Origin of the sequence: Leuconostoc sp. UCMA20149 (genome assembly GCF_030400235.1) — a bacterium.
In the GTDB taxonomy this organism is placed as follows: domain Bacteria; phylum Bacillota; class Bacilli; order Lactobacillales; family Lactobacillaceae; genus Leuconostoc; species Leuconostoc pseudomesenteroides.
Genome location: NZ_VJYC01000002.1, coordinates 57672 through 115342, shown reverse-complemented (window position 1 = coordinate 115342; position 57671 = coordinate 57672). Strand labels below are relative to the sequence as shown.

At 39.7% G+C, this 57671-nt stretch carries 53 protein-coding genes and 1 tRNA gene (2 of these 54 cut by a window edge); 50 read left to right on the top strand and 4 right to left on the bottom strand.

The window, feature by feature from the left end:
* From FF105_RS02580 to FF105_RS02530, 11 genes are all read left to right on the top strand, one after another.
* Positions 1-951, top strand: partial view of an FAD-binding oxidoreductase gene (locus FF105_RS02580; RefSeq protein WP_290046328.1) — the 3' portion only. 66 nt of this gene lie to the left of the window's left edge; the window shows 951 of its 1017 coding nt (coding positions 67-1017); the start codon falls outside the window, past its left edge; it ends in the stop codon at positions 949-951.
* Positions 936-1307 carry a hypothetical protein gene (locus FF105_RS02575; RefSeq protein WP_290046327.1) on the top strand — a complete coding sequence of 124 codons (372 nt, stop codon included), beginning with the start codon at positions 936-938 and terminating at the stop codon, positions 1305-1307. Before FF105_RS02580 ends, FF105_RS02575 begins: the two co-directional genes overlap by 16 nt.
* Positions 1308-1512: 205 nt before the next feature.
* A complete protein-coding gene (locus FF105_RS02570) occupies positions 1513-3129 on the top strand; it encodes a CTP synthase (RefSeq protein WP_010285841.1) in 1617 nt (538 codons plus the stop codon).
* Positions 3130-3227: 98 nt separating this feature from the next.
* Positions 3228-5027, top strand: a complete 1800-nt coding sequence (gene uvrC, locus FF105_RS02565; protein ID WP_139967191.1) for an excinuclease ABC subunit UvrC — start codon at positions 3228-3230, stop codon at positions 5025-5027.
* Positions 5028-5135: 108 nt separating this feature from the next.
* The gene (obgE, locus tag FF105_RS02560; RefSeq protein ID WP_010285848.1) at positions 5136-6455 is read left to right on the top strand and encodes a GTPase ObgE; all 1320 of its coding nucleotides are present in this window, start codon (positions 5136-5138) and stop codon (positions 6453-6455) included.
* Between the two features lie 184 nt (positions 6456-6639).
* Positions 6640-8325 carry an acetolactate synthase AlsS gene (gene alsS / locus FF105_RS02555; RefSeq protein WP_010285850.1) on the top strand — a complete coding sequence of 562 codons (1686 nt, stop codon included), beginning with the start codon at positions 6640-6642 and terminating at the stop codon, positions 8323-8325.
* A 401-nt stretch (positions 8326-8726) separates the two neighbouring features.
* Complete coding sequence (locus tag FF105_RS02550; RefSeq protein WP_010285853.1) at positions 8727-9290, top strand: hypothetical protein; 564 nt, start codon at positions 8727-8729, stop codon at positions 9288-9290.
* Positions 9290-9448 (top strand): hypothetical protein, encoded by a 159-nt coding sequence (locus FF105_RS02545; protein WP_010285856.1) that lies wholly within the window; start codon positions 9290-9292, stop codon positions 9446-9448. Before FF105_RS02550 ends, FF105_RS02545 begins: the two co-directional genes overlap by 1 nt.
* A gap of 30 nt (positions 9449-9478) precedes the next feature.
* Positions 9479-9640: a hypothetical protein gene (locus FF105_RS02540; RefSeq protein ID WP_010285857.1), complete on the top strand. Its 162-nt coding sequence runs from the start codon at positions 9479-9481 to the stop codon at positions 9638-9640.
* 146 nt (positions 9641-9786) lie between these two features.
* Positions 9787-10374 (top strand): hypothetical protein, encoded by a 588-nt coding sequence (locus FF105_RS02535; protein WP_010285860.1) that lies wholly within the window; start codon positions 9787-9789, stop codon positions 10372-10374.
* 178 nt (positions 10375-10552) lie between these two features.
* Positions 10553-13276, top strand: coding sequence for a BspA family leucine-rich repeat surface protein (locus FF105_RS02530; RefSeq protein WP_147651276.1), 2724 nt, complete (start codon positions 10553-10555; stop codon positions 13274-13276).
* A 31-nt stretch (positions 13277-13307) separates the two neighbouring features.
* Here FF105_RS02530 and FF105_RS02525 read toward each other — a convergent pair whose 3' ends face one another.
* Both FF105_RS02525 and FF105_RS02520 read right to left on the bottom strand, forming a co-directional pair.
* Entirely contained in the window at positions 13308-13694 is a 387-nt protein-coding gene (locus FF105_RS02525; protein ID WP_010285864.1) for a hypothetical protein, read from the bottom strand.
* Positions 13695-13718: 24 nt separating this feature from the next.
* Entirely contained in the window at positions 13719-14948 is a 1230-nt protein-coding gene (locus FF105_RS02520; RefSeq protein ID WP_010285866.1) for an aminopeptidase, read from the bottom strand.
* Between the two features lie 144 nt (positions 14949-15092).
* Here FF105_RS02520 and FF105_RS02515 point away from each other — a divergent pair, with 144 nt between their 5' ends.
* The 21 genes from FF105_RS02515 to FF105_RS02415 all read left to right on the top strand — a co-directional run bounded on the left by FF105_RS02515 (position 15093) and on the right by FF105_RS02415 (position 33073).
* Positions 15093-15830: a GH25 family lysozyme gene (locus tag FF105_RS02515; protein WP_010285868.1), complete on the top strand. Its 738-nt coding sequence runs from the start codon at positions 15093-15095 to the stop codon at positions 15828-15830.
* Positions 15827-16831, top strand: a complete 1005-nt coding sequence (locus FF105_RS02510; protein WP_010285869.1) for a Gfo/Idh/MocA family protein — start codon at positions 15827-15829, stop codon at positions 16829-16831. The genes FF105_RS02515 and FF105_RS02510 overlap by 4 nt, the downstream gene beginning before the upstream one ends.
* Before the next feature lies 1 nt (position 16832).
* Positions 16833-18128, top strand: coding sequence for a DEAD/DEAH box helicase (locus FF105_RS02505; protein ID WP_010285872.1), 1296 nt, complete (start codon positions 16833-16835; stop codon positions 18126-18128).
* 147 nt (positions 18129-18275) lie between these two features.
* On the top strand, positions 18276-19109 hold the full coding sequence (mutM, locus tag FF105_RS02500) for a bifunctional DNA-formamidopyrimidine glycosylase/DNA-(apurinic or apyrimidinic site) lyase (RefSeq protein ID WP_010285874.1): 834 nt from the start codon (positions 18276-18278) through the stop codon (positions 19107-19109).
* Between the two features lie 23 nt (positions 19110-19132).
* Positions 19133-19753, top strand: coding sequence for a dephospho-CoA kinase (gene coaE / locus FF105_RS02495; RefSeq protein WP_010285875.1), 621 nt, complete (start codon positions 19133-19135; stop codon positions 19751-19753).
* A complete protein-coding gene (locus FF105_RS02490) occupies positions 19737-21044 on the top strand; it encodes a DnaD domain protein (RefSeq protein WP_290046326.1) in 1308 nt (435 codons plus the stop codon). Before coaE ends, FF105_RS02490 begins: the two co-directional genes overlap by 17 nt.
* A gap of 1 nt (position 21045) precedes the next feature.
* The gene (dnaI, locus tag FF105_RS02485; protein ID WP_010285889.1) at positions 21046-21966 is read left to right on the top strand and encodes a primosomal protein DnaI; all 921 of its coding nucleotides are present in this window, start codon (positions 21046-21048) and stop codon (positions 21964-21966) included.
* Complete coding sequence (locus FF105_RS02480; RefSeq protein ID WP_010285891.1) at positions 21963-23048, top strand: YibE/F family protein; 1086 nt, start codon at positions 21963-21965, stop codon at positions 23046-23048. Before dnaI ends, FF105_RS02480 begins: the two co-directional genes overlap by 4 nt.
* Positions 23045-23812: a YibE/F family protein gene (locus FF105_RS02475; RefSeq protein ID WP_010285893.1), complete on the top strand. Its 768-nt coding sequence runs from the start codon at positions 23045-23047 to the stop codon at positions 23810-23812. The genes FF105_RS02480 and FF105_RS02475 overlap by 4 nt, the downstream gene beginning before the upstream one ends.
* Positions 23809-24111, top strand: a complete 303-nt coding sequence (locus tag FF105_RS02470) for a hypothetical protein (protein WP_004915431.1) — start codon at positions 23809-23811, stop codon at positions 24109-24111. Before FF105_RS02475 ends, FF105_RS02470 begins: the two co-directional genes overlap by 4 nt.
* A 72-nt stretch (positions 24112-24183) precedes the next feature.
* Positions 24184-24570 (top strand): immunity protein Imm33 domain-containing protein, encoded by a 387-nt coding sequence (locus FF105_RS02465; protein WP_290046325.1) that lies wholly within the window; start codon positions 24184-24186, stop codon positions 24568-24570.
* A gap of 71 nt (positions 24571-24641) precedes the next feature.
* Positions 24642-24712: transfer RNA gene (locus tag FF105_RS02460), tRNA-Cys, on the top strand.
* 49 nt (positions 24713-24761) lie between these two features.
* Complete coding sequence (gene recG, locus FF105_RS02455; protein WP_010285905.1) at positions 24762-26792, top strand: ATP-dependent DNA helicase RecG; 2031 nt, start codon at positions 24762-24764, stop codon at positions 26790-26792.
* 84 nt (positions 26793-26876) lie between these two features.
* Positions 26877-27923, top strand: coding sequence for a phosphate acyltransferase PlsX (gene plsX / locus FF105_RS02450; RefSeq protein ID WP_010285908.1), 1047 nt, complete (start codon positions 26877-26879; stop codon positions 27921-27923).
* A 50-nt stretch (positions 27924-27973) separates the two neighbouring features.
* Positions 27974-28222: an acyl carrier protein gene (gene acpP, locus FF105_RS02445; RefSeq protein WP_010285909.1), complete on the top strand. Its 249-nt coding sequence runs from the start codon at positions 27974-27976 to the stop codon at positions 28220-28222.
* A gap of 341 nt (positions 28223-28563) precedes the next feature.
* Complete coding sequence (locus tag FF105_RS02440) at positions 28564-29046, top strand: GAF domain-containing protein (protein ID WP_010285911.1); 483 nt, start codon at positions 28564-28566, stop codon at positions 29044-29046.
* Positions 29047-29301: 255 nt separating this feature from the next.
* A complete protein-coding gene (locus FF105_RS02435) occupies positions 29302-30810 on the top strand; it encodes an ABC transporter permease/substrate-binding protein (RefSeq protein WP_010285914.1) in 1509 nt (502 codons plus the stop codon).
* Positions 30807-31259, top strand: a complete 453-nt coding sequence (locus FF105_RS02430; protein WP_010285917.1) for a SprT family protein — start codon at positions 30807-30809, stop codon at positions 31257-31259. The genes FF105_RS02435 and FF105_RS02430 overlap by 4 nt, the downstream gene beginning before the upstream one ends.
* Before the next feature lie 46 nt (positions 31260-31305).
* Entirely contained in the window at positions 31306-32139 is an 834-nt protein-coding gene (locus FF105_RS02425; protein WP_010285928.1) for a Cof-type HAD-IIB family hydrolase, read from the top strand.
* Positions 32140-32343, top strand: a complete 204-nt coding sequence (locus tag FF105_RS02420) for a hypothetical protein (RefSeq protein WP_010285934.1) — start codon at positions 32140-32142, stop codon at positions 32341-32343. It abuts the gene before it with no gap.
* Complete coding sequence (locus tag FF105_RS02415) at positions 32336-33073, top strand: CPBP family intramembrane glutamic endopeptidase (RefSeq protein WP_010285942.1); 738 nt, start codon at positions 32336-32338, stop codon at positions 33071-33073. Before FF105_RS02420 ends, FF105_RS02415 begins: the two co-directional genes overlap by 8 nt.
* 35 nt (positions 33074-33108) lie before the next feature.
* Here FF105_RS02415 and FF105_RS02410 read toward each other — a convergent pair whose 3' ends face one another.
* Positions 33109-34206: a M24 family metallopeptidase gene (locus FF105_RS02410; RefSeq protein WP_010285943.1), complete on the bottom strand. Its 1098-nt coding sequence runs from the start codon at positions 34204-34206 to the stop codon at positions 33109-33111.
* Positions 34207-34408: 202 nt separating this feature from the next.
* On the opposite strand from FF105_RS02410, the gene ccpA reads away from it, so the two are divergent.
* The 5 genes from ccpA to udk all read left to right on the top strand — a co-directional run bounded on the left by ccpA (position 34409) and on the right by udk (position 40362).
* Positions 34409-35425 (top strand): catabolite control protein A, encoded by a 1017-nt coding sequence (gene ccpA / locus FF105_RS02405; protein WP_010285944.1) that lies wholly within the window; start codon positions 34409-34411, stop codon positions 35423-35425.
* 199 nt (positions 35426-35624) lie between these two features.
* Positions 35625-37493 carry an acyltransferase family protein gene (locus FF105_RS02400; RefSeq protein WP_010285946.1) on the top strand — a complete coding sequence of 623 codons (1869 nt, stop codon included), beginning with the start codon at positions 35625-35627 and terminating at the stop codon, positions 37491-37493.
* A gap of 86 nt (positions 37494-37579) precedes the next feature.
* The gene (locus FF105_RS02395; RefSeq protein ID WP_010285947.1) at positions 37580-38932 is read left to right on the top strand and encodes an MFS transporter; all 1353 of its coding nucleotides are present in this window, start codon (positions 37580-37582) and stop codon (positions 38930-38932) included.
* Between the two features lie 84 nt (positions 38933-39016).
* Positions 39017-39736 (top strand): acetolactate decarboxylase, encoded by a 720-nt coding sequence (gene budA, locus FF105_RS02390; RefSeq protein WP_010285948.1) that lies wholly within the window; start codon positions 39017-39019, stop codon positions 39734-39736.
* Positions 39736-40362 carry a uridine kinase gene (gene udk, locus FF105_RS02385; protein WP_010285949.1) on the top strand — a complete coding sequence of 209 codons (627 nt, stop codon included), beginning with the start codon at positions 39736-39738 and terminating at the stop codon, positions 40360-40362. Before budA ends, udk begins: the two co-directional genes overlap by 1 nt.
* A gap of 30 nt (positions 40363-40392) precedes the next feature.
* Here the strand turns inward: udk and FF105_RS02380 are convergent, their stop codons facing one another.
* The gene (locus FF105_RS02380; RefSeq protein WP_139967156.1) at positions 40393-41244 is read right to left on the bottom strand and encodes a MurR/RpiR family transcriptional regulator; all 852 of its coding nucleotides are present in this window, start codon (positions 41242-41244) and stop codon (positions 40393-40395) included.
* 131 nt (positions 41245-41375) lie between these two features.
* On the opposite strand from FF105_RS02380, the gene gnd reads away from it, so the two are divergent.
* The 13 genes from gnd to cydC form a co-directional block, all read left to right on the top strand.
* A complete protein-coding gene (gene gnd, locus FF105_RS02375) occupies positions 41376-42284 on the top strand; it encodes a phosphogluconate dehydrogenase (NAD(+)-dependent, decarboxylating) (protein ID WP_147651282.1) in 909 nt (302 codons plus the stop codon).
* A 114-nt stretch (positions 42285-42398) separates the two neighbouring features.
* Positions 42399-43937, top strand: a complete 1539-nt coding sequence (gene gntK, locus FF105_RS02370; protein WP_010280134.1) for a gluconokinase — start codon at positions 42399-42401, stop codon at positions 43935-43937.
* Between the two features lie 106 nt (positions 43938-44043).
* Positions 44044-45426 (top strand): gluconate:H+ symporter, encoded by a 1383-nt coding sequence (locus tag FF105_RS02365; protein WP_031941045.1) that lies wholly within the window; start codon positions 44044-44046, stop codon positions 45424-45426.
* A 164-nt stretch (positions 45427-45590) separates the two neighbouring features.
* Entirely contained in the window at positions 45591-47021 is a 1431-nt protein-coding gene (locus FF105_RS02360; protein WP_010280140.1) for an APC family permease, read from the top strand.
* Positions 47022-47085: 64 nt separating this feature from the next.
* Positions 47086-48420: an aspartate aminotransferase family protein gene (locus FF105_RS02355; protein ID WP_010280143.1), complete on the top strand. Its 1335-nt coding sequence runs from the start codon at positions 47086-47088 to the stop codon at positions 48418-48420.
* A gap of 249 nt (positions 48421-48669) precedes the next feature.
* On the top strand, positions 48670-51351 hold the full coding sequence (alaS, locus tag FF105_RS02350) for an alanine--tRNA ligase (RefSeq protein ID WP_010280145.1): 2682 nt from the start codon (positions 48670-48672) through the stop codon (positions 51349-51351).
* A 101-nt stretch (positions 51352-51452) separates the two neighbouring features.
* Entirely contained in the window at positions 51453-51704 is a 252-nt protein-coding gene (locus FF105_RS02345; RefSeq protein WP_004910843.1) for an IreB family regulatory phosphoprotein, read from the top strand.
* Positions 51704-52135 carry a Holliday junction resolvase RuvX gene (ruvX, locus tag FF105_RS02340; protein ID WP_010280146.1) on the top strand — a complete coding sequence of 144 codons (432 nt, stop codon included), beginning with the start codon at positions 51704-51706 and terminating at the stop codon, positions 52133-52135. Before FF105_RS02345 ends, ruvX begins: the two co-directional genes overlap by 1 nt.
* 79 nt (positions 52136-52214) lie before the next feature.
* A complete protein-coding gene (locus FF105_RS02335) occupies positions 52215-52514 on the top strand; it encodes a DUF1292 domain-containing protein (protein ID WP_004910847.1) in 300 nt (99 codons plus the stop codon).
* 200 nt (positions 52515-52714) lie between these two features.
* A complete protein-coding gene (locus tag FF105_RS02330; protein ID WP_010280147.1) occupies positions 52715-54190 on the top strand; it encodes a cytochrome ubiquinol oxidase subunit I in 1476 nt (491 codons plus the stop codon).
* Complete coding sequence (gene cydB / locus FF105_RS02325) at positions 54190-55203, top strand: cytochrome d ubiquinol oxidase subunit II (protein ID WP_010280148.1); 1014 nt, start codon at positions 54190-54192, stop codon at positions 55201-55203. Before FF105_RS02330 ends, cydB begins: the two co-directional genes overlap by 1 nt.
* 95 nt (positions 55204-55298) lie before the next feature.
* On the top strand, positions 55299-57026 hold the full coding sequence (cydD, locus tag FF105_RS02320; protein WP_031941046.1) for a thiol reductant ABC exporter subunit CydD: 1728 nt from the start codon (positions 55299-55301) through the stop codon (positions 57024-57026).
* Positions 57023-57671, top strand: the start of a protein-coding gene (cydC, locus tag FF105_RS02315; protein ID WP_290046324.1) for a thiol reductant ABC exporter subunit CydC. The gene runs 1073 nt beyond the window's last position; only the first 649 of its 1722 coding nucleotides appear in the window; its start codon is at positions 57023-57025; its stop codon lies beyond the right edge, outside the window. Before cydD ends, cydC begins: the two co-directional genes overlap by 4 nt.

The following is a 57671-nucleotide window of genomic DNA, read 5'->3' as shown; positions in this document are numbered from 1 at the left end:
TGTTTGGATTCTGATGATGACCAGTACAGCCGTTTTCAATCTAATTATTTTCAAGTTGGTCATCCTGCGTTAATATTTGTTGCAAAAACTGAAGCCCACGTGAGTGAAGTTATTATGTACGTGGCACAATTGCAACGTCTTGCAAAAGATGCCGTACCATTTTCAATTAAAAGCGGCGGGCATGGCCTTACTAAGCAGTCTATTAATCAAAATGGCGTTATACTAGATCTATCTCAGATGAATCGTGTGACTGTTTTGGACGCTGAAAAAGGCATATTTGAGACACAATGCGGTGCAGTTTGGGGAGACGTGGCTGCAAAAATTGGTCAGTCTGGGCTTATTTTATCAAGTGGTGACTTTGGCGATACTGGCGTTGGCGGTCTCGCAACGGCTGGTGGTATCGGTTTATTAGTCAGAAAACAAGGACTGACGATCGATCGTATTATTTCGGCAACTGTTATAACAGGTGATGGGAATCGACATGTCGTCTCTGAGGAACATGAGCCTGACTTGTTTTGGGCGCTACGGGGTGGTAGTTCTCAAATTGGTGTTGTGACTAATTTTGTGTTTCAGGCTGACGCAGTACCTCAAACAGCACAAGGTGTATCTGTCCCAATTATGTATCAAAAGATCAGTTATGATTTGAAAGATTTATGGCAATTTTTGCGCCATTGGCAGCAATGGCTTGCCAATTGTGACTATGATTTGTCTAGTCTCTTGATGATTACTAAGCAGGAGGGGGGGAATCCGCTGGCCGCGACAGCAACAAATGTCTGGATTGGTGAATCAACAGACAAAATGAAAACATTATTGCGTGCTAGCAAGAATCTTGAACAAGTTGTCGAATATGAATGGCAACAGATGAGTTATGCTGACTTAGTCAAAGCGCCACATTTGACAACAAGGGGGATCAAGATGCTTATGTCAAAAATGTGTTGGTCGATCAATTAGATGCTGAAATTGTGCTGAAATTAGCCAAATTAATTGCTTTGGATAGTGTAATGGGTCTTGAAGTTCGTGCTATTGATGGTGCTATAAATATGCGCGCTATTAATTTTAATGCGTGGGCACACCGACAGGCTAAATTTTTTATCGCGGTTTGGTGTGATCCAACAATGTCAGATGACTTGAATCAGCAATTTAAAGCACTACATTTGGAAAACCTAGGGGTCTATGGCGCCTATTCTAGTGACATTAGCCAAGCTGAAACGAAGCGTGTTTGGCCAAGTGAAACAGGACGTCGCCTTCATCAAATTGCGAAGCAGTATGATCCAAATCAAATTTTCAACCAATCCAGACGAATTTGATGGACAGGGACATTGACTGGGTGTTTAAGATAATTCAATTTGACAAATGAGGACTAACTCTGTATTATAAATTAGGGCTCCCATTTGTTGGGACAAACGTTAAAAGCTCTCAAGACTTTCTTGGGAGCTTTTCTATTTTATTTTACCCCTAATTGTTACGTCATTTCTGTGGTTGTAAACGCAGATGGAATCATGAGGAGGCATCATGGCAGATAAACAAGTGAAGTATATTTTCGTTACCGGCGGCGTTGTGTCATCGCTTGGTAAAGGAATTGTGGCGGCATCTTTAGGTCGTTTGCTAAAAAATCGCGGGCTCAAGTTAGCGATTCAAAAACTAGATCCCTATATCAACATTGATCCCGGAACGATGTCACCTTATCAACATGGTGAAACTTTTGTGACAGGGGATGGCTTGGAAACAGATCTTGATATGGGTCATTATGAGCGTTTCATGGACATCAATACCAACATGTATTCTAACGTGACAACAGGTCGTATTTATTCCGAAGTTTTGGCTAAGGAACGTCGTGGTGATTATGACGGCGGAACAGTTCAAGTTATTCCACATATTACAGATGCTATCAAAGACAAAATGAAAAAAGCTGCTGAATCGACGGATGCGGATGTTGTTATTGTCGAAGTCGGTGGTACGGTCGGTGATATTGAAAGCTTGCCATTCATTGAAGCATTGCGTCAAATGAAGTCTGATCTTGGCAACGAAAACGTCTTTTACATTCATACCAGTTTGATTGTTTACTTGACTGCAGCTGGTGAAGCAAAAACAAAGCCAACGCAGCATTCGGTTGCACAATTGCGTTCATTGGGTATTCAACCTGACATGATTGTCTTACGTACATCAGAACCATTAGAAGAAGGACTCAAACGTAAGATATCAACTTTCACTGATGTTAAAGCTGACGCTGTCATTGAATCACGCGATGTTGAAACCCTTTACGAAATTCCATTGAACTTACAAGCACAAGGCATGGACGATGTGGTTTTGAATAAGTTACAAATTGATGCACCACAAGCTGATATGACAGCTTGGTCAACAATGGTTGAATCAATTAAGCATCCTAAAAAAGCAGTTAACATTACTTTAGTTGGTAAATACACGGACTTGCCAGATGCTTATATTTCAGTGAATGAAGCTTTGAAACATGCTGGATACTCGCAAGAAGCAGAAGTTAACATCAATCACATTAAGTCAGAAACTGTCACTGCTGATAATGTCAACGATTTGTTGCAAGACGCAGATGGTGTGATTGTACCAGGTGGATTTGGCGCACGTGGTACAGAGGGCAAAATTGAAGCGATTCGTTATGCCCGTGAAAATAATACACCATTCCTAGGTGTGTGCTTGGGTATGCAGTTAGCATCTGTTGAATTTGCCAGAAATGTTTTGGGTTACAAAGATGCTAACTCTACTGAACTAAATCCAGAGACATCAGCGCCAATTATTGATTTGATGAAAGATCAAGAAAATGTTGAAAACCGCGGTGGCACACTACGTTTAGGCTTGTATCCAGCTATGTTGTTGCACGACACATTGACAGCAAAAGCTTATGGCAATAAGCCTGAGGTTGAAGAACGTCATCGTCACCGTTATGAATTTAACACCAAATTCCGCGATGAATTTGAAAAAGCTGGTATGGTCTTTGCGGCAACTTCACCGGATGATCGTTTGATGGAAGTAATCGAATATCCTAAAAATGACTTCTTCGTTGCAGCGCAATATCATCCTGAATTCTTATCACGTCCTGATCGTCCAGAAGGTCTCTACCATGATTTTGTGGCAGCTTCCTTGGCGCACCAAAAATAATTATTCTCAAAATCCTATCATCTATAATGGTAGGATTTTTAATCGCTTGTCATGACCGTTTTTATAGCAGTACGTGACATGACTGGTATAATGAAACTATGTTAGCAAATCCATCACAACATATTGAACAAAAATTAACCTTGCTACCGGCTGAACCGGGCTCTTATCAAATGAAAGATGCTAACGGTAAAATTATTTATGTCGGCAAGGCAAAAAATCTCAAAAACCGAGTAAGATCATACTTTAAACAAGATCACGATGGTAAGACAGCTGAATTGGTTGCCAATATTGTTGATTTTGATTTTATTGTGACCAATTCTGATAAGGAAGCCTTTTTAATTGAGAATGAATTGATTAAAAAGTACAAACCTTACTATAATATTCGCCTCAAATACGGTACGGGGTATCCTTACATCAAAATCACCAAAGAACGTGATCCTAAAATGGCGCTAGTCAACGAAGTTAAAAAAGACGGTGGTTTTTATTTTGGACCATATCCAAACGTTTATGCAGCGCAAGAAACATTACGATTTTTAGAGAAAAACTATCCTTTACGTCGCTGTAATGGGTTTCAAGGACGGCCTTGCTTGTATTACAATATGGGGCAGTGTTTGGGACCATGTTGGCATGAAGTGCCTAAAACTGAATACGATCAACAAATTACACGTATCAAGCATTTTCTAGATGGTGACACCAAAGCGGTGAGAAAAATAATCACCGAAAAGATGCAAAAAGCAGCGTCATCGCTGGAATTTGAACATGCAGCGGATTTGCGTGATCAGTTAAAATATATTGATGAAACAGTTGAAAGCCAACGGGTATTATCACGTGATACGACACCACGAGATTTATTCAACTACTATTTGGATAAAGGTTGGATGACGGTTGAAGTCTTTTTCTTGCGCCAAGCCCGTCTCATTCGTCAATTTAAACGGACCTTTGCGATTGTAGGTGAGGCTGACGAAGAAGTCACGAGCTTCATACAACAGTTTTATGCACAAAAAAACATTCAGAAGCCACGCGAAGTATTGGTGCCAAAAGGCATTGATACCAAGGCGCTTTCAGAAATATTGAATGTACCAGTTCGAATACCAGTGCGTGGTGAAAAGCGAGATTTGCTTGATTTGGCGGCCAAAAATGCGCAAATCGTCTTAGAAGAAAAGTTCCGTTTGATGCAATTAAATGAACGAAAAACAACTGGTGCCATGAAAGAAATCACCGACGCGTTAAATATTCCGATGGGACATCGGATTGAGGCCTTTGACCATTCTCATACGCAAGGGGTCGAGATTGTCAGTGCGATGGTTGTTTTTGATGATGGCGTACCCAACAAGGATCTTTATCGCAAGTACAAAATTCAGTCTACTCATCACGCTGATGAATGGGCTGAAACGCAGGAAGTAATCCGTCGACGTTACAGTCGTGTTCTCAAAGAGGGTGGTGATTTACCTGATTTGATTTTAATGGATGGTGGTGAAATTCAGCTACATGCAGCTAAAGAGGTATTGATTGACGAACTTGGGCTTATAAATGTTCCGATTGCCGCAATGGTCAAAAATGATAAGCACAAGACGGCTGATTTAATCGATGGTAACACAGAACAAATTGTGACTTTGGATAAACAATCTGAGGGGTTTTTCTTAATTCAACGCGTACAAGAAGAAGTTCATCGTTTTGCCATTAGTTTCCATCGCCAATTACGGAGTAAGCATTCGTTAGCTTCACGACTCGACACAATTCAAGGTGTAGGACCCAAAACGCGCCAAAAATTATTGCGTGAATTTGGGTCATTACCAAAAATCACGGCAGCAAGTATTGATGAATTGGCGGCAATTGGTATCAACGAAAAACTAGCGCGAGTAATTCACCTGTCGCTTAATGCCGGGGAACATAGCTAATTTCATGCTTTTATGGTAAACTAGAGTGTTTAACATACGCAAGCACACAGGGTGTGCAGACAAGGAGAAAAGTGGCGACTGACTTGAGGTCAACGCCATGACAAATTTATGGCATTCGTAGATCAAGCACAAATTGAAGTAAAAGCCGGAAAAGGTGGCGATGGTATTGTGTCTTTCCGTCACGAAAAATTCGTGGCAATGGGAGGACCTTTTGGTGGTGACGGTGGTCACGGTGGGTCAATCATTTTTAAAGTAGATGAAGGTCTGCGGACATTAATGGACTTCCGATACAACCGCCATTTTAAGGCACAACCTGGTGGTAATGGGGGCACAAAAGGTATGACTGGTGCATCCGCTGATGACCGGTATATTAAAGTGCCACAAGGCACAACAGTAAGCGACGCCGACACAGGCGAAGTATTAGCTGATTTGCTAGAAAATGGACAAGAGCTTGTTGTTGCTAAAGGTGGTCGTGGCGGTCGCGGTAACATCCATTTTGCAACGCCTGCTAATCCTGCACCAGAGTTGTCCGAAAACGGTGAACCAGGTGAAATTCGCAATCTCAAATTAGAGTTGAAAGTCTTAGCAGATGTAGGACTAGTTGGTTTTCCTTCTGCAGGAAAATCAACGCTATTGTCTGTTGTATCAAATGCGAAACCCAAAGTAGCTGCTTATCATTTTACAACTTTATCTCCTAATATTGGTATGGTGCGTTTGGATGATGATCGTGACTTTGTTATGGCGGACTTGCCGGGTTTGATTGAGGGTGCTGCGCAAGGCGTTGGTCTAGGCTTTCAATTTTTACGACATGTTGAGCGAACTAAGGTAATCTTGCACTTAGTTGATATGTCAGGTATTGAAGGCACTGATCCTTATACGCAATACCGCAAAATTTTAGATGAGTTGCAACAATACGATGAGACGATTTTAAATCGCCCACAAATTGTGGTGCCTACTAAGATGGATATGCCTGATTCAAACGAAAATTTGGCAAAATTCACATCAGAAGTCGAAGCAGATTCCGGTTTGCCAACTATGCCCACGATTATGCCTATTTCTTCAATTACACGAGATGGTGTAAAAGACCTAATGCGTTTGACAGCAGATATGTTGGCCACTGCGCCTGCACCTGAAAGCTATCGTCCAGTAGTGGAAAACGAAGTGACTGAGAAAACGTACACCTTTACACCTGAAACACACGACTTTACTGTTGAGTGGGTTGAAGATGAGGAGCGTTGGTTGTTAAGTGGGGCAGAAATTGAAAAGTTGTTCTTAATGACAAATATTCAACGAGATGCAACTATTATGCGTTTTGCGCGTCAACTGCGTCATATGGGCGTTGATGATAAGCTACGTGAAGCCGGCGCCAAAGATGGTGATGATGTGCGCATTAATAATTCTGACTTTGTGTTTGAATTTAGTGATTAAAAGTGAGAAAGCTTGCCCGATGAGGCAAGCTTTTTTGTTGAGAAATAATTCACAATCTTTAAAAACGTTGAGTTTGTGAATTATGTATCATTGATATTAAAACAAACTTCACAATTAACCAGTACAAAACTCATGTGAAAAGTGCTATGATAACATTATTAAATCAAGAAGAGGCAAACTTTAAATGACAGAACAAAAATATGGTTCAGATATTGTCACAGACAGTCTAGTTAATCATGGTGTTGACCTTGTTTTTGGTATTCCAGGTGCAAAAATTGATCGTTTATTTGAAACACTTGAACATCCCAAGACCGGTCAAAAAGTACCAAAGTTAATTGTGACACGTCACGAACAAAATGCCGCCTTTATGGCACAAGCATTTTCACGTATCACAGGTAAAACAGGTGTTGTGATTGCGACTTCTGGACCAGGTGTTGGTAACTTAGCAACCGGTTTGATGACAGCTAACGCTGAAAGTGATTCAGTTGTTGCCATTGGTGGTCAAGTACCACGCCGTGATTTGTATCGTTTGACACACCAGTCAACGAATTCAGTATCGCTCTTTAACGCTATCACTCATTATAGTTCAGAAATTCAAGATCCTAATAATATCTCAGAAATCATTGCAAATGCTTTTGCGGCGGCGAATGGTGCGAAAAAGGGTGCGGCGTTTGTGTCATTACCACAAGATGTTGATGATGCACCAGTATCAATTTCTGCATTGCCACAAGTACCTGAGGCACAGCAAGGTGCTGCTGCTATTGCTGACCTCGATTGGTTGGCTGAACAAATCAAACAGGCTAAGCTACCTGTTTTGTTGGTGGGTGCGCGCGGATCTGATGATGCAACGGTGACGGCTTTGCATCATTTGCTTAAACAAACGACGTTACCAGTTGTTGAAACATTCCAAGGTGCAGGGGTTATCTCTCGAGACCTCGAACCTGAAACTTTCTTTGGTCGTATCGGATTATTCCGTAACCAAACAGGTGACAAGCTTTTGCAACAAGCTGATTTAGTGGTGACATTGGGTTATGATGCCATTGAATATGAGCCACGAAACTGGAATAAGGAAAATAATTTGAATATTGTTGCGCTAGACACGACACATGTTCAAATTGACAACAATTTTGTACCAAAACGTCAATTGATTGGTGATTTAGCGCAGAGTTTGGATTTGTTGGCAGAGCGTATCAATGGGTATCAAGTCCCTGCTGAAAGTCAAAGTGTCTTGAAAGCATTAAAAGATGATTTGCGTGCTTCTGACGAACCATCTTACACACCTGCTGAAGGTAACTTGAACCATCCGCTTAATGTTATTAAGTCAATCCAAGCCCACGTTACAGATGATATGACAGTTTCAACAGATATTGGATCACACTATATTTGGATGGCACGTCATTTCAAATCTTACGTGGCACGTCACTTCTTAATTTCTAACGGTATGCAGACGCTTGGTGTTGGTTTGCCATGGTCTTTGACCGCTGCTATGGTTCGACCAAATGCAAAGTCTGTCTCTGTATCGGGCGATGGTGGTTTCTTCTTCTCAGCTATGGAATTAGAAACGGCGGTGCGTTTACAATTGAACACTGTTCACATTGTTTGGAATGATAACGCGCATTATGACATGGTTAAATTCCAAGAAGAAATGAAATACAACGGTGAATCTGCTGGTGTCACATTTGGTAATATTGATATTGTAAAATATGCTGAAAGTTTCGGTGCTAAAGGTTTGCGCGTTACAACGCCTGATCAGTTGGATAAAATATTAGACGAGGCTTTTGCTACGGAAGGCCCTGTGGTAGTTGATATTCCTGTTGATTATTCACATAACTATGAGCTTGGTTCACAATTGATTGAATCTGAAGGTTGAACATAGAAAAGCGCGTTTTTGATGAATGTTCAAAAAGTTAAAGTGAAATTTAACTAATAATTAGAACGGCTAGTTGACGGTAGAATAACGACAACTAGCCGTTTTAATTTTGTCTAAATTTGACCATTGTTATCATACATGATTCAAGATTGACTTGCGCCTTTGAATTCTTTAACTGATGAGTATTGCTTTATCTTCCTAATTTAGACTCTTGGTCTATTTTGGGTGAATAAATAAATTGGTATATGTTATTAAAAGTAATTATAGTGCATATTTATAAGACTTTTTAAATAAATGGTATACATTAACAAGTAAAAGTAGTATACTCGTGTTGTACCCAGGGGACAAGCTTATGAATTAAATTGCAAATATTTTATCATCAAGTAAAGGGGAGTTTTGTTATGAAGAATATTATTGGAATGACGCTAGGTGTTTTAACAGCAGCAAACTTGACAACTGCTGTTATACCAGCAACAAGTGTATTTGCGGACACTACAACACAGAATACTGCAAAATTAACTACAACTACTGATTTTGGTGGGCTAGATCCAAATAATCCGGTCTTAGATAGTTCTTCAACAAGTCACTATATTTCTGGAGTAGCCGTTTTGAACTATATCAAAGAAAATGATTATAGCGCTTATCAAAAGCTATCTGAATCAGATAAGCAGGCGGTAATTAGTATGGATGAGTTGCGTCAAGGCAGTACTTATGTAAAATCATATAGCAATGGGCATACGCGACTGTACATTAATTCTGCGTTAGTTAAAGTTGTTAAATTAGCTGGGGCTGTAGCAATCGCTGGAGCGGTAGCCAGCGCTATTGCCTCAGCAGGAATAACTGGTGCACCAGCTGCAATGATTGCTACTGGTGTTGGTGGTGCTATTTCTCTTATTCCAGCAGATCGTGGTGCTTGGTTTGAGTTTAATAGTCGCTGGAATATAGTTAATTTTGGTTCTCAATAATGCTAAAAATTAACATATTAATTGCAGTTTTAATTATTGCGTTAATATCATTGGCGTCGGAAACATGGCTACCGCAATATTGGCAATTAATAACCATCGTCTCTGTGTTGATTTCATTGGCAATTGTATACTATTTAAATCGGTCTGACGATGGCTAATGCAGAGTTGATTTATATGTGAGGTTATCAATGACCAAGTTCAACAAGAACTTAATTACATTTAGTAGTGGCTTAGTTATCGCCTTAATTGTTGTAATTTTAATCGGTCAACTCACGTTACAAAATTTACTATTAATCACTATAGCTTTGTCAGTGAGCTTAGCAATTAACAACAAATTAGATCATTATTAGTAGTTAAAAAGGTGCAGAATTTGTTCCTTTTTATTTTTTCTAAATTAAACTTGAGTTCATTCATAGAGAACGAGTTTTTACGGGCTTTTTTATCTGTCCAAATGTGACAATTCTGGTATACTATTCCTAGAAAAAGGAGTAGCACAATGCATTTAGGTTTGACTATTGGTACACTGATCATCACGGTGTATTTCATCAAAAAACAATTTGAATTTGAGAAGGTTTCCAAGGTCAGGTATTATATGATACCTGCTTTTGGGGCGTTCCAATTTGTAACGAATGTTAGCATCAAAAATGCCTTCGACGCGACTTTATTAGTGATTGTCTTTGTGATGAGCTGTCTTATTGGATGGTATCAAACCCGTGATTTTGCTATTAAAGTGCACGATGAGCCAACCAAATATATTGTCAAAGAAAATCATCAAGAATCACCAATTTATGAACGTGCACTGTATTCTCGTGGCGGGCGCAGTTACATTGTCGGTTGGATTGCGATTTTTATATTGCAAATTGTGATTGGCCTAGTGACACATACGGTGTCACTTGATGAGGTTAGTCATGAGTGGACTGCTGAAATACTCAAAGACTTGCTAATATTCTTTAGATTCAATCATGACGAGTATTGGTGGATATGGGAAATATTTGCGGTTTCTAACTTGAGTTACTACTTAATCCTCAAAAACACGAATAACCAAATGCGCGATGCTTTCAAATCTGAACCAAAAGCATCATGAAAAGTTTAACCACTTGTAGCAGAAACAGTCTGCTACAAGTTTTTTATTGTACAAATTATAATACGAGTCAAGAATATATTTTTCTTCAAATAGTTCATAATTTGTTCACTAAAAATTCGTCTGGTCTTCCACCCCCCCCTAATAGAATGAGGGTCTAGGCTACTAATGGAGAAAAATCATGCGTTTGAACAAACAATTCTACTTACAAATATTAATTGCATTACTAACCTTTACTGGACCGGTACAAGCCGTGACAGCTGCCGAAGTGATGACAGCTGATAACGTCAAAACGGATAAAAAGCTATGTCTACCAAATGCCGGTCGCTCTGACTTGCAAGAATTGATTCAGCGCGTCGCTACTGACGATACTGGTGACGGTCAGCCAACAGAACCGGAACCTGATGAACCCGAGACACCTGAAGTAGCTCAAGTGGAACAGCCTAAAGTTGAAGCAGACCCACAAGTTGAAGAACCTTTGGCGAAGACAGATAGTAAGCCAGCTTCGTCTGGAAAAGCACCACGAGCAATAACGACAAACACGAACGGGACTAGCACTTGGACATTTGATTCGGATACTGGTTTGTTGGTTTTTGGGGCGGGACAATTAGCACAGAGAATTGATCAGAATTTGGTAGCCGCTGATTTGGTGGCCACTCAAGTCAAGAAAATTCAATTTGAAGCTAATGTCACAGTAGACCCCAATGTGACTTATTTATTTGCTAATCTAGGACAACTCAGTGAGTTTATTGATTTGCAAAATTTTGATACGAGTAATGTGACTTCAATGGCTTATTGGTTTTATTACACTAAGGGGCTAACCAATCCTGATTTGAGTGTGTTGAATACCAGTAATGTGACCAATATGTCTTATATGTTTTATGGGAGTGGTGTCACTAGTTTGGATTTGAGTGGTTGGAGTGTAGATAAGGTAGTTTATTTTTCATATATGTTTTATGGCACTGATAATTTAGAGTACTTGAATCTGTCCGATTGGGGTAACAATCGTACGGCAACCTCAGTTCGAATGGCATTTATGTTTTCAGATACAACTAAACTCACTACGCTAATTATGAAGAACTTTCAGACCACCAATGTGACTAATATGAGTGGAATGTTTTCCAACACTGGTTTAACGAGTTTAAATCTTAGTGATTGGGATGTGCGTCAGGTTGTGACATTTGAGGCAATGTTTAGTAGCGAAAAGAATTTATCGACATTAAATTTATCTAATTGGGGTGTGAATCGTACTGCCACCTCGGTTAGTATGAGAGGTATGTTTCAAGGCTCTAGCAACAATGGCTTAACTAAATTAAATTTAACAAACTTTCAGACCACCAATGTGACTAATATGAGCGATATGTTTTATCAAAACGAAACGACGGAAACAATAGATCTTAGCAGCTGGAATGTGGATCAAGTCACAACATTCCAGTATATGTTCGCTTACTCCAACATAAAATCATTAGATTTATCTAATTGGGGTATAAATCGTACCGCCAATGGGGTTGATATGAGTTATATGTTTTATAGTAAAGTTGCGTTAATTAGTTTAAATTTAACGAATTTTAAAACCACCAATGTCACAAATATGAGCAATATGTTTGCTTATAGCAACATAGAAGAATTAGACTTTAGTGGCTGGAATGTAACCAAAGTAACAACGTTCTTAAGAATGTTTTATTCTGCCAAAATACAAAGTCTTAACTTGTCAGATTGGCATGTCGGCGCTGAAACTAGTTCGGTAATTATGGCTTATATGTTTTATAGTACCCCTGCTTTGACGAGTTTAGATTTGACGAACTCAACGATTACAAATGTAACGACTATGTTTTACATGTTTACCTACACCGGATTAACGAGTTTAAATCTCAGTAATTGCGATGTCTCTAAAGTCACAACATTCCAGTATATGTTTTATAAGGCGTCTAATTTATTAACATTAAACCTCTCAGGTTGGGGTAACAGCCGTTCGGCAAATAATGTTGACATGAGCTATATGTTTGCTGATGCCACTGCCTTAAGTAGTTTGACCTTAACCGGCTTCAACACAAGCAACGTCACTAATATGAGCTATATGTTTTCAAATACCAAGTTAGCTTCACTAGATTTAAGTAATTGGGATGTGACTAAGGTAACAAATTTCACGTATATGTTTTCAAATTCAAAATTAATGACTTTAGATTTAACTGGCTGGAGTACTACCTCGGGTAATGCTTTTAACATAATGTTCAATGCCACCAACTCCCTTTGGAAAATTGCCCTAGGTAAAAATATTAAGTTTGCCAACAATCCTAACTTCACGTCAGCACCGGCTGTTGGCACAACAATTACCGATAATGGACAAAAATACAAAACTACGGCTGCGTCTTGGCAAGAAGTTGGGACAGGAACTGACCATTGTCCAACGGGAAACATGGTCACCACAACACAAATGTACGCTGACAGATCAGAACCTGTCACCTACGTCTGGGCGCAAACACCGACAATTGATGCTGCGTCAAACATTGTTTTTGGTACACTGAATGCGAGCGTCTTTGGTGGCGGAAAGTTGCCGATAGCAACTAATATGTCAACAGGAAAGCTTGATCTCATCAACTTAGAAGCAACTATCACCTATGACATCACAGTTTCGCAAACTAGCGACTGGGAGGCAAATGGCACAACTGACAAGATAACGCGTCATGATCTCAAACTCATGTATGGCGATGATGAGTTATCGGATCATGCAACCACTTTTTGGCAAGGTCAATCAGAAAACAGCCAAAAAAGTGTTAGTTTGAGCCACAATCCTGATAAAAGTTTCCGTCTTTCACTCAATCCAGCAACGATCATTAAGTCCTCATTATTGGATAAACAAATGCAATCAACGCTTACTTGGTCATTCAATGACACGCCATCATAAAAAAAGCAAGCTACCAACGGTAACTTGCTTTTTAATGATCATGCATGACACGTGTCATCATGATTGCCTCTATAATGACAAAAGTTGCTAAACGTGGCCAGTAGCTCAATGCAAGTACATCACGCGTCAACGTACTGGTCAAAATAAATGTACTAATGACATAAATGACATAAAAGAAAAATGTTAATTTATAAGGAACATCAGAATTATTTTTCAGGCGGGGTAATTGCAACAGATAGAGCAGTGCAATCACAGTTGCCATAATAATCGTGACAGCTGTTGCCATACTTGTCTTGGGACTCGTATGCCAAAAATCAAGATGACCAATGGCGGCGATAATAGCAATGAAAAATAAGTCATAAAGCCGCTCTTTTAATGAACGACCGCCATCCCATTTGTCTAATAAATTATTGATCATCTTGAAGCTTCTCCCAAATAGATGTTAAGCCCAATCACCATTTCTAAAGACTGGGACAATTTGACCATCTTGCGTGATACCATCGATTGACATATCGGCTGAACCAACCATAAAGTCAACATGAACATCTGAAATATTCCAACCACGTTTTGCCAAATCTTCTGGTTGATCAGTTTTACCACCAGCAATATTTGAAGCATAGGCAGCGCCAATCGCCAAGTGATCAGAGGCATTTTCATCAAACAACGTGTTGTAGAACAACACACCGCCTTGGGCAATTGGTGAAGGATCAGGCACAAGTGAGACCTCACCCAATGATTTGGCACCTTCATCTGTATCAATTAGTTTCTGCAAAACAGGCAAACCCTTTGAGGCAGAAGCTTTCACAATACGACCATTTTCAAAATCTAATTCAATGTCTTCAATCAAGTTACCTTGATATGAAAGTGGTAATGTTGCTGCCACATGACCTTGGATATTACGGTTGTCAGGCGCTGTGAAGACCTCTTCGGTTGGCATGTTTGGAATAAAGACGTTGCCAGCTTTATCGTACGAAAAAGCTGCTTCCCAAATATGACCTGTTGCTAAACCAATTGTAAAGTCTGACTTAGCATTATGATAATGTAATGATTTAAAGTTTTGACTGTTCAACCAATCGGCTTTATTTTTCAATGTTTCAATATGCGTGTCCCAGTTGGCAATGGCGTCCGTTTCATCATCAACACGAACGTCTTTCAAAATTTCAGCCCACAAGCGATTGACTGCTTCTTCACCCTTGAGGTCAGGGAAAACTTTTTCCGCCCAAGCTTGTCCGGCAGCAGCAACTACCAACCATGAAATGTCATCTTTCATGGTTGCTTCACGAACACGACCCAAAGCTTTTTGGTTAGCCTTTGTCAATGTGTGAAGACGCTCTGCATCAACGCCAGCTAAACCATCAGGATCTTGTGATACAAGTGAAATACGTGAAGCGTATTGATCCATCAATTCATTTGCTTTGGCAACGGTATAGTTGGGAACCGTTGTTAAACGATCTTCTGGTGCATGATCAAGAAATGCTTTTGCAATTGTTTGGTCTGACCATTCCATCACCACTTCACGGGCACCAGCCTCATAAGCAGCGGCCACGATTTTATGAGCAAAGTAGGCTTCATCAACAGCAGCATACAAAATAATTGTTTGACCAGGCTGCACATTGACGCCTTTTTTGACAATGAGTTCAGCGTACTTGTTGAGTTGCGTTTCTAATGACATGGTATTCTCCTGAATAAAAGTTAGTGTATCTGCTCATTTTCCCATGAATAATAATTATTTACAAGCTTTTTGTTGCAAAAATCGTATGATATAAATGAACAGCTTAATCAGCGCAGTAGCGTTTTTTCTTGTATAATAGTGACTATGGATAATTCAACGAAAAAATCATCATCATATAAAACCAAAAAATCACTAACTTTTACGACCTGGTTACTCATTCTTGTGGGAATCGTGGGCTCCTTTGTAATCTGGGTATTTGCCAAGCCTGTCATTGTTAATACTGATGTGACACCAACGGGTTTTGCTGTACAAGGTGTGGCGATTAATCAGACTTCAGGTTATGTGGACTTTCAAAATTTAGCCAATAACGGCATTGATTTTGCTTATTTGCGTGCTACTTCAGGTAATTCTTTCGCTGATGATGGCTATAAAAGCAGCTATACACGAGCTAAATCTGCTAAGCTGAAAGTCGGTGCCATTCAAGTTTATAGCTCAAACACCACAGCTGCTGTGCAAGCACAATATTTTATTGATAATGTTGGGAATCAGATTGGTGAGTTGCCAATTGCGATTCAGGTGCCGGATGACCAAATTTCAACGGCAACTGATGCACAGCGTTTAGCATCGCTCATTCAGACACTTTATTCGCATTATACCCATGACATTGTGATTTACACAACGCCTGCGGTTCAAAAGCAACTATCTGACACAATTAAAGATACCAAATACTGGTTGATTGAAGACAATACCGATAACAAGGCAGCAGAGAATCAATTTATTCAATACGATGAGGATCGTACAATTGGTTCAGGTTTGAAAGCAGTCAAAATGCCAACGTCAGTCTTCAATGGCACAAAGAAACAATTCGAGGCATATAAATGATTAAATTAGGTATTATTGGCACTAACTGGATTTCAAAAATGTTCGTTGAGGCAGCGCTGCAAACTGGTAGCTATACATTGACAACAGTGTATTCACGTACAGAAGAAAAAGGAAACGCTTTTTTGGCTGATCTCGACACTGACACTGATAATGTAGCGGTGGTTACCACTTTGAGTGATTTATACACAAATATTGATGTGGTGTATATTGCGTCTCCTAATGCGCTGCACTTTGAACAAGCTAAGGTAGCGATTGCCTCAGATGTGCATGTGATTGTCGAGAAGCCATCATTTAGTAATCCAACGGAATTTGCGATAATTGAAGAGCTATTGACGCGGCATGAAAATGTACGTGTTTTTGAGGCAGCACGTCATGTTCATCAATCAAACTTCAAGCTGATGCAACAAGCTGTGATTGAATTGCCACAAGTGCAGGGCGCTACATTTGTTTATCAAAAGTATTCCTCACGTTATGATGCTTATTTGGAAGGCCAAGAACCCAATGTTTTGACACGTGAATTTAGTGGCGGTGCATTGTATGATTTGGGTGTCTATCCTATATATGCGGCGATTGCTTTATTTGGTGCACCAAGGGCGGTACAATATTTGCCAACACTTTTAAATAATGGTGCAGACGGGCGCGGGACTGCTAATCTATTCTATGATCAATTTAATGTGACAGTTATTTTTGGAAAAAATGCCAACTCTTATCTATCGAGCGAAATTTATGGCTTGAAAGAGACAATTTCAACAAACAATATTGCAGAACTAAACACTATAACCTACCATGATGGCGATGGTAATGCGGATAACATTGGGGTGGCAGGGACAAGTAATCCAATGGTTGCTGAAGCATCAGATTTTTCACGGGTCATTACTGATCCCATAAATGAACATGTTCGTTATCAACAATGGTGGCAACTTGCTAAGCAGGTTAATCAAACATTATTTGATTTACGACAATCAGCTGGTATTGTATTTCCTGCTGATATAAAGGATTAATATGAAACTAGAACTTTTAGAAAAATTTAGTGCTGTTTTTGAGCAACCAACCCCCATCCAGAATGCTGTTTGGCAACGTTTAATCGATGGTGATTCTATTTTTGGATTGGCCCCAACTGGGACGGGGAAAACATTAGCCTTCGTTTTGCCAATGTTATCTCAAGTTGACGCTAATTTAAAGCGAACGCAAGTTTTAATTTTAGCACCTAGTCAAGAATTAGCCATGCAAACAACCCAAGTAGCGCGAGAGTGGGGCGCTTTGGTGGGCGTGAGTGTTGCTAGTCTCATTGGCGGCGCCAATGGACGTCGACAAGCTGAAAAACTCAAAAAAGATAAACCACAAATTGTTGTAGGGACGCTTGGACGTGTGCTAACAATGCTTGAAGGTGGGGTATTAAAATTAGACAACATAAAGGCTGTCATTTTTGATGAGGCTGATGCGATGTTGACCGAAGAACGGCATGATAGTTTAGAGGCGTTAGCCGATCAGTTACCAACAAATTTGCAATTGGGGTTATTTTCAGCTACTTCTGGTGCAGATTTGCAGTACGTAAACACTGTATTTAATCAAAAAGTACACCCAATTTCGGTTGGAACTGACGCACCGGCTAACATCAAACATGAATTTCAATACGTCGACCAACGTGCAAAAGAAAAAATACTAATCCAATTAGCTCGCCATAATCAACAAGCATTAGTATTCTTTAATACAATTAGTGCACTCGTATCAATGCAGGCAACGTTGCGCCATGCACATGTCAGTGTTATGAGCATCGGTAGTAATGACAAACGACAAGTGCAACGTGCTGACGCATTGAGACTGTTTAAAAAAGGCGAAGTGGCCCTTTTACTGGTCACAGATGTTGCCGCACGTGGCCTTGACATTGATAATTTGCCATTAGTGGTCAATGCACAATTGCCTGAACGTTTGAAAACTTATGTTCATCGAACCGGTCGAACTGGTCGTATGGGTAAAAACGGTAGGGTTTTGAACTTAGGTAATGATCATGATATTCGTAACTTAAAGCGTGAGCTTGGTGATAAGTTTACGTTGATCAAAGCTGACAACACTTTTGAACCATCTACAAAAACAGTTGCTAACAAGCAACAGGCAATCATTGCGCCATCAAAAGTGGATACTGATAGTGCAAAAGAGCCCAGCATAACATCATCACCATCAAAAAAACATTTGCCTGTCAAAGTAGCGGCAAAAAATGATTTGCCTGAGCGAAAAAAGAAGCGGGCTAAGCACTCAAAAAATAAAGGTAAGCCTAAATGGGCTAAAAAACGTGACTAGCAATTCAATGCTGGTTTTTTTTGACATCAAAAGTTTTTGCCTGAAGGGGTAGGTACCAGTGTGTTAAAATAGGTTTAGCTAAATTTGATAAATAAAAATTAGCCCTAAAAAATAAGCGTATAGAATTGACAGTATATAGGAGTGGCAATGCCAGAACTTCCCGAAGTTGAAACGGTCCGTCGCGGACTAGAAAAATTAATTATTGGTGCGACAGTAACTGCTGTGAATGTGCCCTATCCAAAGGTAATTACCGGTGATTCACAAGCGTTTGTGACGGGTGTCATGCAAGCGACGTTTACGAAAATTGATCGACGCGGTAAATATTTGTTGCTGCGGTTGTCGAATCAACACACAATTGTTTCTCATTTAAGAATGGAGGGGCAATATTCTGTTGAACCGATTGGTACTACACCTTACAAACACACAGAAATTATATTTGAACTAGCAGATGATCGTGCTTTGTTTTACAATGATACGCGCCGTTTTGGACGTATGGTACTCGCCACTACTGGGCATGAAAGTATAGTTTCACCATCATTGGCAAAATTAGGACCAGAACCAACCGAGGTTGATTTGACATTGCCATATATGATTAACGCCTTTTCAAAGTCAAAAAAACCAATCAAAACTTTTTTATTAGATCAAAATCAGATAGCCGGTATTGGTAATATTTATGCTGACGAGGTATTGTGGCAGAGCAAAATTCACCCAGAAACCCCAACCAATCAATTGTCTGAGTCACAGTTGGCGGTATTGCGTTCCAATATCATTTCGGAAATAGCACGGGCAATTAAACATCACGGGACGACTGTGCATAGTTTTAGCAATGTGTTTGGCGAAGTTGGTAAATTTCAAAACGAGTTAGAGGCATACGGGCGAGTAGGTGAACCATGTCTGCGTTGCGGAACACCGATGGTAAAAATAAAAGTTGGCCAACGCGGCACAACATTTTGCCCATTTTGTCAGGTGAAATTAGATTGATAAGGTAGTTAAGAGGTAATAGCATGCTTTTAGTAGGATTGACAGGTGGGATTGCAACAGGTAAATCAACGGTTAGTGGTATGCTGCGGGATGCAGGGCTACCAATTGTTGATGCAGATGTGGTTGCTCGTGAAGTTGTTGAACCTGGCACAACGACACTTGAGAAAATCAAATTGGCTTTTGGACCAAGCGTCATTGATAATGGTGTCCTAAATCGTCGGCGATTGGGTGATATCGTTTTCTCAAATCGTCAAGAACTAGCACGTTTAAATGATATTATGCAACCAGCTATTAGCCGAGCAATGGCGGACAAAATTAACTTTTGGCGTATGCAACAAGTGCCAATTTTAATTTTGGATGTACCATTGTTATTTGAAAGAAATTACGAAAAAGATGGTAAAATAGATAAAATTATTGTGGTTACAACTGATGAGGCAACTCAGCTCGAACGATTGAAACTACGCAACCAGCTATCTGATTCACAAGCGCGTAATCGCATCCGGTCGCAGCTGCCACTCAAAGATAAAGTAGCTCAAGCTGATTATGTTATCGACAATAATCAAGATCAAAAATCACTGACACAACAAGTGGCCGCTTTGATAGAAAATTTAAAGGAAATTGCTGCCAATGACAACACCAACTGATGGAAAAATTGAATTTCATGCAAAAGCAGGTGTCTTCGTCCGATCTCAAGCACCGGTTACTTCTGCTGATTTAGATCGTACTTTCAATCTTTATACGCCGTTTATAGGTGCCACGGGTTATGCTTTATATCACTTATTGGTAAATGAAGTACCTTACAATACGCAATTGCATCACCGTGAAGATCATAATTTTGTTCTTGACAGTCTTAACATGAGCTTGCCCGATTTTGTCAAAGTGAGGCGCCGTTTAGAGGCGGTTGGTCTCATCAAAACTTATTTTACTGAAGATAGCTTAGGTGAAATATACACCTATCAAATGTTTCCACCACTTGATGCGACAGCATTCTTTCAGGAACAATTGTTGGCAGGATTGCTTTTTAAATTTGTTGGTGAAGCGCGTTTTGTCACTTTACAAGAACGATATGGGCACCACGGACAACCTGTTATCAAAGGGGATAATATTTCGGCACATTTCTTACAGGTATTTAAGCCAACAGCAAACACTGTTTTACCCAGCATGCCAGCTGCAGAAACACCAACATTGCCGGAAGCAAAAGACACTTTTGATTTTGATGCCTTTTCTCAATTAGTACGCGGTACGACAACGTCGCAATTGGCGAAACATCGCGATTTTATTGCAGCGACTCACGTTATCTATGGTTTGAATGAAACAACGTTGGCTGGTTACGTGACGCAAGCCATGACGCTGGATACGCATGATTTAGATGAAAAACGACTACAAGAAATACTTCACTCACGTCGCGTGACCAAAAAGCCAGAATTGTTCAATGATGAATTGGTTCATCCAGTTGCTGCTACTACAAAACGCTCTCAAGAAATGTTACAACTGATACGAGATGCGCAGACATTGGCTCCCAACGCCTTCATTGAGGACATTAAGTTTAAAAAAGGCGGCGGCTTTGTAACGAGAAATGAATATTATTTTATCAACAAGATGATCAGAGATATTCGTTTAAAAGCTGAAGTTGTGAACATGCTTGTTTGGTATGAGTTGGTCAAACGCAATCGTGACACGGTGAATGTTGACACTGCCGAAACAATTGCTAATTCATGGCTGCAATTAAAAGTTGATTCAGCGGAGAATGCACTTGATGCCATTGACAAGTATCAGCCTGCTGTTAAAACTAATAATCCACGTGCGACAAAACGTCAAAATAAACGTATTGAACCTAAATTAGCGAGTGGTTCTGAGACTACAACACCACAGAAGTCGGAACAAGATGTAGCCGCAGCTTTGGCTAAATTAAAGAATATAAAGACGAAAAACTAATATGCAAAATTTATCAGAAGTCCTGCAACAATTTCAAAAACAATACGCTAACAAGGCGAACTTAGCTGAAATAATCGAGTCTATCGGTCAAGATGATGACATTCGCACTTTTTGGAATGCTCATCAAAATGATTTGAAATCAGATGCTTTTCAACTCAAGATGGGTGACTTATATGAGTTTATTCAGCAAAAAAATAAGATCGCGGCTGGGGAAAAAACGCTTTATCCTGGCTATTATCCACAACTCACAATTGAAAAAGGCTATCCGTTAGTACATTATGTTGCTGATGAAAACACGCGGCAACAATTGATGCAGCGTCGCAAGTTAACTGCATACAAGATGCCAAAGGCTATTCAAGACGCTGACTTACAGACACTCATTCAAGATAATGGGCGCATGACAGCGCTGGCTGAAGTTGTGGACATCTTGTCACAAAAGATTAGTGGAAAAACAGATTTTATTCAAGGACTGTATTTATCTGGTGATTTTGGTATTGGGAAAACTTACTTGATGGGGGCGTTAGCTAATGCGCTTGCTGCCAATAATATAGAGGTGATGTTACTACATTTTCCGTCTTTTATCAGTGATTTAAAAGGCACTTTTGACCACAAAGATGAATCACTCGACGAATTACTAACTAAGGCAAAAACGGTTTCTAATTTAATCTTGGATGACATTGGGGCTGACACGTTGACCTCATGGAGTCGTGACGCCATTCTTGGCATTATCTTAGAGTATCGTATGCAAAACGAATTGACCACATTCTTTACTTCTAATTTTGATATGATTGGCTTGGAAAGCTATTTAGCCCAGACAAAAGATGGTGTTGAGCCTGTCAAATCAGCACGACTCATGCAGCGTATAAAATATTTAGCAAAGCCTGTTCAGATGACGGGTAAAAATCGGCGGTTAGACATTTGATTTTCTTTCAAAAGACAAAAAAATATTGGTTGGTGCTTGGTGCATTAGTTTTAACATGGGTGCTGTTGCGTCATGATGCTGTTATTTATCAACAACCTGTTGGTCAGGTCGTTCATGAAACAGCCCGATTGACGCAAAAAACGACTGACGAACATGGGAATACTGACAAAGTATATTCGCAGCGGTTAACAATCAAGTTATTGAATCGCAATAGAACAGTGACGTTGTCCAATCAATATACTGATTCACAAACCGTTACGCATCGTTATCATGTCGGTGATCAGTTATTGCTTGATGGTACTAGGCAACTCAGAATTTTATCGCTAAAACGTGATGCAACAATTGGTGTGTTACTTGTTCTGTTAGTTTCATTATTATTGTTGTTTGTTAAATGGCGTGCCACCGGCTGGTTGTTATTAAGTTTGATTATCAATATTATTTTATTTGTTGTTGCTTTAGTAATTGATATTAACGTTAAAAATGCTAATGTATTATTAATTTTTGTTATTTTAGCTGTGCTAGTGGCTTTTTCAAGTTTAGCACTGGTACTTGGCAGAACATTGCAAATGGCGGTAACTTTGGCGTCGACATTATTAGCAACGCTATTAGCGATGATATTAATGTTAGTGTCATTGAAGGTGACGGCCAATGAAGGCGTCCATTTTGAAACCATGTCTTATGTGACGCAAGTGCCAACGACTTTGTTTATTGCACAAACTATCATTGGTGTTTTGGGTGCTGTTATGGATGAGTCAGCTGATATTGTGGCAGCGCTATTTGGCATGCGACGTGAAAAAATTGCTCATCATTTCAAAGATTATTGGCACGCTGGCATGAATGTTGGTCGTGATATTATGGGGACGTTAGTCAACGTGTTATTCATGATTTTTATTGCTGAAACCATGCCAATGGTCTTTCTAATGTTGCGAAATGGCAATAATTGGCCATATATTTTAGACCAAATTATGAATCTAGGTATTTTACAAACGGTTGTTTCTGGTATTGGTATTGTGATTGCAGTTCCGGTAACGAGTGCGCTAGTTGCTCTAATTGTTAAACATCAACAGGTGGTGAAACCATGAACGCAATTGGATTATTGATTTTAATACTGTTTATGTTAATGATTTTTGTCGGTGGTAATCAAGGACTCAAAGTGTTTTTTGGATTGTTAATTAATTTTATTGTTATTTTTATTTTAATGATTTTGATTAACTGGCAGTTTAATCCCTATATTGTGACTGCTGTTATCAGCATTGTCATTTTAGCGATTGCGATTTATTTGGGATCGGATAATCAAGCTGTGGCGAATACAGCTTTTCAAACAAGTCTCATTGTTGTAGCTATTCTGATGATTATTGCTATTGTGGCACAACATTTTGGTCAGTTTCAAGGCTTTTCAACTGAAAATTCAGAAGAGTTAGAAGGGCTATCGCTCAATGTTGGTTTGTCATTTAGTCATGTGGCGATGGTTGTGATGGTTATTTCACTACTAGGCGCTGTAGCAGAAGCAGCAATGGCGATTATTGCTGATTTGAATGAGGTGATTGACAGAACGCCAGATATGACCAGTAATAGTTTGTATGCGCATTCGCGTATCATTGGTGGGCAAATTCTAGGTACTGCTATCAACACACTATTTTTCGGGGTGTTGGGGGCTAATTTGCCATTGCTAATTTGGTTTATTCGGTTAAAATATTCGTTAGCAATGTTTATGAATGCCAAAGTCCTCATGATGGAAGTTGTGACCATGCTTTTAGGCATGCTGGGTATTTTACTTAGTATTTGGGTGGCTAGCTGGTTGGTTGTGAGACAGTTTGTGAAACATAAAAAGGTAGGTATAAAGTGAACGAAACATTTGATTTAATTGAACAAATCACGCGAAATGATGGGTCCGTTTATTTTGAATTAGGAAATATTTCTCAAAATGGGCGTGCAGAGTATGCAGCAGAACATGGCTATATTAAAGAAGTTCGCATTTTAAAAATGAATATTCCAAAATCAACCAATGTTGAAAAAGTCACTGCTTATATTAATGCCCATTATCAATTATTACCGTTAGAGTATGATGGCTGGGAAGAATGGGTTAAAACACCTGAGATAGAGCAAGATTTACAAGCTATTTTATTAGAAAATCGTGTTGGTTAGTTATGATATTGTGATCACGAATTTTATTTTTATTTTGAGGAGGAAAGTGCGTTCTAACGTACATAAACAGTTATGCGTTCAGTATTTAATCAACCGGAGGCCGTTGTGCTGGCTTCAAAACATTTGCTTGATGGCACAGGTCGTTTACGTTGGGTATACAGGGAATTAGCCCCTACGACACCGCAGGATTCTGGCTGGTTTTTGTTTGCCGACAACGATACGGAAGCTTGGAATGATCAACCTGACAATTTTATGCCCTTGATTATTGAAACGTCATTAGCAATTGAACCTTCATTGCAAAATATTCTAGATTTGCCTTATGGCACCGACTTAGTTTTGGATGATCGTTTAGGCATAAAGGGCTGGTGGGACCCCAAAACCAAGACGCCAGTATGGCTCGCTGACGGTAGTGTTGATAGCACATTCAAGATTGTCAACGGAGAGGTTATCGAAAAATAACGAAACGTTTGTAATTTGATAACTTTTTCTATATAATTAAAAGCGGTGTTATTTTATTGATAGCGCGAAATGGTAGTATAGCCAAGTGGTAAGGCAACGGTCTGCAAAACCGTCATCGCCGGTTCGACTCCGGTTACTACCTTCTGGAACGCCTTAATAGGCGTTTTTTCTTATGATATAATAAATAGCAAATGATAACTTTAACTGATAATGTTGATGTTTTGCCCGGTGTGGGACCAAAACGCCTGACTGCGCTCCATGACATTGATATATTTACAATTGAAGATTTGATCGATTATTTTCCATTTCGCTACGAAGATCTTGGTGAACGGTTGCCATCTGAGACGCTAGATGGGGATAAAGTGACCTTTAAAGGTATTGTCAGCACACCACCAATTGTTAATCGTTTTGGCAAACGCTCGCAAACGCGCTTCGGATTATTAATAGACCATGACAATGTCCGGGTGTCTTTTTTTAACCAGCCTTGGGTTGCACAAAATGTTGAAGTCGGCCAAGAGGTGGCGGTTTATGGTACGTATGATGCTGCTAAAGCCGGTTTGACGGGTATCAAAATGATTCAAGCCACGATAGACGCCTTGTCGCCGATTTATCCTGCAACGAAGCAAATTAGTGCTAAAACGATACGTCATTTGATTGAACTAGCTTGGTCTGAGGTACGCGGACATGTTGATTCATTAGTGCCTAAAGGGCTGCGTGATAAATATCGCCTCCTAGATCGTAATACACAGATTGAAAACATGCACTTTCCAAGTGATGCTGATCATGCTAAATCTGCAAGACGTAGCGCTGCCTTTGAAGAATTTTTTGTTTTCCAAATGCGATTGCAGCTGCTGAAGCTGGCTGATCAAAATTTTGCTGGTGAGGGTGTCGCTTATGATCAAACTGCCTTGGTAACTTTTGAAAATAGCTTGCCATTCACGTTAACGGCTGCACAAAAAAAAGTGATACAAGAAATTTTGCAAGATCAAAAAAGACCACGCCACATGAACCGATTGCTGCAAGGGGATGTTGGTTCTGGTAAAACAGTTGTGGCCGCGATGGCAATGTATGCAGTTATTACTGCTGGCATGCAGGCAGCTATGATGGCGCCAACTGAAATTTTAGCGCAACAACATGCAATTAATTTGGCTAATATGTTTGATCAAGCTGGTTTGTCTGTACGTGTCGAATTATTAACGAGTGGCCTCAAAGTCGCACAACGGCGGCAATTATTGGAAGACTTAGCTCATGGTGATATTGATATTTTAGTTGGCACACATGCCTTACTTCAACCTGACGTGGCGTTTCATCACTTGGGTCTGGCGGTCATTGATGAGCAACACCGTTTTGGTGTTAATCAACGCGCAAAACTACGTGAAAATGGGGTTAATCCTGACATTTTGGCTATGACGGCGACGCCAATTCCACGTACGTTAGCTATCACTGCGTATGGTGAGATGGATGTATCAGTTATTGATCAATTACCCGCTGGTCGAAAAATAATTCAAACGCGCAAAATTAGTCATAGTCAACTGGATCAAACCCTACGTTTTGTTCGCCATGAACTAGAAGACGGTGCGCAAGTATATGTTGTCACACCGTTAATTGAGGAATCTGAAGCATTAGATGTCCAAAATGCGCAAGCAATGTATGAAGCGATGCAACTTGAATTTCCAGACAGTCAGGTTGGACTTTTGCATGGCCGTTTGTCAAACGATGAGAAAAAAAGTTTAATGGCAGATTTTAAAGCCAACCGCATTCAAATTTTAGTTGCTACCACAGTGATTGAAGTCGGTGTTGATGTACCCAATGCTAGTATTATGTTGATTATGGACGCGGACAGATTTGGTTTGGCGCAATTGCACCAATTAAGAGGTCGTGTTGGGCGTGGTTCTCGTCAGTCTTATGCTATTTTGGTAGCCGATCCAAAAACTGATTATGGTCGTGCCCGTCTAGATGCTATGGTGTCAACAACTGACGGTTTTGTTTTGGCACAAAAAGATTTAGAACTACGTGGCTCTGGTGATATTTTAGGTACTAAGCAAGCCGGTGTGCCAGAATTCATGGTTGGTGATCCCGTTAAAGATTTGACCATGATGACGATTGCGCAACAAGAGGCAATTGACTTAGTTAGTCAAAAAAAATGGGATGATCGTCCAGAAAATCAAGCTTTAGTGGCCTATTTGTCACGAACAATGGCCCGTTATCGACATTTTGATTAGAGCCATTACCAGCGGTTAAAGCAAAACAATGTTAAAATGAACTATATTTATAGAAATAAATGATGTACGGAAAGAGATGGATACATGAAAATTGCTATTGATGCAATGGGCGGCGATTTTGCCCCATTAGAAATTGTTAAAGGTGTCGAACTGGCACGTGATCGCTACCAAGAAATTGAATTTCAATTATACGGGACAGCAGATCAGGTAAAACCTTTAGTAAAGGATTGGACACGTATTAATTTGGTGCCAACAACTGAAGTGATTGAAATGGGAGAAGAACCTGTTAAAGCAATGCGCCGAAAGAAGGACTCATCAATGGTCCGTGCAGCAAATGCTGTAAAAGCGGGTGAAGCAGATGCTTTGTTTAGCGCGGGAAATACGGGTGCCTTGTTGTCTAGTGCTATCTTTTTAGTTGGCCGAATTAAAGGCGTCGATCGTCCCGCCTTGGCAACTGCTTTGCCAAGTTTTGAAGGGCCACATGATCAATTTGTATTCATGGACTTGGGTGCAAATGCTGAAAATAAGCCGGTTCATTTATATCAATATGGTATTTTAGGTAGTTTTTACGCATCCCACGTTTTAAATATTGAGAATGCGCGTGTGCGGTTGCTCAATAATGGTGCTGAAGAGGATAAGGGCGATGAGGTGCATAAAGTGGCACATCAATTGATGAAAAATTCGCATGCTTTTAATTTTGTCGGTAACATTGAGGCTCGTGAGCTATTAGCTGGGACGGCTGATGTGGTTGTTGCTGATGGATTTTCCGGTAATGCAGCGCTTAAGGCCACTGAAGGTACTGCACTGATGATGTTGAAACAAATTAAAGCAGCTATCATGGCCTCAGGTTTGTCGGGGAAGATCGGTGGTGCTTTGCTAAAGCCAGCTTTTAAAACAATTCAAAAGAAATTGGATTATAATGAAGCCGGTGGCGCGGTGATTTTGGGTGTTAATGCCCCAGTTGTCAAAACACACGGTTCCGCAAAAGCAAATGCTGTTGCTAATACAATGGGCCAAATTAAAATTATGATTGAGAATAACTTGGTTGGGGATACTCAGACATTTGTTGCTGAGCATGCTGATGATTTAAAAGCAGCTAAGCAAGCACTGCAAAACGAAGAAAATGCATGATTTGTGTTACAATTAGTTTTTAACATATAAATTCTGGAGAATAGACTCTAATGGCAATAGAAAAAGAAACAATTTATAATATGTTGGCGGATGAGATTGCAGAGCGCTTCAATGTGAAACGCGATACGATTACACCTAATCTTAATTTTTTGACGGATATTGACGCTGATTCAATTGATTTTGTTGAGTTAGTATTGGAAGTTGAAGACATGTTCAATGTTGAAATTTCTGATGAAGATGCGGAAAATTTGGTGACATTACAACAAACTGTTGATTACATCGTGGCCCATCAACATTAATTTGTTGACACTTATTTATAATCAGTGTAGAATTATGGACAACTCATATCAAAAAGTGTTGAGAAGAGTAGTGCGATTAATTTGCAAAGCGAGCGACGTCTGGTGAAAGTCGTCAAATTAATAGTGCGAAGATGAACTCATCATACACGTCAATCGGTGCAAGCTGATTAGACCGGATGCACCGTTATCGTATGTTAGCAACAATTTTTGTTGTGAATTAAGGTGGGAATACCCACAAAAATGGGTGGTACCACGACATGTCGTCCCTGTACAAATAGTTAAATATTTGTGCAGGTTTTTTTATTTAATTAAGTCAGTAATGACTATTGGAGGTCAATCAGATGTCAGAAGTTCAAACAAAGTCGCTAATTGCACAAATCTTGGACACTTGGATTCAGGGGGAGAAAAGCGAAAAACTTACTTTGGCTAATTATGCCAATGCAGCTGCTATTCTTCATCAAAATGTCGATGATATTAACTGGGTCGGTTTTTATCTATATGACCAACAGTTGAAGCAATTGGTACTAGGTCCCTTTTTAGGTAAGCCAGCTGTGACAGTTATTTCACCTGATTCTGGCGTTGTTGGTCAATCTTTTACGGCGCAATCTACTGTTGTTGTGCCTGATGTCAAAGCATTTTCTGGACATATTGTTTGTGACCCAATTTCTAATGCGGAAATTGTCGTACCAATTACAAAAGCAGACGGTACAAAGCTAGGCGTTTTAGATATTGACTCACCAACACTTAATCGTTTTACAAAGCAGGACCAAACAGATCTTGAAGATTATATTCAAACATTGCTTGGATATATTGATCGTATTTAATTGATTGTTCTAGCTCAAGCTAGGACTTTTATTTTTTTCGTCATGATATTGATAGTGTGTTAGAATATGAAGATTGTGATAAGCTAAATAGAGAAGTTATGAATGACAAAGACAAATAATAAATCGTCGGTAAAATTGGGAACATAGCAACAGAGAATGATAGCAACCTAATACTTAAAAAAAGTAAGTCATAATAGTCATGCTTTTCCAAGAATAACGGTTGATCTGATTTTGTTGTAATATTGAGGGGAAGACATGTGGGAGACATTATTATCAAGGCAGTCGCAATTTTGGGCTGCACTATGGCAACACACCCAATTGACAGTTGCAGCAGTTGTGATTGCTGGTGTTATTGCAATACCGCTGGCAATCTGGTCTGAACGACATCGACGATACGCTGAATGGTTATTACAAGCAACTGGTATTTTGCAAACACTACCATCATTGGCGGTTCTGGGGTTGCTGATACCACTTGTTGGGATTGGTTGGCCGGCTGCACTGATTGCTCTAATTATTTATGCATTATTGCCTATTTTTCAAAATACTTATTTGGGGTTAACTGGTGTTGATAAAGGCGTTGTTGATGCTGCCTATGCACTAGGGTTACCGCGCAAAAAAGTTCTGCGAAAAGTGCAAATACCACTAGCTATGCCAAGTATTATAGCTGGTATAAGAACGGCTACAGTGCTAATTATCGGGACAGCAACGCTAGCTGCACTAATTGGTGCGGGCGGGCTTGGTGATTTCATCCTGCTGGGTATTGATCGTAATAACACCGATTTAATTTTAATTGGCGCGTTGGCTTCGGCCATTATGGCCATTTTGGCAGGTGCTTTAATTAACTGGATTACAAAACTAAAAGTAAAAAAGTGGCTTATCGGTTTGCTTGCTATTTTATTTATTGGTGGGAGTGTGGTTCCCATGTTGCCTCAAAAATCAACAACGCAAACGATTACTATTGCTGGCAAACTTGGTTCTGAACCAGAAATTTTGATTAATATGTACGCTGATTTGATTAAGTCAGTCGAACCAAATAGCAAGATTATTTTGAAACCGAATTTCGGCAAAACAAGTTTTCTTTTTAATGCACTCAAGAGTAAAAAAATTGATATTTATCCTGAATTTACTGGTACTATCACAGCAACTTTGTCTGAGCCTGTTGTAACGTTGCCAGTTGGGGCCAATGCACAGACAACCTATCATGCCGCTTTAAAAGTTGCCCAAAAGCAGCAATTAACTTTAACAAAACCCATGAAATTTAATGATACCTACGCGATTGCTGTAACCCAAAAGGCTGCTTCGAAGTATCATTTGAAAACAATTGGTGATTTAACGCAATTGCCTAATGCAAAAGCCGGCATGACCGCTGAATTTTTAGATCGTGCCGATGGTATGCCGGGTGTCGAAAAGCAATATCGACTAAACATACCCACGGTCAGTTTAGACCCTGACTTACGATATCAAGCAATCAAGCAGGGACAAGTGAATGTGGTCGATGCTTATTCAACTGATTCGCAACTGGTTCAATATCGATTGAAAGTGTTGACAGATAATCAGCATTTTTTCCCAATTTATCAAGGTGCTGCTTTGATGCGTCAAGATTTTGCCCAAAAAAATCCAAAAATTACTCAAGTGCTGAATCGTTTGGCGGGCAAAATTAGTAACGAAGACATGCAAAATATGAATTACGCTGTTAATGTTAAGCACCAATCAGCTGCGACAGTTGCTAAAAAATATTTGAAAACACACAATATTCTAAAATGACTAACTTTGAATTACAACAATTGGTTGAACATATATCGAAGACCGCGTTTCATCAGCCTTTTCGTCACCACGCTAGTTTTAATAGTCGATTGAAAACAACTGGTGGCCGCTATTTGTTGGCGACACACCAATTAGAATTCAACCCTAAAATGGCTAATTTACCAATGTTTGAGCAAATCATCAAGCATGAACTAGTTCACTATCATTTACATCTTGCACACAAAGGTTATCGGCACAAAGATATTGATTTCAAGGCATTATTGTCACAGGTGGGAGGTGCGCGTTATGCCCCAGACATTGGTCAACGTCAAACCAACCAGCATCTCTGGCATTATCAATGCGAAAATGGGCATGATATTTTTAGACATAGACGTTTTCAAGTCGGCCGTTATCGTTGCGGTCAATGCGGTGCGCGTTTGATGTTGTTGGGTGAAGTATTGAATAAGTAAGCGTATTCATTTATAGTAAATGTAAGACAATTAATTGGAGAAAACTATGATTAAGCTAATTCTTTCAGATCTCGATGAGACGTTACTTAATGATGATGGCACGATTCATCCCGATAACATTACAGCAGTTCAAAAATTCGTGCAACAAGGTGGTTATTTTGTTCCTAATACAGGAAGATCATACAAATCAGTGTTTGGTACGTTAGCCACTCTGGGACTAAACAGACAAGAAAAGCAATATGTTGTGTCCTACAATGGTGGTGCTATTGTTGAAGTACACAGTGATGGTTCTGAGAAAATTGTTGCACAGCATGGCATGTCACTCAACCTAGCTAAAGAAATTTTCAAACTAGGTCAGATTCAAAACGACATTGATACCCATATTTATACGCTTGATACGTTATTTATTCATAATATTTCATCAGCTGATCAAGCGTATATGTCCGAACGCTCTGTACCGTATGTTGAAATGCCAAATGATGATTTGAACTTTTTATCTCATGAAAAGCCAATCATGAAAGTCATTTTTGAGCATACTGACCATGAAGTTTTGCGTGCGATTGATAAAGCCGTCAACCAAGAACTAGCAGATCAAGTGCTGACAACATATAGTTCGGATCGCTATGTAGAATTTAATCCAAAGGGCAGTGATAAAGGTTCGACAGGGCTGGAGTTAGCTGATTTATTAGGGATTACGCATAATGAAGTTGCCGCGTTGGGTGATAGTTTGAATGACGCTTCTCAAATTAAAGCCGCAGGTGTTGGCGTAGCCGTTGCTAATGCTAAACCAGAAATCAAAGCCATTGCTAATTTGATTTTGGATAAAACCAATAATGAAGGCGCTGTTGCCGAGTTTATCAACACTCATTTGGAGGGCTAAATGTTTAATTTGGCAGCGCGCATTGTTTTGCCATTGATTGCGATTGTGGCCTTTATTAGTGTATTTCTGTTATACTATCATCATTATCTAACACTTTGGTTAACCATTTTGTTAGTCGTCATATTAGTTATACTGGTTAATATTGGGTATATTTGGTTATATTGGCAAAAGCAAAAAACGCAATTTGAGGAAGATGATGCTTGAAATGACGGAAACTGCGAATCCTAAATCTCTTTGGCTTCGCATAATTAATTTTGGTTTAGTAATATTTTTGCTGATGCTTGCGCCTGGATTTTTGGGGCTAGCAAGTGCGAGTTCTGTTTTGTGGGAACAGATTTTGTGGGCATCGGTTATGGTGGTGGTTTATGTAGCAGTAGGTATATATGCCTATCGCTTACTAAAAGTAACGGCAAAAGCGCCAATTTTTCAACCTACTTCATCACCAAAAAGGAAAAGCTTCTGGTGGCTGGTTGGCATGTGGTTGCTCATGTTGGCTATTGAATTAACCATTGCAAACTTAAGAGTCAATTTAACAGGTGAGGCCACCACAGCAAATGAGGAAGCCATCAACCAGTTGACTTCAAATCTAAATGTCACAATGATTACCATGATTATCTATGCTGTAATCTTAGCGCCAGTTGTCGAAGAGCTGGTATTTAGAGGGCTAGTTCTCAATTACTTTTTACGACGTAACTGGTGGTGGGGTAATATTATTTTATCGGGTGTGATATTCGCTTTTCCACATATGGGTGTGATTCCCACTACGTTATCAGATGGTTTGAGTTATTTAATGTATGCTAGCATGGGTATGGTGTTAGCTTATGTCTATAAAAAAACGGGTGCGATTCAGAATAATATTGCGATTCACATGCTTAATAACGCCGTGACTATGATACCCGTGTTACTATTGGCAATCAACAAAATACAACACTAAAAAATGCGTTCATATACTGAACGCATTTTTTTAATTTAGAATTGTAGTAATTCTTTAGATGTATGGGTGTAAGGCACGAAGCCATCGCGACTCATGTAACCACTGTCTTCGATTCGAACACCAGCAACGCCAGGGACATAAATACCTGGTTCAATTGAAAATACCATGCCTTCTTCAAGGGTCATGTCATTGCCCGCCATAATTGAAGGAAATTCGTGTACTGAAGATCCTAAGCCGTGGCCAAGGCGGTGATTAAAGTATTCGCCATATCCAGCTTTGGTAATAATGTCACGCGCCACAGCATCTAACTCACTAGCTGTCATGCCAATTTTTGCTTGAGATTGCGCTGCTAGTTGAGCTTCTAAAGTGACAGCATGAATTCGTTTGGCTTCATCACTCACTGGCCCAAATGCGACTGTTCTGGTTGCATCTGAGGCGTAGCCTTCTGTCATTGTACCTAAATCAAATAGTGCCATTTCACCAGGATTTAATGTGCGACTTGAAGTTGAACCGTGGGGATCAGCGGCATGATCACCAAATTGAACGAGTGTTTCAAAACTCATGCCAACTACGCCAGATTTTTTGAGCTGATATTCTAGCTCAGCAGCGACAGCGAGTTCTGAGACACCTTCTTTTAATGTTTGGAAGCCAATTTCAAAGGCACGGTCGGCATCGCGTCCGGCAGCTTTCATGTGTTCAATCTCAGCTGGCGTTTTGATGAGTCGCAACTTGTTAATTTGGTCAGTGACATCGGTGATGAATTGGGCTGCTGGAAATGCTGCCTGTAATAAATTCAAGCGTGCCACGGTCAAATTATCTGCTTCGATGGCAAAAAAAGTACCATGAGTCGCAGATTGAATGTGCGTAGCCAACTTCGACCAAGGATTTTCTTGGTCTTCATAACCAAAAGCTGCATACTGCCAGCCACTTTCTTTCATACTATTAACTTCAAGTGCTGGACCGAATAAAAAAGGCTCGTGATCAGCAAATAGTACTAAAGCGAGTACACGTTCAATTGGGTCGGATTCAAAGCCACTTAAATAGGCAACACTATGATAGTTTGTGATGATTGCACCACTTAGGTTTTGATCGTTTAACCAATTTGTTAATTGATTGATTTTTTCTAAGTTCATAAAATTATCTACCTCGTAATTTACTATGTCTTTATTGTATCACTTTCATTTCTTGTTGTTTTTCTTGTAACAAATTGAAACAATTGTGAAAACGTGTAAATTAGTCATTGTAAGCGTTTGCAAATTGTGTTTATTTTGCTATAATGAAATGAGATGACTTAAAACATGAATTGTGTCAAATGAATTGAAAGAGGACTATATTATGCAAAAAAAACAGACAGCTACAATATATGATGTTGCTAGTCGTGTTGGGGTGTCTTTGGCAACAGTTTCACGAGTGGTTAACGGCAATAGTAATGTGCGGGAATCAACGAAACGCAAGGTGTTGGATGCCATTGAAGAGTTAGGGTATCATCCTAATGCCGTCGCTAGAGGACTGGCTTCAAAGAAGACAACAACTATTGGCGTTGTCATGCCTGATGTGACAGATATGTATTATTCTGAATTAGCTCGCGGTATTGATGATGTGGCTAATATGTATCACTATGATGTTTTGTTGACGAATACTGATGAAGATCCAGTACGTGAGACGATGGCTGTTAACAACCTTGCCAGCAAACAAGTTGACGGCATTATTTTCATGGGAAATGAATTGGATCGCGAGGTACTCAACACAATCGCGGCAGTTGATGCGCCAGTTGTCTTGGCGGGATCACTAGACGAAGAGGGGATTTTACCAAGCGTCAATATCGACTATGTTGCTGCCGTTAAAGAAGCGACCGAACTTCTCATTCGCAACAAACATGACCGTGTGGCACTTGTAACTGGACCAATGGTTCACGCTATTAACAAGCATCACCGCCTAGTTGGTTACCAAGCTGGTCTAGAAGCAGCAAATATTGCATTTGACGATAGTTTACTTTTTGCGACACATCAAGACTACTCGGCTGGGCTTCAAGTAGCTGAAAAAATTTTTGCTGCTCAAGCCACTGCAGCTGTTGTATATGATGATGAAGTCGCACTTGGCATTATGAATTATATGCGCGACCATGGCAAATCAGTTCCCGAAGATTTTGAAATCATCACTTCTAACGACACAAAGTTTGCAATTGTGACAAGACCAGAGCTGTCTTCAATTGGTCAACCTAAGTATGATATTGGTGCGGTAGCAATGAGAATGTTAACAAAGCTAATGAATAACGAAGTGGTTGATGATATGCAAGTCCAACTGCCACATACATTTGAAAAGCGCGGTACAACAATTAATCCACAACCTTAAAATTGGATTATGAGGGGCTGATTTTGATTTTTTCTCAATTTTTTTGGTTTGACTTTAATTTTAAAGAAACATAATCGAAACAATTGACATATTATATTAATGAAAGTAAACTATAATAGATGGTTTGCTTTTTATTTTACATCCAAATGTAAAATATTGACAAAATCTTTACTGGGTGGGAATTGACGGTTATGATCTCATGAATAATCAAAAGAGACGTTATATTACTGGATTTGATGGGTTACGTGCACTGGCTGTGTGCGGTGTCATTTTATTTCATTTATTGCCAACTAAAATTGTTGGTGGGTGGCTAGGTGTACCGCTTTTTTTTGTTATTTCTGGTTATTTGATTACAGATATTTTGATTCAAGAATATGATAAAACCGCTACTATTGCAGCAGTCAAATTTTACATACGCCGATTAAAACGGCTTTATCCAGCGCTAGTTATGATGCTTTTGATGACGACAATCGTTATTTTAGCTTTTGATCAGCGACTAATTTATAATTTACGACAGGTTATTTTAACTAATTTGACCTATGTCTATAATTTTTGGGCGATTGGGCACGGACAATCCTATTTTCAACAATTTGGTGGTGAATCACCATTCACTCATTTATGGTCCTTGTCGATTGAGGGCCAATTCTATCTTGTTTGGCCTTTTGTGGTTTGGTTTATTCTCAAAAAGGGATATAAGCGGTTGAACGTTGCGCTCGGGTTATTAGGCGTTTCATTTGTTAGCGCGTTATTAATGGCAATTTTATACTCACCAGCTAACATCAATCGGGTTTATTATGGTACAGATACGCGTGTTTTTGCAATATTGTTAGGCACCGCCTTGGCTTTTGTTTGGCCATCCAATAAGTTGTCAGCAAAAATTGAAGACAAATCGCGGCTGTATTTAAACAGTATTGGGACAGCTGCTTTAGTTATTTTAATTGCTGGAATGATATGGGTGAATGGGCAATTTACTGCAACTTATTATGGTTTAATGTATTTATTTACGGTTGATGTTGCGATATTAGTTGCTATCACGGCCCATCCGGCTTCATGGTACAGTCGTTTGCTTGATAATAAGGTATTGAATTATCTTGGTACACGCTCTTATAGTATCTATCTTTATCAATTGCCCGTTTTTGTTTTTTACGAAAAATTTGTTTCAAATTACAAGCCAACGTTTGTTAATTTAGTAATAGAAGTTATATTAGTTTTGGTATTAAGCGAGTTAAGCTATCGATATATTGAAAATGTCATACGTCGTGATGGTAAGTTACATCAGTTTTGGCACTGGCTAATGCATTCACGTAACCGTTTTTTCCTTTTTATAACACCAGCACTACTTTTGCTATTGTTTGTCGGTCATGGACTAGCAGATAAAAAAGCTGCTTTACCTCAGCCTAAAACACGATTGCAAAAACAATTAACCAAAAATCAGGCAGAAGTTGCAAAACGTAATAAAATTGCTGAAAAGGCGGCTTCATCCTCCTCTGCTCAAAGTGCAACAAAAAATGCTAAGCTGTCTGAAGCAGATCAAAAGATTGTCACTGATTATGGATTACAAACAAACGCCTATTTAGCTTTTAAAAATATGCAATTTACAGCGATAGGTGATTCAGTCATGCTAGATGCTGCACCTTATTTGCAAGAGGTTGATCCAAACATGCATGTTGACGCAGAAGTTGGGCGTCAAGCTTATCAAACGCCAGATATTATTGACGGTATGGCTCACAGTGGCAAACTTGCCCCTAATATTTTAATGGGATTGGGGACGAACGGTGAAGTTAAAAGACCTGATTTAGATCGCATGATGCGCACTTTTGGTGCTAAACGACAGGTGTATTGGATGAACAATTTTGTTCAAAGTAAGCCATGGCAAAATAGTAATAATGATATGCTTGCTGCTGCACAGAAAGACTATAAGAATTTGCACGTGATTGATTGGTTTAGTCTGGCAAAACAGCATATTGATTGGTTCGCAGATGATGGTGTGCACCAAGGACCAACTGGGGATCGTAACTACGTTCGTTTGTTGGTAGAAAAGACAGCTGAAGTGAATCACATTAAATAAAACATCGAGGGATGTTTTTTTTGTAACTTGAAAAAAATAATGTAAAAGATTAGAATGATTATAAATAACGTATTTAGGGGGATTTCATGTTTAAAAATATCAGGCAACTCACACCTTTTTCAGCTGTGCTGTTAGCCATCGCGTTTATTATGTCAATTAGCCAGTCAACGATGACAACGACTTATCCAATTTTAATGGCTAGTTTTCATGTTGATGCAAGTACTGTACAGTGGTTAACAACCGGTTTTATGGTCGCCATGACCTTGGTGATGCCGCTCAGTCCATGGTTGCTAGATAACATTTTATTGAAGCCACTGTTGAATGGTATTGTTACAGTATTTGTGATTGGCACAGCGATCGCCATGCTCACACCCTCTTTTGCCGGTATCATTGTTGGCCGATTGCTGGAAGGCATAGCTGTCGGTGCACTTTTTCCTACTTTTCAAAGTGTCATCATTGAAAATACAGCGAAATCGGATCGTGGGATCACTATGGGAGTGGTTGGTTTGGTGATGGGATCTGCTCTGGCAGTAGGACCAATTATTTCTGGTATTGTTTTGCAGTATGTTTCGTGGCGGGCGTTATTTGGATTATTTCTTGTAACCTTAATTGTGCTTATCGTGAGTTTGCAACCGCTAATTGAAAATACGCATACCATTCATCATTCAAAATTTGATTGGGTATCGGCGATAACGTTAATTGGTTTCGGTGGGTTACTATACAGTCTGTCAACTATTTCTAATACGAAATTAACGATAACATGGTGGCTTATTGTTATCATAAGCGTCGCTTTATTAGTGGTTTTTGTTATACGTCAAATTAGTCATCAACAACCATTTCTTAATTTATCAGTATTTAAGTATCGTGGTTTTGCGCCAGCTATGATTTTGACAGGATTATCTTATTCAGGGTTGATTACAGCTACGGTATTGATGCCACTATTTTATCAGCGCGTTTTTCATATCACGCCACTATGGTCCGGCCTGCTTATGGTACCAGCAGCCGTTGTGCTCAGCCAATTAAACCCAAGAGCGGGTTATTTATTAACGCGCATAGGATTGAAAAATCTTGTCTACATTGGCATGGTAATGATGATCATTGGTTATTTCTTATTAAACCAATTAGGGACGCAATCTTGGTTTATTGGTCTAGTGGCAGCTATTCTACTTGAAGGGGGTAACGCCTTTATCATGATGCCAGCTGTGACTGCGGCAAATAATGTTTTGCCAAAAGAACTTGTTAGTCATGGCACAGCGGTTATTACGACCATGCGTCAGGTGATTGGAGCAGGAAGCGTTGTGATTGTTGGGATATTAGTTACCCATTTCAGTCAAATTGTTGCAATTGGTGTAGCATTAAGTCGGACAAGTGGTTGGTTTATCTTTGTCCCAGTAATTGGTATTTTGTTAGCGATGCGATTGCCGCACACTAAAAACTAAATAAATTGTGTTCAAAATAATAAAAGGGCTTTACAGTCCTTTTTTATTCACTTAAAATAAGGATTAGTAGAAATGAGGCAAAAAATGACAACAGTATATCAGCACGGTACTTTAGCACAATTAATGGCTAAGCAAATGGCAGGAACGATTTCGGTCGGTGAATTGCTGACGCACGGTGATACGGGCATCGGAACTCTAGATGGATTGGATGGTGAAGTAATCATTTTAAATGGTGATGTTTACCAAGCAGATAGTACCGGCGCGGTGAACCATATTACCGACAAGAAAACGACATTACCTTTTGCGTCAGTTCATTTTGATCAGCCAGACAATAGTTATCCATTGCCGTTTAATGCAACGACTTATCAAAATTTATCATCGCAATTAACAGAAAAACAAATTGACAACGTTTTTTCAGCTTTGAAATTACATGGCCATTTCACCCATGTCCATGTTCGTGTGGCACCCAAACAAACAAAGCCATATCCTAGTCTTTTGACGGTTGCGCAGCACCAACCGGAGTTTGAGACTCGTGACGTTAAAGGCACGCTCGTTGGTTATTATGCACCAGCTGTCTTCGGTGGCGCTACCGCGGCTGGCTGGCATTTGCACTTCCTCGCTGATGATCTTCAATTTGCTGGCCATGTGTTAGATTTCGAGGCTGATGATATTGTAGGCAGTCTATTGATTTTTGATGAATTTGAGCAGCACTTACCGATTGATAATCATGATTTTAGAGCAATGAAACAAGACATGGCCGGATTGCAAGATGGCATTGAGGCAAGTGAGGGAGGAAAAAAATAATGGCGCAAAAACCATTAGTCATTGGCGTAACCGGTGGTTCTGGATCAGGAAAGACAACTGTGAGCCGCGAATTAGTGGCACGTATACCTGATAACAGTGCTATTTTATTACAACAAGATGCATACTATCGTGACCAATCTGAAAAGCCATTTGAAGAGCGGATCAAAACGAATTATGATCACCCTGATTCATTCGAAACGGACTTGTTTGTCGCTGACTTAGAGCGCTTGTTGGCTAGAGAAGCTATTGACAAACCTGTCTATGATTATGAGAAACATACACGTTCGAGTGATGTGATTCATGTGATGCCAGCTGATGTTATTATTGTTGACGGCGTTTTATTGTTTAATGATAAAAGAGTTCGTGATTTGCTTGATTTGAAAGTGTACGTTGACACTGATGATGATATTCGTTTCTTGCGACGTTTGGAACGAGATATTGAAGAACGTGGCCGCACGGTTCGTGGCGTTATTGAACAATATCTTGCGACAGTGAAGCCAATGTATCATCAATTTGTTGAGCCAACCAAGCGTTATGCTAACATTATTGTGCCAGAGGGTGGACAAAATAAAGTTGCTATTGATATGATTACCAACCAAATACTAGCTATGTTGAAAACACAATAAAAAGCGACGTTTATTTACGAACGTCGCTTTTTATTGTGCACGTGTTTCTTCAATTGTATCGCGCATCGTATCAACGACACTTTGTGTGTCTTCCGATAACTGTGAACCAACCAAAGTGAACAGGGTATCAATAATTGTGATTTGAGCTATCAATGAACTCATTGATTCACTACGAAAATTAACTTCTTCGGCTAGGGATAACAACACTAAATCTGCAAGTTTAGCAAGCGGTGAGTCTGGAAAAGATGTGATGGCAATAATTTTCACATGGTTTTCAGACAATTTTTGAGCGATTAGTAAAGTATCTTTGTTGCGTCCGGAATGGGAAATGACAACAGCGACATCTGTGTGATCAAGACGAACGGCTTGCATTAATTGAACGTCATAATCAGGATGGGCAATGACATCAATTGGTGTTCGTAAAAATTTATGGTAGGCGTTAAAAGCAACAATTGACGATCCGCCGATACCGAAAAAGCCAACCCGTCGTGCACTAATCAAACATTGCGTGGCTTGTTCGAGTTGATCAATTGTCAAGTTGTTGACAGTTGCTGCTAACGCATTTTCAGCCCCGCGAAAAACCTTTTGAGCAATGGCAACGGTGTCATCTGTGTCAACAATTTCCCCAAAAAATTCAACAGGCGATTTTTGAACAGAGATGCGGGCAAGGTCAACCGAAAAATCACGAAAAGAATCAAAACCAATTTTTTTGACAAATCGTGAAATAGTCGCTGTTGAAACACCAGAACCATCAGACATTTCCTGAATCGTGGCTTCTTGTGCCTGTGAAACATTATGAATAATATAATCAATTAATTTCTGTTCAGTCGTATTATATTGTTTGCGCTGTACCCTGAGTTGGGTAATGATGTTTTTTGCCATATTCATTCGTACTCCGATATACTAATCATACAAGATGAGAAAACATTTTTCAATAAAGGGTTGCAAACTGTAAATTATTTTCATATAATAAAAGTGTACTAAAAACACAAAAAATAAAGAGGTATGTAAACATGAAGTTTGCGATGATCGGCCTTGGTAAGATGGGCTTGAACTTGGTTAAAAACGCCGTTGATAACGGTCATGAAGTGGTAGCGTTTGATTTGAATGCTGACTTCGTTAAAGAAGCAACTGACTACTCTGCTTCAATCGAAGGTGCTTCAGACATCGATGACATGTTGTCAAAGTTGCCATCTCCTAAGGCTGTTTGGGTTATGGTGCCAGCAGGCGTACCAACTAACTCAACTATCGATACATTGATCGCCAAGATGGACAAGGGTGACATCATTATTGATGGTGGTAACTCTAACTATAAAGACAACTTGGAACAAAACAAGCGTACAACTGCTGCAGGTATCAAGTTCTTTGATGCCGGTACTTCAGGTGGTATGAACGGTGCCCGTAATGGTGGTAACTTCATGATTGGTGGCGATGACGCCGAAGCATGGAAAGTTATTGAACCACTTTTCAAGTCAATCGCTGAAGAAGATGGTTACTTGTATACAGGTCGTTTGGGATCAGGTCATTATTTGAAGATGGTTCACAACGGTATCGAATACGGTATGATGCAAGCAATTGCTGAAGGATTCGAAGTATTGGAAGCCTCACAATTTGACTACGACTATGAAGCTGTTTCAAAGTTGTGGAACCACGGATCAGTTATCCGTTCATGGTTGATGGAATTGGCTGAAGAGCAATTCGCCAAGGACCCACATTTGGATGCTATTGCTGGTCGTATGCATTCTTCAGGTGAAGGTAAGTGGACAGTGCAAGAATCATTGGATTTGGATGTTCCAGCACCAGTTATTTACTTGTCTTTGGCAATGCGTTACCGTTCATTGCAAGATGACACGTTTACAGGTAAGGTTGTTTCAGCTTTGCGTAATGGCTTCGGTGGTCACGCAATGGATGCTGCCAAGTAATAAGAATCTGTTCGTTTTCTTGGACAGAAGCTCCCAATATGGGAGCTTTTTCTGTGTTAATGCAATAATGTTCAACGTTTAACAATTATTAATTGTGCAATTTGAGGTGAACACATGGAATATATGATTGGTGTCGATTTAGGCACAACGTCAACTAAAGCAGTTTTGTTTGACGATAAAAATCAGGTTGTAACCAGTGCTAATAAAGGTTATCCATTGTATCGTGATGTACCGGATATGGCGGAAGAAGACCTAAATGAAATTTTTGATGCCCTAATTGAAGCATTAACTGATGTCGTGCGCGCTGCTGATTTAAAGGAAGGTGACAAAATTGCCGCCGTTTCATTCAGTTCAGCGATGCATTCTTTGATTGCTTTTGACAAAAACTGGAAACCACTGACACGCGTTATTACGTGGGCTGATACACGAGCAGTTAAGTATACAGAAGAACTGAAATCTAATGGTTTAGGTGCTCAAATTTATAAAAAGACAGGGACGCCGATTCATCCAATGGCACCTTTGTCAAAGTTATTGTGGCTAAAAGAAGAACACCATGATGTTTATGAAAATGCCGCGCATTATTTAGGCATCAAGGAGTATTTGTTCCACCGCTTGTTTGGTAGCAATAAAATGGATATTTCGATTGCTTCCGGAACGGGATTGTTTAATATTTTCAATCTTGATTGGGATGAACAGGCACTTGCAGTGACTGGTGTCACAAAATCGCAGTTGCCACAACCGGTTGAGCCATACGAATATGAAACAAATATGGTCGCTGAATATGCCGCGGTGATTGGTATTCCAGTAGACACACCGTTTGTTTATGGTGCTGGCGATGGGCCATTATCAAACTTGGGTGTTAATGCTGTTAAACCAGGTGTTGCAGCTATTACCATTGGTACATCTGGTGCTATTCGCGTCGTTGCTGATGAGCCAGTGATTGATCCTAAAGGTCGTACTTTTACGTACGCTTTAGATAAGGATCATTGGGTCGTTGGCGGTCCTGTTAATAATGGTGGCGATGTATTCCGTTGGGCACGCGATAACATGTTTGACGCTGAAAAATCGACTGCTGCTTTGCTAGGAGAAGACGCGTATGATTTGATGACTGAAATTGCTTCGCGCATTCCAGCTGGATCAGAAGGATTGATTTTCCATCCATACTTAGGTGGCGAACGTGCACCAATTTGGGATGCCAATGCTCGTGGTTCGTTCTTTGGACTCAATCATTCACACACACGTGCGCACATGCTACGATCAGTGTTAGAAGGTATTACTTTCAACGTATACATGGTTAGTCTGGCTTTGGAAGAGGTTGTTGGTGGACTGAAGTCAATTCAAGCCACTGGTGGTTTTGCTCGTTCGCCACTGTGGCGTCAAATGTTCGCTGATATCTTCGAACAACCAGTAACTGTACCAGAGGCATTTGAATCAGGATCATTAGCAGCAGTAATTGTTGCTCAAAAAGCGCTTGGTAAGATTGACGATTTGTACGAAATTGAAAAGTATGTTGGGGCTTCTAATACTTACCAACCAGATCCGGAAAATTTCGAGGCTTATCGAGAATTAGCACCGATTTTCATCAGATTGTCACGTCAATTGCAGACAGAATATGAAAATATTGCTAATTATCAAAGAAAACATTCTAAGTAAACAGCTAATCAAAATATTTAAGTACGGTTAAATGTTGTTGTCCGTATTAGCTTTTACTGATAACCATAAAAGGAGAAGGCGGTTTTTAAGTCGCCTATATGTACACATGGAATTCGTCATGTTGATCGTGTCCATTTTAATTTTGTTATTGTTGATTGCAAAATTAAAATTAAACACATTCGTATCACTAATTATTACTGCGTTTATTTTAGCGCTGTTGCTTGGCATGAAGCCAATGCAAATTCCGGACGCTGTCCTTGGTGCACAAGGTGTCGGAAATATTCTTGGTCCCAACTCAGTTATTTTCATCTTTGGTGGAATGATTGGTCGTTTGGTGGCCGACGCAGGTGGTTCATATCGCATTGCCAAAACATTAATTGATTGGTTTGGTGTAAAACGCTTGCAGTGGGCTGTTTTGATTGCTTCATTCATCATTGGTATTTCAATGATTTTTGGTGTTGGTATGGTCCTTTTGATACCAATTGTGTTCGCAGTTGCTATTGAAGCTGGCGTGCCATTACTTTATTTAGGTGTTTCAATGACTGCTGCTTTGAGTTCTGCCCAAGGTTTCTTACCACCACAGCCAGCACCAACTGCTGTTGCCTCAGCTTTGGGTGCTAATATTGGTATGATGTTGATCTTTGGTTTGGTCGTGTCAGTGATTACTGCGGTGGTTGCTGGGCCAATGTTTACTAAACTGGCTCAAAAATATGCGCCCGATGCTTTCCAATTTAAAACTGAAATAGAAGCGGTAGGACCAGTTAAAGAATATGATCTCAAAGCAACACCAAACTTTGGCTTGTCAGTTTTGACTTCTGTATTTCCACTAATATTTATGATTATCGCTACCGTGTATAAGCTAATATACACTGGTGGTGTTACTCCTAAAAATCCAACAATGGTTGACCAAGTGGTTGAATTTGCTGCTAATCCTGCGGTTGCTATGACAATTGCTTTGGTATTTGCTATCTTTACAATGGGTATTTGGCAGCAAAAGTCAATGACTGAAGTAGGAAAATCACTAAATGAAGGCATGTCTGCTGTCGCAGGTATTCTGTTAATTGTTGGTGGTGGTGGTGCTTTGCGTGGCGTGCTGGTTACGTCTGGTTTATCTGACAAAATTGCTACAACATTCCAAGCGGGCGGTTCAATGAGCCCAATCGCTGTTGTGCTATTTGCTTGGGCTGTTGCTGCCGTATTGCGTGTCTCAGTTGGTTCAGCAACCGTTGCTGGTATGACTGCTGCTGGTATCGTGACAGGTATTTTGGCTTCTAATCCAGGTAATACATTACTACCAGTATTTGTTGCCTTAGCAATTGGTGCCGGTTCATTGATTGCATCACACGTCAATGATGCTGGTTTCTGGATTTTTAAAGAATTCTTTGACTTGAGTGTCAAGCAAACGTTCCAAATTTGGACAGTGCTAGAAACAATTATTTCAGTGACAGGTTTGATTGTCATTTTGATTATGACAACTATTTTCGCTTAAACTGCTAAACCACCTTAAAAGGTGGTTTTTTTGATTTGAGGGAGTTTATCCCATGATAATAAGAATATAAAAATTTACATTTTATTTTCATGGGAATGTTGACACTAAGATGAGAAAATGTTAATATATTATAATAACTTTTAAGCGTTGAAGGGGATAAACATATGTCGGAATTAAATAAAAAAACAGGCTGGTTTCACAAAGCGTCGCCTGTAAGTTTTACGGAAAGTGATCGACACTTGCGCAAAACTTTGGGTGTCAAGGAAATGTTGGCGCTGGGAATTGGAACTATTGTTTCAACAGCCATTTTTACTTTACCGGGAATTGTTGCAGCTAATCATGCGGGACCGGCAGTTGCAATTTCGTTTGTTATTGCTGCGATTGTAGCTGGACTTGCGGCTTTTGCCTATGCTGAATTTGCCTCTGCTTTGCCATTTGCCGGCTCTGCTTATTCATGGGCGAATGTTGTGTTTGGTGAGGTTTTTGGATGGATAGCTGGTTGGGCACTTTTGGCTGAATATTTTATTGCTGTTGCATTCGTTGCCTCAGGGTGGTCAGCTAATTTTAAATTATTTTTAGCATCTCATCATTTAGCGTTGCCGAAAGCGTTAGCGGGATCATTTGTTGCAGGTAACGGAGGCATAATTGATATTTCGTCGTTGTTTGCAGTGTTGATTGTTGCGATCTTGCTTTGGCGTGGTACAAATACAACTGCTCGTGTAGAAAATGTATTGGTTATCGGAAAAGTTGCTGTCATTTTAATTTTTATTGCTGTTGGTTTGACAGCAATTCATCCTAGTAACTATGTACCATTTATTCCAGCGCATAAGGCTGGTACGGAATTTGGTGGTTGGACGGGCATATTCGCTGGTGCCTCACAAATATTCTTGGCTTATATTGGATTTGATTCAATTGCAGCTAACTCTGCTGAAGCAAAAAATCCAAAAAAGACAATGCCTCGTGGCATTATCGGTTCACTAATTATTGCTACCATTTTGTTTGTTACGGTTGCTTTGGTTTTGGTTGGTATGTTCCCTTATTCTAAGTATGCCAACAATGCTGCGCCTGCTGCTTGGGCATTATTGAAATCAGGGCATGTCTTTACTTCAAATCTATTGTCCATTGTCGCTTTGATTGGTATGTTCACTGCAATCATTGGGATGATGCTTGCTGGATCACGTTTGCTGTATGCTTTTGGACGTGATGGTTTGTTGCCTAGCTTCTTAGGTAAGGTTAATGATAGGGGGCTTCCCAACAATGCCTTATTGGCATTATCGGTGATTGCCATTTTGATTGGATCAGTGTTCAGTTTCACTGAGTTGGCAGGTTTGATTTCTGCTGGTACATTGATTGCCTTCATCATTGTTTCACTAGGTGTTTATGCCTTACGTCCGCGTGAAGGCAAGGATATTCAAGAACCTGGCTTCAAGATGCCATTTTATCCTGTGTTACCAGCATTAGCCGCCTTAGGATCAGGATTCATTTTTTATGAATTAGACAACCAGGCTAAGATATACGCATTTGGCTGGTTTGCCCTTGGTTTGGTAATTTATGCCATCTATGGCGCTAAACATAGTAAATTATCTCAGAATTAATATACAAAGTCCTGACATCTCAGGGCTTTTATTGTACACAAAGCACAAATGAAAGCTGTTCAATATGTCGAGAAATACGGAAATTTTAAATGAAGAAAAGGTATATTTAGCTGATGCCACACGGGTTAAATATTTTGATATCGTGATTGACCATGGTAGTGGTGCCATTATTACAGACGCAAATGGTCGCGACTATATTGATTTGTTAGCCAGTGCAAGTGCAACTAATACAGGACATGCACATCCAAAAGTGGTTGAGGCAATTACCCAACAAGCACAAAAATTAATTCAGTATACGCCGGCTTATTTTGCTAACACAACAACCGCCCAGCTGGCAAAACGTATCGCGGATATTGCACCAGGAAATTTTGACAAGCAGGTTGCTTTTGGTAATTCAGGTTCTGATGCTAACGATGCGATTATCAAGTTTGCTCGTGGATATACTGGACGGTCCTATGTTGTTAGTTTCACTGGTGCCTATCACGGCTCAACCTATGGCTCTATGTCAATTTCAGGTGTGAGTTTGAATATGACGCGTAAAATTGGTCCTTTACTTCCGGATGTGATCAAAGTGCCATATCCTGATCAAACGCAGCGCTTAGCTGGTGAAAGTGATGATGATTTTTCTGATCGGTTATTCAAACAATTTATGCTGCCATTTGAAACCTATTTGCCAGCTGATGAAGTGGCGTTAGTCATTATCGAGCCAATTCAGGGGGATGGTGGTATTGTTAAAGCACCACAACGTTTTATGACGTTAGTTTATAATTTCACGCGTGAACATAATATTGTTTTTGCTGTTGATGAAGTCAATCAGGGACTAGGTCGTACAGGAAAAATGTGGTCTATTGATCATTTTGGTATAGTGCCTGATCTGATGAGTATTGGTAAATCAATTGCCAGTGGTTTACCATTAAGTGCAGTTGTGGGACGTCGAGAAATTATGTCAAGTTTATCAGCGCCTGCTAACGTTTATACAACGGCTGGCAATCCAGTCACGGCAGCAGCAGCGTTGGCGACACTAGACGTCATAGATAAAGAACGGTTGGTTTTGCGTTCACGTGACTTAGGCAAAATTGCCAAAACATTTTTTGAAAATGCGGCGCAACGTTATCATTTTATCGGTGATGTTCGCATGTATGGCTTAAACGGTGGCATTGATATCATTGATAATCAAGGGCTACCAGACACCTATGCAACTAATCAGTTAATATACCGTATATTTGAACTTGGTGCGATTATGATTAGCTTAAGAGGCAATATTTTACGTTTTCAGCCCCCGCTAGTCATTAAGAAAGAAGAACTGACCAAAGCGTTGGCGATTATTGATCAAGCTTTTTCTGATTTAGAAGCAGGAAAAATTGTATTGCCACATAGCGATAGTCATATTGGTTGGTGATATGATATAATTAATTTGTCATTGGATATGCAGCCTTGTGTATTGTCAATTAGAAATGTGTTGGTTGATGGAAAACACACGTTTACAAGGTTGTGCTCCCAAACTAGATGTGATTGAAAAATCACCGCGTCTCGGCGTTATGAGTTATAAAGGTAAAGATCGAAGATCATTACAAATTGCGGTGGTACCACGGTAAAGCGTCCGCACTTTGTCTTGGTCTTTTTATATTAATTAAGGAGAAAACTTGTCATGAAAGAGTTGAGTTCAGCAGAAATTCGTCAAATGTTTTTAGACTTTTTTGCTTCAAAGGGGCACGAAATCGTCCCCTCAAAAAATTTGATTCCACAAGATGATCCAACACTATTGTGGATTAACTCAGGTGTTGCGACATTAAAAAAATATTTTGATGGTACAGTGGTGCCTAAAAATCCACGTATTACAAACGCTCAAAAAGCGATCCGTACCAATGATATTGAAAATGTTGGTAAAACAGCGCGTCATCATACTTTGTTTGAAATGATGGGTAATTTTTCAATTGGTGACTATTTTAAAGCCGAAGTGATTCCGTGGGCATGGGAACTGCTAACGAGTCCAGAGTGGTATGGTTTGGATAAAGAAAAGCTTTATGTCACTGTTTACCCGAAAGACCAAGAAGCAAAACAAATTTGGCAGGAAAAAACAGATTTACCAGATGGTCATATTTACGAAGTAGAAGATAATTTTTGGGATATCGGTGAGGGCCCATCAGGTCCTGATTCAGAAATTTTCTTTGATCGGGGACCAGCATTTCAAGATTTACCAGACAATGATCCTGAAATGTATCCCGGTGGTGAAAATGAACGGTATCTAGAAATTTGGAATATTGTGTTTTCACAGTTTAATCATTTGCCAGGGTTGACGGATAATTCGCAGTATCCAGAATTGCCACATAAGAATATTGATACAGGTATGGGATTAGAACGTGTCGTTTCTGTTTTCCAAAATGGTCGAACTAACTTTGATACTGATCTCTTCTTACCTATTATCCATGCCACAGAAGTTTTAACAGATGGTTTTGTTTATGATGATAGTCAAGATAGTGAAAGCAATACTAGTTTTAAAGTGATTGCTGATCATATTCGTGCCATCACCTTTGCAATTGGTGATGGTGCGTTGCCATCAAACGAAGGACGCGGCTATGTTATCCGTCGTTTACTTCGTCGAGCTGTACTGCACGGACAAAAGTTAGGCATTAAGGGTGAATTTTTGACTAAACTGGTCCCAGTTGTTGGCGAAATAATGGTGAGCTATTATCCAGAGATTTCAGAAAACACAACCAAAATTCAAAAAACAATTGCCGCTGAAGAAAAACGCTTTAATGTGACATTGGCTGGTGGATTGGCGTTATTGAATGGCGTGATTGCTGATGCTAAAGAGAGTGGTCAAAATCAAATTAATGGTCTAGATGCTTTCAAACTGTCTGATACGTATGGTTTCCCCCTAGAATTAACACAAGAACAAGCTGCTGATGCAGGCTTAACCGTTGATGTTGACGGCTATCGTGACGCTTTACAAGCACAGCGTGAACGTGCTCGCGCAGCGCGTTCCAATGACAAGTCAATGGGTGTTCAAAATGCTGTTCTAACTGATTTGAAAGTGGATTCAAAGTATGTTGGCTGGTCTAAAACAAAGGTATCAGATGCTGAAATTGTTGCGATTATTGGTCAAGATAACGCAGGGGTTGATGCGTTATTAGATGGTGCAGTTGCCAATCAAACCACGCAGGTCGTATTCGATGTTACGCCGTTTTACGCTGAAATGGGCGGTCAAGTGCCTGACTTTGGCGATGTTTCTAACCAGTCTGGTGAGCTCATTGGACATGTTATTGATGTACAAACGGCGCCAAATGGACAATATATTCATACTGTTGAAGTCATAGCTGATTTTAATTTGGGCGATCGTGTGACACTTGAGGTTGACATGGCACGTCATATTGCTGTTTCAAAAAACCATACGGCGACCCACATGCTTGATCAAGCACTGCGCAATGTGATAGGTGGGGATGTGCATCAAGCTGGTTCACTTGTAGAACCTGACTACTTACGTTTTGATTTCAACCATGATGGACCGGTTTCTGAAAATGATTTGGATGATATTGCTGCAATGGTCAACCAAGAGATTGCCAAAAACTTGCCGATTACATGGGTTGAAACAGATATTGAGTCAGCTAAAAAACTAGGCGCTGTAGCAGTGTTTGGTGAGAAGTACGGTGAAACAGTCCGAGTTGTTTCCATTGGTGACTTTAATAAGGAATTTGATGGTGGCACGCACGCCAATAGTACGGCGGAGCTGGGTATTTTCAAAATAGTAAGCGAATCTGGAATTGGCGCTGGCGTACGCCGAATTGAAGCTGTAACAGGGTTAGCAGCATTAGCATTGTATCAATCTGAAGAAAAAGCATTGAAACAAATTGCTAATGGCTTGAAAGCGCAAAAATTAATAGATACACCTAATAAAGTGAGCGAATTGCAGGCAGAATTGCGTAATACACAACGTCAAAATGAATCTCTTGCTGCACAACTAGCTAATGCTAAAGCAGGCGAGATTTTTGACGATGTTCAAATAGTCAACAATCATAGCTATATTGCAAAAGCGTTGACTGTTAATGGTATTGATGGTCTTCGACAAGTGGCCGATAATTGGAAAGAAAAGCAACCTTCTGATATTTTGGTTTTGGCATCAGCTGTAGAGGGAAAAGTGAGCTTGATTGTAGCTGCTTCACCTGAAGCGATTAAGCAAGGCATCAAAGCAGGAGATCTCATTAAATTTATTGCACCAAAGATTGGTGGCGGCGGTGGTGGTCGGCCAGACATGGCACAAGCCGGTGGTAAAAACCCTGATGGTATCATAGACGCTCTGGCGGCTGTTGCTGATTTCTTAGCTGATAAGTAATTTTTTTGTAACTTAATTGAGAAAATAATTTAGTATTATAGTGAGTAGTCAGTAACAATGTGTTAATCACATTGCATTTTGAAAAGAAAGGAGCGTGTACCATGACAGTAGGAGACGAAACGGCTGTTTTTGACTTTGGAAATCAGTTGCCTAAGGACATTCATGAAACATTAGAAATTGTGTATAATGCACTGGAAGAAAAGGGTTATAATCCAATTAACCAAATTGTTGGCTACTTGATGTCTGGTGATCCAGCATATATTCCACGTTTAAATGATGCTCGAAATTTAATCAAACGTCATGAACGTGACGAAATAATTGAAGAACTTGTACACGCCTATTTAGATAAATAATGCGACTATTAGGATTAGACGTTGGTAGTCGAACAGTGGGTGTCGCAGTAAGTGATCCCATGGGTTGGACTGCCCAAGGGGTTGAAATTATTCGTATCAACGAGGACGAAAAGCAATTTGGCTTAGAACGACTTGCTGAGATTATTAAAGAAAAGCAAGTCAAAGGTGTTGTTCTGGGTTTACCTAAAAACATGAACAACAGTGAGGGACCACGTGCCGAAGCGGCCCGTCAGTATGCCAAGATGGTTGAAGAACACTTTAATTTGCCCACAGATTTTCAAGATGAACGGCTTACAACTGTTCAGGCTGAACGTATGTTAATTGAAGAAGCTGACGTATCACGTAAAAAGCGGAAGCAAGTGATAGATAAGATTGCTGCTGAATTTATTTTGCAGAATTATCTAGATGCGAACGGCAAATTAACTAAATAACTCAAAACGCGCTGTTCTTGGTATACGGATCAGCGCGTTTACGTTATAATGAACTTATTAAAAGTTAAAGGAAATACTCATGAGTGAAAATAACCAAGAAGTACAAAAGATTACCTTAATTGATGAAAATGGCGATGAAGCGCTTTACGAAATTCTCTTCACTTTTCATTCCGATGAATATAGCAAAGATTACATTTTGTTAGTCCCAGAAGGTGTCGAGGATGATGAAGAAGTTGATATTCAAGCGTATATTTTTAATCCCGACGAAAACGGTGATGCCACTGAAGAAGAACTTATTCAAATCGAAGACGACAAAGAGTGGGATATGGTTGAAGAAGTGCTTAACACTTTCTTGGACGATGACACGAACTTTAACTAAATTAACTTAAATCTGTACCTTATAATTTTAATTAAAAAATTACGGGTACATTTTTATTGTAAAAAAATATAAAAGCCTTTAAATCAAGCTTATCAAGTGATAAACTAGTTGTAGAGAACTTTTTGTATTATACATCAAGTTGAATATTTGAAAGTATTGATTGTCACAATGTGTGGTATCAATATGTTGGAGGAATAGTTATGGTTACATTAGTGGGCATACTAGATTTAGCGCGTTTTCAATTCGCGATGACCACGATTTTTCACTTTTTCTTTGTCCCAATGTCAATAGGATTAGCTGTTGTCGTTGCGTTGATGGAAACGTTGTATGTCATCAAAAAAGATGAGACGTACAAAAAAATGACACAGTTTTGGGGTAAGATTTTCTTACTCAGTTTTGCCGTGGGTGTCGTGACAGGTATTATTCAAGAGTTCCAGTTTGGTATGAACTGGTCTGAATATTCAAGATACGTTGGTGACATTTTTGGTGCGCCATTGGCGATTGAGGCTTTGGTTGCTTTCTTTGCAGAGTCAACCTTTATTGGCTTGTGGTCGTTTACATGGGACCGATTTAAGCCAGCCATTCATTTAATTTTTATTTGGGTTGTCGCTTTTGCATCAAGTATTTCTGCTTTATGGATTTTGGCAGCCAATTCATTCATGCAAAATCCCGTTGGTTATGCAATTGACAACCACATGGGTCGAGCTGAATTAAAAAGTTTTGGCGCTCTGCTGACGAACAAGCAGCTTTGGATTGAATTTCCGCACGTTTTGGTTGGTACTTTTGTAACAGGTGGTTTTATCGTTGCTGGTATGGCAGCGTTTAAGTTGCTCAAATTAAAAAAAGGTGACAAACAAATTGATTTTTTCCGTAAGTCAATCAATGTTGCTTTAGTAGTTGGTTTAGTTGGTGTCGGTGGGGCTCTAATTACGGGTGATCAACATGCGTTTGAGTTGCAGTCAATGCAGCCCATGAAGTACGCTGCAATGGAAGGTGTTGATACAACACTGGACTCATCGAAAAGAAAAGATAAAGCACAACCTTGGTCATTGATATCAGTAACCAATCCCGCAACGCATCGTGTTATTGCCAAAATTGAAATTCCTTATGCATTGTCAATTCTGGGCAATCATTCTTTGACTGGTGGTAAAACAACTGGTACAACCGAACTGGAAAAACAGTTTGAAAAGAAATACGGTAAAACTACTGGCGGTATTAAGAATTATTATGTACCGGAAAATACGTTATTCTATTCGTTCCGTGTGATGGCGATGGGTGCTGGTTTGCTCGGTCTTGTAGCCGTCGTTGCATTGTGGTTTAATCGTAAGAAATCTAATTTGATTTTGTCGCAACGTTGGTTCTTGTGGGTAATGGGCGTCATGACATTCTTCCCATTCGTCGTTAACACAGCTGGATGGTTGGTGACCGAATTAGGTCGTTTCCCTTGGGTTGTTTATGGGTTGATGACAATTGCAGATGCTGTCTCACCAAATGTGTCTGCTGCGTCATTGTTGATTTCTAACATTATTTACTTCTTAACTTTTGCTGCTTTAGGTGGCGTCATGATTTGGTTGTCTCGACGCGTGCTTCACGCTGGTCCTGATGCAGAGGAAGAAGCGGAAGCTTCACCACGTGACCCTTATGAACATCTATCAGGAAGTGAGGTAGAAGCATAATGAGTTTTCTACAAATTTTATGGTTCATATTAATCGCTGTTTTGTGGTCCGGATTCTTATTCTTAGAGGGTTATGATTTTGGTGTTGGCATGCAGTTTGCTTTTAACGCACGAAATCAAAAAGATCGACAAGCTTTATATGAAGCCATTGGTCCTAATTGGGATGCTAACGAAGTATGGCTTTTAACTGCCGGTGGTGCGACATTTGCTGCCTTTCCTTATTGGTATGCATCGCTGTTTTCTGGCTTTTACTTACTCTTGTTTATCGTCTTGATGGCGTTGATTTACCGTGGTGTGTCATTTGAATTTCGGGAACATATGCCAACAATTCAGGGCACTCAGCTTTGGGAAAGATTGATTGCGATTTCTTCATTCATTGCGCCATTCTTCTTAGGCATGATTTTCACGGCGATGGTTTCTGGTATGCCAATGGATGCCAAAGGTAACATTTCAGCAGGATTCTTTGACTATGTTACGCCGTTCACGCTAGTAGGTGGCGTTGCAGTTGCGCTAATGAGTTATGTTCACGGTCTTAATTATACCCGTTTGCGAATTGACGGTGATTTGCGCGTCCGTGCCCTCACGCAGCTTAAAGTTTTGTATCCGCTACTTTTGGCAGGTGAAGCCTTGTTTGCTGTTTTGCTATTTTTCTACACTGATTTTTTGCAAACAAAAACATTGTGGACTTTGTTAATTCTGGTAGCAATTGTCGGAACAACCGTTTTTGGCTGGTACTTAGCCATCGGAAAGACTAAAGAAGGTGTGCCATTTGTATTGTCTGGTTTGACATTAGTGGAAGTTGTCGTCTTGCTATTTGTAGGCATGTTTCCTCGTGTAATGGTAGCAACTGACCCATTGCACAGTCTAAAAATCATTAATGCATCTTCGTCACCCTATACGTTAAAAGTAATGACCGTTGTTGTTCTAACTGCTTTACCAATTACCCTTGCTTATCAAATTTGGAGTTTCTGGGTATTCCGTAAGCGCATTGTTGCTGACAAAGTGGTTGAATAATCAAACAAAAAACGTTTACAATTAATGTGAGCGTTTTTTAGTTTAAGGAGAGTATGCTGAACAGGTTAATTTTGCAGCATGCAATAAATAATAAGATGATAGATAAAAGATTGTTTGCCGTTCCCGGCATTATAAAAATATTGGTAACTTTGGTTGTATTGACTGGATTACAAGCGTTTACAATATTGTTTCAAGGGATTTTCCTGGCCAAAATCATTGTTGCGCTATGGGAAGGTACTGATTTTATAAGTGTGGTGAGTCAAGTAGTGGTTTTTGCGATTGCTTTTTTACTTCGTCAATTGTTGGTCGTTTTTAAAAATTCATTGATGGCCCACTTTTCAGATCAGGCGGTCGAGTCTTATCGTGTACAATTACTGGCAAAGTACGCGGAAATTGGGCCAAGTGTCATTACAAAATCAGGTACTGGCAATGCGGTTACAACACTCGGTGTTGGCTTAGACAATGTCAAAAATTATTTTCAACTGTTGTTGATTAAAGTTTTCGATTTGGGCATTATTCCTTGGTTGATTTTGCTCTACATTTTTTTCTTAAAGTGGGAGCAGGGCTTATTTTTATTACTAATTTTCCCAGTGGTAATCTTATTTTTTATTATTCTTGGTTTAGCTGCGCAGAGCAAAGCAGATGCTGAGTTTGCTAATTTCAAAAATTTAAATAATCGCTTTGTGGATGCGCTACGTGGTTTGCCAACTTTGAAACAGCTTGGGTTATCGCAATCTTATGGCGCAGAAATTTACAATATTTCAGAAGACTACCGTAAAACGACAATGCGGACACTGCGGATAGCCATTACTTCAACATTTGCATTAGACTTTTTTACCACACTCTCTATTGCAATTGTGGCCGTATTTTTGGGTTTTGATCTTATGAATGGCAAAATGACACTCTTACCAGCACTATCTATTTTAGTGTTGGCGCCAGAATACTTTTTGCCATTACGTAACTTTGCAGACGATTATCATGCCACGCTAAATGGTAAAAATGCCTTAACGGATGTGTTAACAGTTATTGATATGCCAAGTGTTCCAGATCAAGAATTACTGACACTGCCTTCTTGGCAACAGGATTCTGAATTAAATTTAGCGGATGTTGCTTTTTCATATGATACGCTACCGACACTAACGAACATTAACGTTACTGCAAAAGGTTATCAAAAAATTGCGATTGTCGGTGAAAGCGGCTCTGGTAAATCTACGCTATTGAAGCTTTTGGGTGGCTTTTTGCAGCCAAATGCGGGATCGGTCATTGTCAATGGTCAATCATTGCCACACCTTACTCAGAAGAGCTGGCAGCAACAGTTTTTTTATATGCCGCAATCACCCTATATTTTTCATGCTTCTTTGCGCGATAATATTAAATTTTATACGCCAAATACGGATGATGTGACAGTTGAATCAGCTATTACACGAGCTGGTTTGTCACCCTTGGTTGATGATTTGCCAGATGGTTTAGATACGATAATCGGTGAAAGCGGTCGTCAACTATCTGGTGGTCAAGCGCAGCGTGTAGCGTTAGCGCGAATGTTACTCGATTCCAAACGGAAAGTCCTGCTTTTTGACGAACCAACTGCACATTTGGATATTGAAACGGAAGTTGAATTAAAACAAACCATGGCGCCGATTTTAGCAAATCACTTGGTTTTCTTTGCGACACATCGTCTACACTGGTTAGATCAAATGGATTTTGTTTTAGTGATGGCAAATGGTGAAATTGTGGAAACTGGTGAACCTAAAGCACTGTTAGCCGATGAAAACAGTGCGCTTAATCATCTGCGACATGAATTGTATCGAGGTAAATTGGCATGAAAAAAATTCAAAAGTTACTTCAAAATGATCATTGGATTATGCCATTTTTACGTCAACAAAAATCGGGTTTGTTTTGGTCCATATTTTTGAGCTTCATGACGACTTTTGCAGCTGGCGCTTTGATGTTTGTTTCCGGGTTCTTAATTTCTAGGTCGGCACAACATCCTGAAAATATTTTAATTATTTATGTTCCCATCGTATTAACGCGTGCCTTTGGTATTGCGAGACCAGTCTTTCGTTACGCACAGCGTTTGGTGTCACATAACTGGGTATTGCGTATTGTGTCCAAAACAAGACGACGATTATATGAAAGTGTTGCAAGCACAGCTGGTAGCATTCGCGGTCGTATGCAGACGGGGGATATACTCAGTTTGTTAGCCGATGATTTAGATCGGTTGCAAAATCTTTATCTCAGAACACTATTTCCACTTGGTGCTGGCATCATGTTGTATATTTTTGTCAGCATTGGTTTTGGTGTTGTTAATTGGCGATTTATGTTGTGGTGGTTTTTTATATTGGCGATTATTTTAATTGTGATTCCATTGCTAAGTTTAAAATGGAATTACAATGGTGTACGGCGCCAAAAAGCTTTACAGAATCAACTTTATACTGAAGCAACAGACGCCATTCTTGGATTACAGGATT

Excerpts from the sequence above, each read along its gene's own strand:
- FF105_RS02540 (WP_010285857.1), top strand. The coding sequence starts at position 9,479 with ATGACCAAGTTCAACAAGAACTTAATTACATTTAGTAGTGGCTTAGTT.
- FF105_RS02440 (WP_010285911.1), top strand. The coding sequence starts at position 28,564 with ATGTCAGAAGTTCAAACAAAGTCGCTAATTGCACAAATCTTGGACACT.
- FF105_RS02400 (WP_010285946.1), top strand. The coding sequence starts at position 35,625 with ATGAATAATCAAAAGAGACGTTATATTACTGGATTTGATGGGTTACGT.
- FF105_RS02490 (WP_290046326.1), top strand. The coding sequence starts at position 19,737 with ATGACAACACCAACTGATGGAAAAATTGAATTTCATGCAAAAGCAGGT.
- gnd (WP_147651282.1), top strand. The coding sequence starts at position 41,376 with ATGAAGTTTGCGATGATCGGCCTTGGTAAGATGGGCTTGAACTTGGTT.
- uvrC (WP_139967191.1), top strand. The coding sequence starts at position 3,228 with ATGTTAGCAAATCCATCACAACATATTGAACAAAAATTAACCTTGCTA.
- cydB (WP_010280148.1), top strand. The coding sequence starts at position 54,190 with ATGAGTTTTCTACAAATTTTATGGTTCATATTAATCGCTGTTTTGTGG.
- alaS (WP_010280145.1), top strand. The coding sequence starts at position 48,670 with ATGAAAGAGTTGAGTTCAGCAGAAATTCGTCAAATGTTTTTAGACTTT.
- FF105_RS02380 (WP_139967156.1), bottom strand. The coding sequence starts at position 41,244 with ATGGCAAAAAACATCATTACCCAACTCAGGGTACAGCGCAAACAATAT.
- recG (WP_010285905.1), top strand. The coding sequence starts at position 24,762 with ATGATAACTTTAACTGATAATGTTGATGTTTTGCCCGGTGTGGGACCA.
- obgE (WP_010285848.1), top strand. The coding sequence starts at position 5,136 with ATGGCATTCGTAGATCAAGCACAAATTGAAGTAAAAGCCGGAAAAGGT.
- FF105_RS02435 (WP_010285914.1), top strand. The coding sequence starts at position 29,302 with ATGTGGGAGACATTATTATCAAGGCAGTCGCAATTTTGGGCTGCACTA.
- FF105_RS02465 (WP_290046325.1), top strand. The coding sequence starts at position 24,184 with ATGCGTTCAGTATTTAATCAACCGGAGGCCGTTGTGCTGGCTTCAAAA.
- FF105_RS02530 (WP_147651276.1), top strand. The coding sequence starts at position 10,553 with ATGCGTTTGAACAAACAATTCTACTTACAAATATTAATTGCATTACTA.
- dnaI (WP_010285889.1), top strand. The coding sequence starts at position 21,046 with ATGCAAAATTTATCAGAAGTCCTGCAACAATTTCAAAAACAATACGCT.
- FF105_RS02345 (WP_004910843.1), top strand. The coding sequence starts at position 51,453 with ATGACAGTAGGAGACGAAACGGCTGTTTTTGACTTTGGAAATCAGTTG.
- FF105_RS02430 (WP_010285917.1), top strand. The coding sequence starts at position 30,807 with ATGACTAACTTTGAATTACAACAATTGGTTGAACATATATCGAAGACC.
- FF105_RS02360 (WP_010280140.1), top strand. The coding sequence starts at position 45,591 with ATGTCGGAATTAAATAAAAAAACAGGCTGGTTTCACAAAGCGTCGCCT.
- FF105_RS02425 (WP_010285928.1), top strand. The coding sequence starts at position 31,306 with ATGATTAAGCTAATTCTTTCAGATCTCGATGAGACGTTACTTAATGAT.
- FF105_RS02365 (WP_031941045.1), top strand. The coding sequence starts at position 44,044 with ATGGAATTCGTCATGTTGATCGTGTCCATTTTAATTTTGTTATTGTTG.
- cydD (WP_031941046.1), top strand. The coding sequence starts at position 55,299 with ATGATAGATAAAAGATTGTTTGCCGTTCCCGGCATTATAAAAATATTG.
- FF105_RS02505 (WP_010285872.1), top strand. The coding sequence starts at position 16,833 with ATGAAACTAGAACTTTTAGAAAAATTTAGTGCTGTTTTTGAGCAACCA.
- FF105_RS02515 (WP_010285868.1), top strand. The coding sequence starts at position 15,093 with ATGGATAATTCAACGAAAAAATCATCATCATATAAAACCAAAAAATCA.
- budA (WP_010285948.1), top strand. The coding sequence starts at position 39,017 with ATGACAACAGTATATCAGCACGGTACTTTAGCACAATTAATGGCTAAG.
- ccpA (WP_010285944.1), top strand. The coding sequence starts at position 34,409 with ATGCAAAAAAAACAGACAGCTACAATATATGATGTTGCTAGTCGTGTT.
- FF105_RS02475 (WP_010285893.1), top strand. The coding sequence starts at position 23,045 with ATGAACGCAATTGGATTATTGATTTTAATACTGTTTATGTTAATGATT.
- acpP (WP_010285909.1), top strand. The coding sequence starts at position 27,974 with ATGGCAATAGAAAAAGAAACAATTTATAATATGTTGGCGGATGAGATT.
- udk (WP_010285949.1), top strand. The coding sequence starts at position 39,736 with ATGGCGCAAAAACCATTAGTCATTGGCGTAACCGGTGGTTCTGGATCA.
- FF105_RS02330 (WP_010280147.1), top strand. The coding sequence starts at position 52,715 with ATGGTTACATTAGTGGGCATACTAGATTTAGCGCGTTTTCAATTCGCG.
- FF105_RS02520 (WP_010285866.1), bottom strand. The coding sequence starts at position 14,948 with ATGTCATTAGAAACGCAACTCAACAAGTACGCTGAACTCATTGTCAAA.
- FF105_RS02415 (WP_010285942.1), top strand. The coding sequence starts at position 32,336 with ATGCTTGAAATGACGGAAACTGCGAATCCTAAATCTCTTTGGCTTCGC.
- FF105_RS02410 (WP_010285943.1), bottom strand. The coding sequence starts at position 34,206 with ATGAACTTAGAAAAAATCAATCAATTAACAAATTGGTTAAACGATCAA.
- FF105_RS02570 (WP_010285841.1), top strand. The coding sequence starts at position 1,513 with ATGGCAGATAAACAAGTGAAGTATATTTTCGTTACCGGCGGCGTTGTG.
- FF105_RS02335 (WP_004910847.1), top strand. The coding sequence starts at position 52,215 with ATGAGTGAAAATAACCAAGAAGTACAAAAGATTACCTTAATTGATGAA.
- FF105_RS02395 (WP_010285947.1), top strand. The coding sequence starts at position 37,580 with ATGTTTAAAAATATCAGGCAACTCACACCTTTTTCAGCTGTGCTGTTA.
- coaE (WP_010285875.1), top strand. The coding sequence starts at position 19,133 with ATGCTTTTAGTAGGATTGACAGGTGGGATTGCAACAGGTAAATCAACG.
- FF105_RS02510 (WP_010285869.1), top strand. The coding sequence starts at position 15,827 with ATGATTAAATTAGGTATTATTGGCACTAACTGGATTTCAAAAATGTTC.
- FF105_RS02525 (WP_010285864.1), bottom strand. The coding sequence starts at position 13,694 with ATGATCAATAATTTATTAGACAAATGGGATGGCGGTCGTTCATTAAAA.
- FF105_RS02545 (WP_010285856.1), top strand. The coding sequence starts at position 9,290 with ATGCTAAAAATTAACATATTAATTGCAGTTTTAATTATTGCGTTAATA.
- FF105_RS02355 (WP_010280143.1), top strand. The coding sequence starts at position 47,086 with ATGTCGAGAAATACGGAAATTTTAAATGAAGAAAAGGTATATTTAGCT.
- alsS (WP_010285850.1), top strand. The coding sequence starts at position 6,640 with ATGACAGAACAAAAATATGGTTCAGATATTGTCACAGACAGTCTAGTT.
- mutM (WP_010285874.1), top strand. The coding sequence starts at position 18,276 with ATGCCAGAACTTCCCGAAGTTGAAACGGTCCGTCGCGGACTAGAAAAA.
- FF105_RS02550 (WP_010285853.1), top strand. The coding sequence starts at position 8,727 with ATGAAGAATATTATTGGAATGACGCTAGGTGTTTTAACAGCAGCAAAC.
- plsX (WP_010285908.1), top strand. The coding sequence starts at position 26,877 with ATGAAAATTGCTATTGATGCAATGGGCGGCGATTTTGCCCCATTAGAA.
- FF105_RS02420 (WP_010285934.1), top strand. The coding sequence starts at position 32,140 with ATGTTTAATTTGGCAGCGCGCATTGTTTTGCCATTGATTGCGATTGTG.
- FF105_RS02535 (WP_010285860.1), top strand. The coding sequence starts at position 9,787 with ATGCATTTAGGTTTGACTATTGGTACACTGATCATCACGGTGTATTTC.
- gntK (WP_010280134.1), top strand. The coding sequence starts at position 42,399 with ATGGAATATATGATTGGTGTCGATTTAGGCACAACGTCAACTAAAGCA.
- ruvX (WP_010280146.1), top strand. The coding sequence starts at position 51,704 with ATGCGACTATTAGGATTAGACGTTGGTAGTCGAACAGTGGGTGTCGCA.